General features: G+C 65.3%; 30 protein-coding genes. 11 read left to right on the top strand and 19 right to left on the bottom strand.

Translation table 11 applies throughout. The features are described from left to right. Positions 1-168 precede the first annotated feature (168 nt). Positions 169-4,854 carry a PQQ-binding-like beta-propeller repeat protein gene (locus ABFE16_13190; GenBank protein MEN6346248.1) on the bottom strand — a complete coding sequence of 1,562 codons (4,686 nt, stop codon included), beginning with the start codon at positions 4,852-4,854 and terminating at the stop codon, positions 169-171. A 137-nt stretch (positions 4,855-4,991) separates the two neighbouring features. On the opposite strand from ABFE16_13190, the gene ABFE16_13195 reads away from it, so the two are divergent. From ABFE16_13195 to ABFE16_13215, 5 genes are all read left to right on the top strand, one after another. Further along, on the top strand, positions 4,992-6,194 hold the full coding sequence (locus ABFE16_13195) for a hypothetical protein (GenBank protein MEN6346249.1): 1,203 nt from the start codon (positions 4,992-4,994) through the stop codon (positions 6,192-6,194). Positions 6,195-6,221: 27 nt separating this feature from the next. Further along, positions 6,222-7,364 carry an FtsX-like permease family protein gene (locus ABFE16_13200; protein ID MEN6346250.1) on the top strand — a complete coding sequence of 381 codons (1,143 nt, stop codon included), beginning with the start codon at positions 6,222-6,224 and terminating at the stop codon, positions 7,362-7,364. Between the two features lie 2 nt (positions 7,365-7,366). Beyond that, positions 7,367-8,053, top strand: coding sequence for an ABC transporter ATP-binding protein (locus tag ABFE16_13205; GenBank protein ID MEN6346251.1), 687 nt, complete (start codon positions 7,367-7,369; stop codon positions 8,051-8,053). Next, positions 8,046-8,705, top strand: a complete 660-nt coding sequence (locus ABFE16_13210) for a DUF1559 domain-containing protein (GenBank protein MEN6346252.1) — start codon at positions 8,046-8,048, stop codon at positions 8,703-8,705. The genes ABFE16_13205 and ABFE16_13210 overlap by 8 nt, the downstream gene beginning before the upstream one ends. A 156-nt stretch (positions 8,706-8,861) precedes the next feature. Continuing rightward, on the top strand, positions 8,862-10,532 hold the full coding sequence (locus ABFE16_13215; protein MEN6346253.1) for a DUF6259 domain-containing protein: 1,671 nt from the start codon (positions 8,862-8,864) through the stop codon (positions 10,530-10,532). 101 nt (positions 10,533-10,633) lie between these two features. Here the strand turns inward: ABFE16_13215 and ABFE16_13220 are convergent, their stop codons facing one another. The 8 genes from ABFE16_13220 to ABFE16_13255 all read right to left on the bottom strand — a co-directional run bounded on the left by ABFE16_13220 (position 10,634) and on the right by ABFE16_13255 (position 22,263). Beyond that, on the bottom strand, positions 10,634-14,326 hold the full coding sequence (locus ABFE16_13220; GenBank protein ID MEN6346254.1) for a hypothetical protein: 3,693 nt from the start codon (positions 14,324-14,326) through the stop codon (positions 10,634-10,636). Positions 14,327-14,397: 71 nt separating this feature from the next. Then, the gene (gene corA, locus ABFE16_13225) at positions 14,398-15,462 is read right to left on the bottom strand and encodes a magnesium/cobalt transporter CorA (GenBank protein ID MEN6346255.1); all 1,065 of its coding nucleotides are present in this window, start codon (positions 15,460-15,462) and stop codon (positions 14,398-14,400) included. A 17-nt stretch (positions 15,463-15,479) separates the two neighbouring features. Next, positions 15,480-15,815 (bottom strand): divalent-cation tolerance protein CutA, encoded by a 336-nt coding sequence (gene cutA, locus ABFE16_13230; GenBank protein MEN6346256.1) that lies wholly within the window; start codon positions 15,813-15,815, stop codon positions 15,480-15,482. 16 nt (positions 15,816-15,831) lie between these two features. Beyond that, on the bottom strand, positions 15,832-17,685 hold the full coding sequence (locus tag ABFE16_13235; GenBank protein MEN6346257.1) for a DUF4962 domain-containing protein: 1,854 nt from the start codon (positions 17,683-17,685) through the stop codon (positions 15,832-15,834). Between the two features lie 98 nt (positions 17,686-17,783). Beyond that, positions 17,784-18,932 (bottom strand): uroporphyrinogen decarboxylase family protein, encoded by a 1,149-nt coding sequence (locus tag ABFE16_13240; GenBank protein MEN6346258.1) that lies wholly within the window; start codon positions 18,930-18,932, stop codon positions 17,784-17,786. Positions 18,933-18,955: 23 nt separating this feature from the next. Next, positions 18,956-20,560, bottom strand: coding sequence for an amidohydrolase family protein (locus ABFE16_13245; protein MEN6346259.1), 1,605 nt, complete (start codon positions 20,558-20,560; stop codon positions 18,956-18,958). An 84-nt stretch (positions 20,561-20,644) separates the two neighbouring features. Then, positions 20,645-21,499 carry an ATP-dependent Clp protease proteolytic subunit gene (locus tag ABFE16_13250; protein MEN6346260.1) on the bottom strand — a complete coding sequence of 285 codons (855 nt, stop codon included), beginning with the start codon at positions 21,497-21,499 and terminating at the stop codon, positions 20,645-20,647. Between the two features lie 59 nt (positions 21,500-21,558). Next, complete coding sequence (locus tag ABFE16_13255) at positions 21,559-22,263, bottom strand: rhomboid family intramembrane serine protease (protein MEN6346261.1); 705 nt, start codon at positions 22,261-22,263, stop codon at positions 21,559-21,561. A gap of 177 nt (positions 22,264-22,440) precedes the next feature. On the opposite strand from ABFE16_13255, the gene ABFE16_13260 reads away from it, so the two are divergent. From ABFE16_13260 to ABFE16_13270, 3 genes are read left to right on the top strand one after another with little or no spacing between them, the layout of a single operon-like run. Continuing rightward, entirely contained in the window at positions 22,441-26,262 is a 3,822-nt protein-coding gene (locus ABFE16_13260) for an alpha-amylase family glycosyl hydrolase (GenBank protein MEN6346262.1), read from the top strand. Position 26,263: 1 nt separating this feature from the next. Continuing rightward, on the top strand, positions 26,264-27,100 hold the full coding sequence (locus ABFE16_13265) for a hypothetical protein (GenBank protein MEN6346263.1): 837 nt from the start codon (positions 26,264-26,266) through the stop codon (positions 27,098-27,100). After that, positions 27,087-29,711, top strand: a complete 2,625-nt coding sequence (locus ABFE16_13270; GenBank protein ID MEN6346264.1) for a LamG-like jellyroll fold domain-containing protein — start codon at positions 27,087-27,089, stop codon at positions 29,709-29,711. Before ABFE16_13265 ends, ABFE16_13270 begins: the two co-directional genes overlap by 14 nt. Positions 29,712-29,726: 15 nt before the next feature. Here ABFE16_13270 and ABFE16_13275 read toward each other — a convergent pair whose 3' ends face one another. The 10 genes from ABFE16_13275 to lipB form a co-directional block, all read right to left on the bottom strand. Continuing rightward, a complete protein-coding gene (locus ABFE16_13275) occupies positions 29,727-30,689 on the bottom strand; it encodes a radical SAM protein (protein ID MEN6346265.1) in 963 nt (320 codons plus the stop codon). A gap of 42 nt (positions 30,690-30,731) precedes the next feature. Beyond that, a complete protein-coding gene (locus tag ABFE16_13280) occupies positions 30,732-32,558 on the bottom strand; it encodes a VCBS repeat-containing protein (GenBank protein MEN6346266.1) in 1,827 nt (608 codons plus the stop codon). A 130-nt stretch (positions 32,559-32,688) separates the two neighbouring features. Beyond that, complete coding sequence (locus tag ABFE16_13285) at positions 32,689-33,924, bottom strand: DegT/DnrJ/EryC1/StrS family aminotransferase (protein ID MEN6346267.1); 1,236 nt, start codon at positions 33,922-33,924, stop codon at positions 32,689-32,691. A gap of 86 nt (positions 33,925-34,010) precedes the next feature. Continuing rightward, entirely contained in the window at positions 34,011-35,690 is a 1,680-nt protein-coding gene (locus ABFE16_13290) for a glycosyltransferase family 39 protein (GenBank protein MEN6346268.1), read from the bottom strand. 37 nt (positions 35,691-35,727) lie between these two features. After that, the gene (locus ABFE16_13295) at positions 35,728-40,065 is read right to left on the bottom strand and encodes a tetratricopeptide repeat protein (protein MEN6346269.1); all 4,338 of its coding nucleotides are present in this window, start codon (positions 40,063-40,065) and stop codon (positions 35,728-35,730) included. 35 nt (positions 40,066-40,100) lie between these two features. Beyond that, complete coding sequence (locus ABFE16_13300; protein ID MEN6346270.1) at positions 40,101-42,110, bottom strand: hypothetical protein; 2,010 nt, start codon at positions 42,108-42,110, stop codon at positions 40,101-40,103. Positions 42,111-42,258: 148 nt separating this feature from the next. Next, positions 42,259-42,804 (bottom strand): hypothetical protein, encoded by a 546-nt coding sequence (locus tag ABFE16_13305; protein MEN6346271.1) that lies wholly within the window; start codon positions 42,802-42,804, stop codon positions 42,259-42,261. Between the two features lie 31 nt (positions 42,805-42,835). Continuing rightward, the gene (locus ABFE16_13310) at positions 42,836-44,185 is read right to left on the bottom strand and encodes a hypothetical protein (protein ID MEN6346272.1); all 1,350 of its coding nucleotides are present in this window, start codon (positions 44,183-44,185) and stop codon (positions 42,836-42,838) included. Between the two features lie 108 nt (positions 44,186-44,293). Then, on the bottom strand, positions 44,294-44,998 hold the full coding sequence (locus ABFE16_13315; GenBank protein MEN6346273.1) for a hypothetical protein: 705 nt from the start codon (positions 44,996-44,998) through the stop codon (positions 44,294-44,296). Positions 44,999-45,040: 42 nt separating this feature from the next. Continuing rightward, positions 45,041-45,721, bottom strand: a complete 681-nt coding sequence (lipB, locus tag ABFE16_13320; protein ID MEN6346274.1) for a lipoyl(octanoyl) transferase LipB — start codon at positions 45,719-45,721, stop codon at positions 45,041-45,043. Positions 45,722-45,931: 210 nt separating this feature from the next. On the opposite strand from lipB, the gene ABFE16_13325 reads away from it, so the two are divergent. The 3 genes from ABFE16_13325 to ABFE16_13335 all read left to right on the top strand — a co-directional run bounded on the left by ABFE16_13325 (position 45,932) and on the right by ABFE16_13335 (position 49,012). Continuing rightward, complete coding sequence (locus ABFE16_13325; GenBank protein ID MEN6346275.1) at positions 45,932-47,338, top strand: ROK family protein; 1,407 nt, start codon at positions 45,932-45,934, stop codon at positions 47,336-47,338. 39 nt (positions 47,339-47,377) lie between these two features. Continuing rightward, on the top strand, positions 47,378-48,229 hold the full coding sequence (locus ABFE16_13330) for a PIG-L family deacetylase (GenBank protein ID MEN6346276.1): 852 nt from the start codon (positions 47,378-47,380) through the stop codon (positions 48,227-48,229). A gap of 99 nt (positions 48,230-48,328) precedes the next feature. Beyond that, positions 48,329-49,012 carry a ThuA domain-containing protein gene (locus ABFE16_13335; protein MEN6346277.1) on the top strand — a complete coding sequence of 228 codons (684 nt, stop codon included), beginning with the start codon at positions 48,329-48,331 and terminating at the stop codon, positions 49,010-49,012. Positions 49,013-49,086 lie beyond the last annotated feature (74 nt).

Raw genomic sequence — 49,086 nt, forward strand, 5'->3', positions numbered from 1 at the left:
ACCGGCAAGACCGCCCTCGATGTGGCCCGGGAGATGCTGGAGGCCGATCGGCAGCGCAGGCAGTAAGGCTCCGACCCGCCGGGATGCCCTGGCGGGTCGGAGAGGATCGCCTGGATTGGTGCGCTCATCAGGACCAAAGGGGTCCCGCAGACTCGAAGAGCGCGGCGGTTACTCGGCGTCGTACTCCACGACCAACTCCGGCGCCAGGATGCCCTCCTTGGACACGTAGGAGGCGCCGTCCGTCGTGGTGGGCACGATCACGATGCCGAGCTCGGTTAGGCCGGTCAGGTCAACGTTCAGCTTCCGCGACTCCCACACATCCCGACCGACGCGTCCGAGAACCGCGATCTCTTTCCCCGGCTTCGGTCGGTTGGCGAAGGTGATCTTGTTCTCATCCCACGGCTCCGTGACGAGGTAGATGCGTCCCGAGTCGTTGCTCTCAGCCGCCTCGGACGCCGCACCGCGCAAGCGGAAGGTGACCGACACCGGCTTGCCCGGGATGCTGATCGGGAACTTGATGTAGGTGATGTTGTAGCTCTCGTCCTCCATCACGTTGTTCCCGCCGTCCACGAGCAGGTTCGCGGCCTGCCCGAAGTTGGTGCTCGGGCTGCCGGCGCTCACGTAGGCATCACCGCTGGCCTTGATCGTGATGCGCCCTCGGTTGCCCAGGTACTCCACGCGACTGCTTCCTTTGGTCTCCTGGCGCCCGTCGGCCCAGACCAGTTCCGCGTTGAGTGCCTTGTCGGCCTTCGGCCCCCTACTCCCGACCTTGATCTGCACCGGGACCGTCACCGTCTGGTCGCGGGCAACCTTCACCGGCACTTGCGCCGGCGTCACCGAGATGCCCTCCGACGTCGTCAGACGCAGCACACCATCGAAGTCGCGGTCCGTGCTGTTGCCAAGGGTCACAACGCCCGAAGCAGTGGGCTCCAGGTCGCTGACTGTGGCGGTCGGAAGGACCATCCCCATCTGAACCACCCGCTCGCGCTCGATCTCCAGGCAGTTCAGCAACGGCGCCTGCGCGGGGCTGCCCTGAGTCTTCGGGACGAACTCGAGCGCCAGGTCACCGGAGACCTCGATGCCGCGGAACTCCTTCGTCACGACCCGGTTCGGCCCGCCCGCCGTGGCGTAGAGGTCGAAGTTCTGCGCCACGGTCTTCCCCTGGAGCTTGATGTCAAAGACACGCTGGCCGCGCTTCGTGCTCTCCGTGTCGACAAACCCCAGGCGCACGGTGTAGACCGCCGCACCGTCCTCGGGCTTCACCAGCGTCAGATTGCACTTCGACAGGCCCGCATAGCCCGAGGAGTACACCCACGGGGAGTCGGTGCCCGAAGCCTGGAAGGTGTCCGCCGACTTGCTGAAGTAGCCGCCACCGGCGAGGCCGCTCACCGACATTCCCAGCGCCAGTTGCATCCGACCGCTCGGGCGCGGGAAGGACAGCCACAGCTTGCCCTTGTCGTCGGTCCGGTCGCCGGGGCCACCGAGGTTCACCGACAGGTGCTTCACGGGCGTCGTCGGCGCACGGTCGCTGTACATGCCCCAGGCCTTCTCCTGCTTGCGGGGTGCCAGGACGGTCGTGCAGTGGATGGAGAAGAGACACAGGCAGCCGGAACTGGCCTCCGGAACGACCACGAGCCCGTTGGCGGGGATCATGTTGATCCAGCATCCGGGACGCTGACCAGCGAAGTGTTCGGTCCCGCGCTCGGAGGCGAGGTCGTAGTAGCCCATGCAGTAAGACCGGAACAGCAGAGCGTTCGGACACCCCGAGATCGTGCCACAGTGGTGACCCGGGCGCTCGAACTCCCAGATCGAGGATCGCCCGGTTACCGGGTTCTCACGCATCTTCTGCTCGCCGGTGTGCAGGTCGAAGGCCCAGGGCTCGGCGACCAGCATGTCACCAATCGCCAGCGGACGGATGCGGTACCCGATCGCCTTGCTCCACAGCAGTGAGCCGTCCTTCTGCGCCAGGACCGTTGCACGTCGGGAAGCGTACTCGCCCGAAAGGAACTGCGGCCAGTAGTGGCCATTGCTGTGAGCGCCGCAGAACACGAGGACGTCCTTCGTGGCGATCAGCGACAGGATGTGCATGCCGCAGTCGGTCAGGTCGACCGGCTTCTCCCAGGCCGTAGCGCCCGACTTTGCATCGAGGGCCACGACCACCCGCACATCAGTGTTGCCCAGCAGCTTGAGGGCGGCTGCAGAGTCAACCTTCTCCCGCGCCATGATCTCCTGGATGCGGGTCTTCAGGGCGACTTCGCGCTGCTCCGGCGTCGCTCTGTCGTCGGGGAAGAACACCCGCCCACCATCGACGGCGATGGCGTTGTTGCGGATCTTGGTGCCGCGGTACACCCAGCGGGTCTCACCGCTGTCCGCGTCGATGGCGAAGAGCGCCTTGCTGTCCAAGGTGGCACTGGCCGCAGATCCATAGAGGATACCATTGACGACAGCCACATAGGACCAGCGGTTGTTGCCTTCCTGGACTTCGCTGGGGATGGCGTAGGTCGCCACGGTGTTGCCCGTGAGGTTGTCCAGGCGCAGGCACTTGTCCTTGGTAACGACGAACAGGCTGCGGTCGTCGGCGGCCAGGTTACTGCACTCGCGGACCATGCCCACACGGTAGGCGCCGGGAATCTCCCGCTCCCAGTTCATGAGCCCGTTGTAGGCGTCGAAGCACATGATCCGGTCGATGCCCTGCAGGTAGACGCGCCCGTTGATGGACAGCGGCGCGGCGTTGCCCGAGTGACGGCTCGGGACCTTGTCCGGACCCGGCTCGCCATACCACAGGACGCCCAGCGGGCACTCGACAGCGGTGTCAGTCGAACTGGCGGTGTTGCCCGGAGTGCCGTACTGGTGTGTCCAGGCACCGGCGCCGGGCAGCGCTCCGCGAAGGTAGCTCATCCAGACCCCGTCGGCCGCGTCGATCCGGCAGCCCGTGAACTCCGGCGCTGCAGCCCATTGCCGGAGGGCTTGCTCATCGAGCCTCGCGACGGCCGAGGAGCTCACCTTCGGCTGGCCGAAGTACACCATGCCGCCGCAGGGCTTCAGAACCCGCAGCACCTCCGCGGCGGGCACGTCGACCTTCCCCCGGAGCAGCGCGTCTTCGGAGACAACCAGATTGGCGAAGTAGCCGGAGTAGGGGAGAGAGGCCAGGTTGCCCTGGTCCACCGTGATGCGCGACCCGTACATCCCGGTACGGTCCAGCGTCGCACGAGCCGCGGCGACCTTCTCCGGATCCGGGTCGACAGCGTAGACGTTGAGCTCACTGCGGCGTGCGAGCTCGTAGGCAAGCCTTCCGGTGCCGCATCCAAGGACGAGGCAGTAGCCTCGGGTGATCCCGGTTGTGTCGAGGATCTTCTTGGCAGCATACCGGCAGACCCGCGTCATCTCATCCTGGGGGAAGGGCTCCGCGGTGGTTGCCGGCGCCGGGGCTACCTGCGCCGGTCGAGGTCCGACGGCGAAACACTCCACGACACCCGTGTCGGTGCTCACGAACAGCTTGCCGTCCGAGACCGCCAGACCCTTCGCCGTGCCATCCACAGAGGCTTCCCACAGCTTCGCGCCCTTCGCACGGTCCAGGGCGATCACGCTGCCGGCACCGCCGGCGATGATCCCGTCCTTGGTGACGATCATGCACTCCAGGCCCTCGCGGGCGAAGTTGAACAGTGTGCAGGCGTCGATCCCCCTCTGGTTTGCCACCAGGTCATCATCGATCTGTTTGAGCTGGGCCTGGTAGTCCTTCGGACGGGGGCTGGCCGAACTCAGGTTGCTGCGCTTGGTCTCAAGTCCCTTGCGCAGTCGACTGAGGTCCGGGTACTTGACGCGATCCAGGGCACTGATGCCACTGTCCTTGAGCATGTAGGAGACAGCCGGTGTGACCACCAGGCGCTTGCCGGGGTACCAGGCGAACCCGACCTTCCCTGTTGCCTGTTCGATACCCGCGACCTGGGCCTCCGTGCCCGAGTAGAGCTTGTCGCCCTCCAGAAGCGCGTAGGTGCCGCCGACGATCCCCACGGAACGCCAGTTTCCACCGGACTGGTACAGCCACTTCCCATCAGTCCGGCTGAAGGCGGCAGGCATGTTGCGACCGGCAGCCAGGAACAGAGCGGTCTTGGAGGCGAGGGCATAGCCCTGCGGGGAGAACCCATCTCGTCCGCTGGACCTGTCGGAAAGGGTGTCATTGAGCCACACTCTTGACCCGTCAGAGGCCTTCACGGCGTGCAGGTAGATGCGCTCCCCTGGGAAGATCCCGGCGGCGAAGTAGGCGATGCCGTCGTCGACAACCACACTCGTCCGAACCGGCCATAGCGAGATCATCCGGCCATGCCCGAGGACACGCTCATCAGTCGGTCCGCCCTGACAGCGCCAGACCAATCCCCCGGTCGCCGCATCCAGGCAGTACGCGCAACCATCGTCGGAGCCGAAGTAGACACGCCCCTTATCGACCATCGGGGCCAAGCGAACCGGCCCTCCGGTGAAGTAGGTCCAGCGCACCCGACCGGTGGCTGCCTCTACGCAGTACAGCTTGTTGTCCGCAGAGGAGCCGAAGTAGAGCAGTCCGTCCGCCACTGCCACATGGAAGGCGTCGTCAAACCTGAGGCGAGGCCGTTCGAGCATGCCCTCGAGGGGCTCATGATGTGGGTCTGCCCAGGCGTTCTGTGGCGGGACCGGCGACTTGAAGGTCCAGTGCTCCTGCAGCGGCCATGTCAGGGCTTCCTCCGACACGCCGCTGCGTGCAAGGTCGCGCATGTAGGTGGGCCAGTTCTCTGCACAGCCACAGGCTGTGAGCAGGATGGCTGCGCAGACGCACAGCACAGACACCAGCGGGAGTCGTCCTTGATAGGTGGTCCTTCTCATCGTTCGAGGCCTCCGTTGCTGCTCTGCAACCTGTCTCAGTGGTTGATGCTGTCGGTTGAGTGTAGTATAGTGTCCTCACAACTTGTGAAACCTAATGACACAATTCCCGGGGTCGTCTTCCGGGTATGGAGTCGGCCATGACGCTGCGTCCCGCTCTCCGCCTGCTCGCCCTACTCGCCGCGCCCTTACTTCTCTCTTCACTTCCCTCCGCGGTGACCGCGTGTCCCTATGACATCCGCGACGCGGGCTTCATTGTCCGCGACCCGTCTCCCTACAGGCTAGTATTCTATGTTAACGATACAACGCCCTCCCGGGAAAAGCTGCCCGTGTGGGTAGATTCTGCTGCCCGCAGTGAACTGGGCGAGGCCAACGTGGTTGCTGAGGTCGCCAACCTTGCACGCCTCGACAAGACAGACCCTCTGCGGGTTCACTTCGAGAGGCTCGCACCCCAGAAGCTTCCCGCACCCGTCCTGATCTCTCCTCGCAACCAGGCCTTCCTCGTGCCTGGCTTCGACACGACCCAGATCACTGAGCAATCGGTGACGGACTTCGTGCGCAGCGTCGTCCGCTCTCCAGTGCGAGAGCAACTCGCGCAGCACTTGGTCGACGCCTGGTGTACCATCCTCATCCTGCCCGGTGCTGACGCCGTCGAGAACCAGCGGGTGACGAAGGCCGTTGCCGAGGCGCGCAAGGCAATCGTGGGCACCACGACGCCCATGGGCACACAGATCCGGGTGCAGCCGTGGGTGATCACCACCTACGCCGGAGACCCCGTGGAGTCCGTCGTGCGGTGGTCCCTGGGGATGACCGACAAGGAGCCGCCGCTGCCTGAGGTCGCGGTCGTCTGGGGAATGGCCCGGCGCATCGGACCGGTCCTCAAGGGAGATCAGGTCAGCGCTTCCTCCGTGGGGAACCTCCTGCGTCTGCTGGGCGAGAACTGCACTTGTACTTCCGACCCCGCCTATCTGATCGGGCCGTCCGTTCCCTTTGTGTGGGACGAGAAGCTTCGTCAGGCCACGCGGGACGCGCTAGGTTTCGATCCCGATAGCCCGCAGGCCCGCAGTACCCTGTCCGGTGTATGGACCACCCTTGAGCCCGGTGCCGAACCGAATGAGAACGTTTTGCCAAATCCCGGAGGAGGATACATTGAGTTCCCCGCGGAACCGGGGCAGGGCGAGGGCGCACCCGAGGGCGATGACCCGGACGCAGTTGGTGCCGCGCCCACGTCGTGGGAGAACCGAGGCCTGAAGGTAGCAGCCATCACCGCTGTCGGCCTCGGCGGGGCAGCCGGCGGCGGCGGTGCTCTCGTGTGGTGGCTGCGTCGCAAGCGGTGCGTCTGAAGCTACTGAGTACAGGGTGGGCCACCTATGTCCGCGCTCAAAGTCATGTTCAGTGAGATCCGCCATCGTCTGTTGAGTTTCCTTGTGGGCTTGCTCGCCGTCATCGGCGCAGTAACGCTCTTCGTCTCCCTGGTCACCATGGGCCGTGCCTCCAACACCGAGACGCAGCGCCTGATGCGTAACCTCGGCTTCAATCTCCTCATCGTCCCCGCCGGAACCGACCTCGCCGACTTCTGGGCCACGGACTTCGTCAAGGGTGACATGCCGGAGGAGTACGTCAAGCGCCTCGCACGTACCCACGGCATCATGGCAGACCACTACGTCGCCACCCTCGAGAAGAAGATCGAGTGGCGCGGACGTGAGGTTCTGCTCACAGGTCTCCTGCCCGAGGTCCACGCCATCGACGCGCCTGCCACCAAAGCGCCAATGGGCTTCCAGATCAAGCCTGGAAGTTGTCTGGTGGGGTCTGCCCTGGCCAGATCGCTCAAGCTAGAATCTGGACAGACCCTTGAGGTCCTCGGCAAGAAGCTGAAGGTCACCGAGCGCCTCGCAGAGGACGGCAGCAAGCAGGACATCCGCCTCTACGCCAACCTCCGCGACGTCCAGTCAATGCTCAAGATGCCCGACCGCATCAACCAGATTCAGGCCCTTGGGTGTCTGTGTGCCGGAGCGACCCTTGACGACCTGCGCAAGCAGATGGGAGCCGTGCTCCCGGACTCCTACGTCGCCGAGATCCGTTCCATCGCCACCGCAAGGTCGCAGACACGGAAGATGGTGGAGGAGCACGTCGGGTTCATCATGGCAGCCGCCCTGGTCGTCTGCGCGGTGTGGGTCGGACTGCTCTCGCTGCTCAACGTCAGGGACCGGCACCAGGAGATCGGCATCCTGCGTGCCCTCGGTTTTGGCTCTGGCCGGATCATGGCTCTCTTCCTTGGCCGGACCGTTCTGATGGGCGTGATTGGTGCCGCGATAGGATTCCTGATCGGGACGGGGCTGGCGCTGGAGTACGGGCCTGACATCTTCAAGTTCACTTTCGCCAAGGTCAAGCCAGCCTACGACTTGCTGGTTTCTTCGCTGGTGGCTGCCAGTGTTATCTCCGCCCTGGCCGGGTTCCTCCCCGCCATGGTTGCCGTGACCCAGGATCCTGCAGTCACCCTTCTGGAGGAGTAAGTGTGGTTCGTCTGGAGGGCATTACCAAGCGTTACCGTTCCCACCGAGGCGAGGTTCGAGCCCTGTCAGAGGTCTCCCTGGAGGTCACCCCGGGGGAGTTCGTCGCAGTTCGAGGTCCGAGCGGCAGCGGCAAGTCTACCTTGCTGCTGACCATCGGTGGGATGATCCGCCCCACAAGCGGCACCGTCAGTGTCAACGGGACGAACCTGTATTCCCTCAGCGCCCAACAACGCGCCGGCTTCCGCGCAGCGCATGTCGGGTTTGTGTTCCAGATGTTCCACCTGGTTCCTTACCTGACGGTGCTGGAGAACGTGCTCTTGCCCTCGTCGCTGGTTGCGCAGCCGGGGGCTCGCGACCGGGCGGCATCCTTGCTTGAGCAGTTTGGCATGGGCGCCCGGCTGGAACACCGGCCTTCGGAACTGAGCACAGGTGAGCGCCAGCGCACAGCCATTGCGCGAGCCCTCATCAACAAGCCGGAGCTGGTTCTTGCCGACGAGCCAACGGGGAACCTGGATCCGGACACCGGCCGTCAGATTCTGCAGTACCTGTCCGAGTTCCACCGGGGCGGGGGCACGGTTCTCGTGGTCACTCACGAACCGTGGGTCGAGGAGTACGCACAACGGACGCTTATCTTGCGCGAAGGCAGACTCGCCGAGGCCGTACCTGAACTGAGGTCAGCTAATGCGTAACGCACGAGCCGCCTTCACCCTGATCGAGTTGCTGGTCGTCATCGCCATCATCGCCATCCTGGCGGCGATCCTTTTCCCGGTCTTCTCGCGTGCCCGGGAGCAGGCGCGGCGCACCCAGTGTCTGTCGAACCTTCGCCAACTCGGCATGGCGGCACACATGTACTCCCAGGATTACGACGAGATACTGCCCTGCGACTACTACGCCTGCAACAGCAGCACGACTCACTCCCGTCTGGTCGCGCAGATCAGGCCCTACATCAAGAACCTGCAGGTCATGTACTGCCCGTCGGTCTACAGGGTCGCCACCTGGATGCCCGACTTCGCGCCGACGGAGGCGAACATGGCCGCGGGGAACATCAGCTACTACTGCTTCAGCTACGACCGTGTCCCCAACACCGTCAGCCCCGGCAAGTCGAACTACAGCACGTGGATCAGTTGGGGCTTCCTCCCTTCCAATGCCGGCAACACGCCCCGGGTTATGGATGAGTCCTGGGATCCCTCGTGCTGGCTCTTCTCTGACGGCTGGTGCAAGCTGACGCGGGACAACTACGGGATCACGATCCACGAGTCCCACAACGGCTCCATCAACATCTGCTACCTCGACGGCCACGTGAAGTTCCAAGGCGGCGAAGCCAAAGCCGTGTTCAAGTAGCACCGGCGGCCCACACCTGCAACTACCCAGTCTCTGTCCCATCGCCTCCTCAGGGCTCACCTCCGGCGTCGCGGTCTCTCGCGCTGGAGGTGACTGCACGTCTGGGGCGAAGTGGACCCGGTGACAGCCAACCTCCACGTTAGGGGGACGTGAATCATGGTCACCGTAGACGGCCGCAAGGTTGTTGTCGACACGAAGACCCTCACGGCCTGCATCGAGAACGGTTTTCTCACCTCGCTCCGCAGCAAGCTCGACGGTGAGGAGTACCTGTCCCACTCCGACGTCAGTCGCTCGGCGCTCCAGCTCCTCTATCCCGGCCAGCCGCCGGTCGATGTGGTCGGCAACCTCGCCGCACAGATCACCGGCCACCAGCTCTCCAGCCATGCCGCTGAGCTCCGGTTCAGTGGCTGGGAAGCGGACGGGGTGCTGCACCTCAGCGAGGACCTCGAGACCGGCGACCTGATTGTCGAACCTTCTGCCTACTCCTCCCGCTCAGGCGTCCTGAGCTGCCGCTGGCTCATGCCCGGGCCACGCCGGGACCTCGAGCTCGTAGCCCCCTTCTTCCAGGGCATCAAGCTCCCCCTGAACGATCCCTTGCTGCAGCGCCGGTGGTTCTGGCCACAGTTCTGGGAGGCCGGTCTGGCGATCCTCCAGGGCCCCAAGGGCGGCTTCTGGGTCCACTGCGAGGATGACCACTACCGCTACAAGGCGCTGAACATCGAGGCTGGTGTGCTGGGCTTCGAGACCGAAGCCTACGGGCCGCTGGATGGCAGCCTCGGCGCCGGCGGCCTTCAGTGGCGCCTCGGCGTCTACCAGGGCGACTGGCAGGTCCCTGCCGCCGCCTACCGTGACTGGCTGTGGCAGGCCTACGGTCTCGCCGAGGAGCAGCGCCGACGCCTGGGCTGGGTGAAGGACATCCGCTTCGCGCTCTCCTGGTACGGTGGCGACCCGGCGATCCTCGACGCCCTGGCCCGCAAGCTCGATCCCCACAAGGTCCTGCTCCACTTCTCACAGTGGCGCACCGACGCCTACGACGAGAACTACCCGACCTACGTGCCCTCCGAGAAGGCGCGTGCAGTCTTCGCCAAGGCCAAAGAGATGGGCTTCCACCTCATGCCCCACTGCAACTCGGTGGACATGGACCCCACGAACCCGGCCTATCACTACCTCCGCGATTTCCAGTACCGCGATGTTCAGACCCGCCGCCTGATCGGCTGGGGCTGGGACAAGGACGCCGGTGGCGTGCTCGGAGTGCCCAACTCCTACCACTCGCTCTCCGAGAACCGCCGCCGCAAGGTCATGGTGAAGATCCATCCGGGTCTCGCCATGTGGCGCTCGATTCTCGCCGAGAGCATCCAGCAGGCCGTCCGCGACGTGCAGACCGATACCGTCTTCATCGACGTCACGCTCTGCAGTCACAACCTGCACAACTGCCTGGTCGAGAACACCACCTCCAGCGAGGGAATGAAGCGGATCATCGCGCAGATCGCCGGGCTTGACGGTGGGCTGGCCGTGGGTGGCGAAGGCCTCAACGAGATCACCATGCAGGGGCTGTCCTTCGCGCAGGCCCACCTGTTCCAGAGCTGGCATGCCAGCGCCGAGGGTCTCGCACGCACTGGAGGCTGTGCGCTCAACGACTTCCTGTGGGGACGTCTCTGCCGCACCTTTGGCTACAGTGGCCTGTCGGGGAAGGACGAGAACGAGCGGCTGCGGATGCGCATCCACGAGGAGCACGGCGCGATTCCGACCGTGGTCGTCCACAGCGCCGAGGAGATCGACAACCCCAACGAGGGCGTGCGACGTGCCCTTGACCTGGCCCGATCCTGAGGCCCCAGGGCTTCCGCCCTAACACAAGGGGGCAGCGCCTTCCACAGGCGCTGCCCCCTTCCCGCTACATGAGCTCTTGCGATTGCCTTTGAGGTGACCGCCTACAGGGCGATCTCGTAGGCGAAGGAGCTACCGTCGCATTCCATGGCCACTTCGTCGCCCTGCTGGTTGAAGCGGACCTCATGACGGCTTCCGGCGGCATCCACAGCCTGGGCCCCCTTGACCTGCATCCCACGGCAACCCAGAGCAGACAGGCGCAGCGTGAGACCGAAGGCCGGGCTGTTCGGAAGCGGAGTGACCGTCAGTCCCGTGGCAACCTTCTGCACGCGGAAGGCCCCGTTCGTCACCGCGAAGCCGAAGTCCAGCACCTTGCCCTCGGGATTCATGCGCTCCGGTCCTATCTCCTTGACACCCGCTGGCGGCGCGAGGGTGATCGCCGTGATTCCATCGGCATCGCGTTGAACCTTGAGCGTGCCCACCCATACTGCCTGGTCCGCGATCGGCACCGAGGGTCCGCGCAGCGACAGACGTCCCATGGAGTCGTACATCCCCAGGGCTGCCATGTACTCCCCGGCAGCCTGATCCGCCGGCACAGTGACAGTCCGGCTGTAGCGGATCTCGCCCTTCCACTGACTCGTGGGCGTGGCCGGTTCATGGTCATCCTGGAAGGAGATCTTGTCCTTACGCGCCGCCGACTCGTTGTAGAAGTGGTTGAAGATCCGCAGGTTTCTGGGAGCCGGGGCGTCGGCCTTCCACACAACGTCCCAGCGGAACTGGTTCCCGCCCAGGTAGGTGAAGTTCTCAACCTGCGGCTCGATTCTCGCCGCGCTGCCCACCGAGAAGCTCCGGGCGTTGCAGTACCAGCCACTCGGGCCGGTAGTGCTCTCCGAGTACACGCCGTCACGCCGCTCCACCGCCGACATCAGCCCGCCCGTCGCAGCCGGACCCTTTACCAGGTACCCGTAGCCGGGCAGAACCCTACCCTCGACGCTCCAGTCCGTTGTCCCCCGGTTGACGTAGACCTTGGTGCCGTCACTCCAGGTCACGATCTGCCTATGCATGTCGCCGGCGGCATACTCGAACCCGACGATGTCCTTGAGTGCCAGGCCGCGAGCCACGTCCTGCGCCAGCCAGTACTTGCGCACAGCGTCGGTTCCCCAGCATCCCGCGTCCGCCATCAGCGCATGGCCGACCAGTATCTCATCGGATATGTAGTCGTCGGACATGATCCCGTGGTCGCTTCGCCCCAGACCGCCCTCGTAGCGGTTGGAGTACCCGACCCCATGCAGGATGAACCGGCTGTGGTTCACCGCGTCGTACCAGGGCACTCGTTCCCAATCCTCGCACTCCAGCCGGATCGTGCTCTGGACACCCCGCTCGCTGGTCAGTCGCAGGTGCTGGGCGTCCGCGCCATCCAGGTACCCAATGAGCTGATCGTGCCCGGCCTCCGAGGTCGTCGGTGCGTTGTCCCCGAGCGTATCCCGGATGTAGGCGAAGGCCTCCCCGAACTTCTGCCGGGTCTCCGTGTTCGGATGGAACTTGCCCTCGTGGTCGTAGTAGTCCCAGCAGCCCGTCGAGGTGAACACGTCCAGGAAGTAGTGCGTCGGCGCAACGTTGTCGCGCACAAGCTTCAGGTTGCGCTCGATGAAGGGCATGATCCGGTCCGGCCGCCAGCGATAGGACTGCGCGTCGCGTCCTTCGTTCAGCCAGGCCTTGATCGGCTTGCCGTCCTGCGTGAAGCAGAGGTCGTCGTAGGTGTAGTCGGCGGCATCGGGGTAGAAGTCAATGTAGTTGTCATGCAGGCCCCAGAGAACGCCGGCATCGCGGCAGACCTGCCCCATGCGCCTCATGTCTTCCAGCGTCCCCAGGCTTGGATCGGGAGGCCAGATGTCGGGTAGTCGGTAGTCGTAACCCCAGCGCTGCCACACGTGCTTGGTCAGGAAGCTGTCCGTGAGCCCGTAGCGGATCATCTTCTCCATCTGGTCGGCAACGTCCGCATAGCGGCCACCCCAGATGTCGAAGCAGAACCGACCCGCGAGCTTCTCTACTCCCGCTGCCGGCTTCTTGTCGTAGAGGGGGCGGTACCGCAGTGCGCAATCCATCGCACCCGTCTCCGCTGCCACCAGGGTGAGCATGCCGCTTCCCCGGGTATGGAGGGCGTAGCGCCGGGCATCCGGATCAACCTCGAGGTAGTCCGGAGGAACATCATAGGCCTGCAGGACCGAGAGTCCGGAGGAGAAGTCGAAGCCCACGTGACTCGTCGCCAGGGAGTGGCCGCCAAAGCCAGCCCGGAAGGCGCTGGGCTTGAGGACCCGGTACCCGTGCCCGAAGTAGACGGCCGGGGCTTCCTGGTCCGCCGCTCCGAGAGCGAAGTCCGTGATGCGGTCCGGGCAGTCGAACTTGACGCGCAGGCCATCGCCATCGGTCCAGAAGCTCAGGGTCAGGTCCACCGGCACGCCCGAGCGCTCCAGATGATGCACGTGTACCGCACGCCCGTTCTCGCGTCGAATCTCGTACCCGCGCGAGCTGTAGACGGTCGGCCACTTGAGGGCGTTCTGGTTGGCGATCTGTACCCCGAAGCCGTCGAAGCTGACCCGGGAGTTCCGCCCCACCAGGGTGACGACCCCATCAACCATCCCGCGCCGCGACGGACTCAGGACCACAGCGTAGCGCGAGTTGCCGGTCCCGACGACAAAGGTCAGGCGGCCGTCAGGCTGAAGGGTACCCGCCAGCAGCCGCTGGCCGACCTGTCCGTTCTCCGCCGCAATGTCTCCAAAGGGCCGCGTCTCCTCAGCCGGTATCGCACCCACGACCACGGTCGGCTCTGCCCAGTAGCACTGATCGCAGGAGGTGTTCTTCGCAGGACCGGGATGGCTCTCCAGGCGCAGCAGGACCTGCTGCCCGGCAAAGCGGCTCAGGTCCACTTCCGCAGGCACCCAGGTCTTCGAGGCATGGAAGTTCTCATACAGCGGCTGAAGGCTCGTGCCGGGTGGAGGTCCGGCCAGTACCCGGAACAGCACGCCGTCGCTCTGGGGCTCGCTCGCGGTGCTGTCGCGGAGCGCCGTGGCGAAGGTCAGCTTCACCGGCTTCGTAGCCGGAAGCTGCAGCAGGTAGTCGCAGTAGACGCTGCCTCCGCCGGGGTTCCAGGTCGGGTGCATGGTGATGGCGGGCCTGCTCGTGCCTCGGTTGACGGTTGTGAAGTCGACGCTGGCCCGGGACACCGCGTCGCTACCGCGCCAGCCGCTCGGTTTGTACTGGACCGGCCCGTCGAAGTAGCGCCAGGCCACCCGTTGCTTGCCGAGGGTCCACAGCGGAAGTGCCCCGCGCTCCGGAGCCGCTACTGCGGTCATCTCGGTCGGTTGCGGGTAGGTCTCGTTCGCAGCCGCGAAGGCCGTTGTGACGATCCGCACCGCATGGGCCGTCATCGCCTGGCCGCCCTGCGTGAAGTCCAGGTAGACGTGCACCGGGTACAGCGCCGAGTAGCTGCCTGTCCCAAAGCGGACCGCGAACTCCAGTCGGGTCTTGCCCGCAGGGCCCAGCCGCCAGGACTTGTTGGCTGCACCATAGGTTCGCGTGTTGTCCACGAGGTCGCCGATCCGCGCAGTGCCGACCAACTCCGAGTTGCCCGTGTTCTCCAGCGCCACAAACACCGGCACAGGCTTCTCGAACTCGGTGACGGTCGGGACCTCCTCGACGAGAACCTTCAGGTCGCCTGCGGTGGCCTGATGGCCATTCCACGCGAAAGCCAGGCAGGGCAGCAGGATCAGCGCGGCAAGTAAGGCAAGACGTTGCATGACATACCTCCTAGATGCTGTGGGGGGCGGCAGAGGGACTGCTTTCCAGTTGTGAGGGCCGCAGTGGCTCCCTAGATCCATTGCTTACGCCGGAAGAACCGCAGCATGAGCACGGTGGCGAGAACGACCACGCCCCAGAACATCGCATACCCGTATCGCCAGCCGAGTTCGGGCAGGGTCTTGAAGTTCATCCCATAGACGCCGGCCAGGAAGGACAGGGGCATGAACACCGTCGCGATGATCGTCAGGACCTTCATGACCTCGTTCAGGCGGTTGCTGACGCTGGACAGGTAGATGTCGATCAAGCCCGACTGGATGTCCCTGAAGGTCTCGATGGTGTCGATGATCTGTATCGTGTGATCGTAGACATCGCGCAGGTAGACCTGCGTTTTCTCCTGCACCAGCGGCGTCTCACCACGTTCCAGGAACCCGAGGACATCGCGCACGGGCCACACAGACTTCCGCAGGGCGATCATGGCGTTCTTGAGCTTGTGGATGTCCTGGAGGACCTCCGGGCTTGGGTCTTCGACGACGAGGTCCTCATACCGCTCCGTGTCGTCCTCAATCTGCTCCAGCACCACGAAGTACTGGTCGACGAGCATATCGATGAGCGCGTAGGCCAGATAGTCAGCGCCCATCTGGCGGAAGCGGCCGGTGCCGGCCTGGATGCGCTCCCGGATACTCTCGATGGCCGTTTCCTCATGCTCCTGGAAGGACACGACCCAGGTCGGTCCGAGCACCAGACAGACCTGGTCGCTGGTGATCTCGTCTTGCTCGTCGTCGTAGCCCGGAAGCTTGAGCAGGACGAAGATGTAGTCTCCGAAGTCCTCCACCTTCGGGCGCTCGGCGATGTTCATGATGTCCTCGAGCACAAGGGGGTGGAGGCCGAAGACGGTTCCCACTCGGTCGAGAACAGCGGGGTCCTGAACGCCGACAACGCTCAGCCAGGCCACCGGCTCGCCGCGGTTGATCTTGTCCAGATCGGGCAGGTGCCGGATCGTCCGCTTGGTGCAGTGCTCGTCATCGTAGGTCACCAGGCGCAGGCAAGTCGCTTCACCGCTGGGCTCACCAGTGTGTACCAGCGAACCCGGCGGCAAACCAGCCTTCCGTGCACTGCGTCGCATGTTGCGTCTCATATCTGCTCAACTCGTCTTCATGCGTCGGAGAGTGGCAGCGCCGTCTCGCTGCGGATCCACCCCAGGTAGTCAGGGCTTCCGTCTATGATCGGCGTCGCAACGATCTCCGGCGTCTCATAGGAGTGAAGCTCGCGGATTGCCTTCGCGAGCGGCTCGAAGCACTCGGCCCTTGTCTTGAGCACCAGGAGCCACTCCTCGGCCGTCTCCAGCTCGCCCTTCCACCAGTAAGTGCTGACAATCGGACCGATCCTCTGGCAGCAGGCGGCCAGGCGCCTCTCGACCAACTGCCGTGAGAGGCGCTCCGCGGCTTCACGGTTGTCCACCGTCGTTGTGACCACGACGAACTCGGCCATCAGCACGTCCTTCCTGCTACTTGGCCTCAGCGAGCCACTCCTCCAGCGGACGCACCTTCGGCGCCTCGACCGAGGCCTCTCCAGGCGTCAGCAGAACCGCAATCCGTGCCTCGGTGACAGGCCCGGCCAGACGCACTACCAGCTTGCGCGTGCCTTCGTTCTGCTTCTGCGGCTCAGCGGGCTGAGTGCCGACCGTGTCGAAGGTGGCGCCTTCGGGCGACAAGAGGCGAGCCTGGAGGGTCTTGCCCTTGAGTGTGAGGGTAGCCCTTGCACCCTCGCACTTGACCTCGGCCGCCGTCACCATGCCCCACAGCGCTTCCACCGGATCGTCGGCCTGAACCTCGTCCTGGACCAGTACCGCCTTGCGGTTCACCAGCGCCGTACCGCGCCAGAGCCGGGTGACTGCTGTCTTGTACGCTGACGTCAGGTCTGCCACCGCGTAGGACATCTCGGGGCCGGCATGAAAGCCCAGGATCGGCGCAGCCGCCTTCGGGTCCTGGTTCTCGTTGTTGATCAGAAGGGTGTTGTGGCTCTCGGTGCGCAGGCGGTAGTAGGTCCAGCGCTGCTTCCCGAAGTAGCCCGGCATGTTGTAGTTGTCCGAGCCCAGGTCGCTGGCCCAGCGCTGTCCCAGGGCATCAAGGACGAAGCTGCCGAGGTCCAGGTGACTGTGGTTGGCCTTGTTGTCGCCGCCCTTGAAGCCGACGAAGATGGCGTCGGGGTCACTCCAGGAGCTGCGGAAGAAGGCTACCTGCACGCCCTTGAAGTAGGCGTCCAGCGGCTCGCCCGTCTCCTCCGGCGACTTCTCCTGCGGGTCATACCACACCAGATCGAGCGCCTCAGGCTTCGTAGCCCGCTGGCGCTGCTGCCAGGCGTAGAGGGGTTGATCGAAGCGCTTCGCCAGCCAGAACATCTCGCTCGCGCTGCCGATGCCGTCACCTGCGTCGGCGTAGTTGAAGGTCTTCCCGACCGGTCCGCTAAAGTGCACCCGGAACAGCCCGGCGCGGTCAAACCCCGGCGAGTTGCTGAAGCCCTGATCACTGCCCAGCGCCGTCTCCAGCGAGGCCAGGAAGTAGACCGTGTAGCGCGTCGCGTAGCCCCAGTAGCCGGGACCCTCAGCCCACCCACCATCAGGACCATAGGAGGCCATCGCCAGCGGCAGTGACTTGAAGGCGCCCGTCAGTATCTCGTTGGAGATCGCGGGTTCCTCGTCGCCGATTGCCAGGGCGCCGATGCCCAGGCCGCCGTTGCAGACCTGGTTCCAGTTGTGATTGCACTTCGCCCACCAGCCGCCGCCGTCGTAGACCTTCTTGCCCGGCATCAGGCCCAGGTTCACGATCGCCTTGCGGATCGTGTCGCGTTGCTCGGGGGTCATGACATCGTAGAGCCAGTCATAGCCGATCCCCAGCGCGTGGGTCATCTCGGCGGTATCCAGGAAGTGCGAGGGGTTCCAGTCCGGGAACCCGGCGGCCGCCAGCATCTCCTTCAGCGCACGGTCGGCGTACTGCTTGTCACCGGTCAGGCGGTAGGTCAGTGCCAGTGTGTAGACCCGGCTCACGCAGCGACGGCTCTGGTCCAGTAGACGCGGGCCAATCAGCTTGTGCTGGATGGTGTCCGGGGTCTTCAGCAGCTTGTCGGCCTCTGCCCGGATGCTCTCGAAGTAGGACTTCGCCGTCTCGTCCCGGGCGATGCTGTCCTTGATCTTGGCGAGGTCCTCGTTTGTGCAGATCAGCCGTGGGTGCCCCTGGCGCAGTGTCTTGAGCACGTTGCTCACTTCCTTGGCAGGTGGTGTCGGAGCTGCAGCCGGCGGCTGCGCAACCGAGCAGCCGCACAGACCGAGAAGGATGAGGGCGACCAGCGTTAGCCGTACCATGGATATCGCTCCCTGGAGTGATGATGCTTTGGCCTATTCGGTAGCCTCTACCGGGCGACCTCCTGAGGCCAACCCGGGTCGCTCGGCGACCAAGGGCTTCAGTAGAGGCCCTCGGTGGAGGCGACGTCGTACAGCACCTGCAGATTCTCCGGCGGCACTCTCGGGGCCACGGAGCAGGCCGAGCTGAGGATGTAGCCGCCACCCGCCGCGGCCGCCTGGATGCGGCTCAGGGCACTGCGGCGAACCTCCTCCGGCGTCCCACGCAGGAGCACGTTCACCGAGTCGATGTTGCCCTTCAGGAAGAGCTTGCCACCAACACGGGCCTTAGCATCCGCCAGGTCCGTATCACCCAGAGGCGGGGGATCCATGGTGTCGATCCCGTCGATCCCGGTGGCGGCCATGAACTCCAGACGGTCTCCGATGGCCCCGCAGGTGTGGGTGTAGGCCACGGTGCCTGCGCGGTGGATCGCAGCAGCGACCTCGTCCTCGTAGGGCAGCACGAACTCCTCGTACATGGCCCGAGAGATGAACCCGCCTCCGGCGAAGGCCGAGGAGATCAGCACCGCATCGACGCCGCGGGAAGCCTGACGTGTGGCAAGATCGGCGGCTCCCCGGGCAAACTGCGCGAGGATCGCCTTGCACTTCGCCGGCTGTTCCAGCAGCGCCATCAGGCCCTGCTCATACCCCAGCCGCTCCATGAGTTGCGTGAAGGGGGAGAAGACCTCGCCATGGACCGAGAGCTCACCGGCCACGGTCTCAACCACGCGGTCAATCAGCGCGAACAGGTACTCCGGGAAGTAGTCGTCGCCTCGCTCGAAGTCATAGTGGAAGGGGTACTTGAGCCCGCCGAGGGTGTGCGGATCCTCGTAGTACAGCAGTCCGGGGTCGATCTCCTCCAGGCTCGGCTGCTCGCCCGACACCTGCGTTGGCAGGTCGGCTACCGGACACTTGCACTCACTGCCATCCCGGTAGTGGATCACCTGGCCCGTCGGAATCCGCTCGATGCTCTCCACATAGGCCGCAGCGTCGGGCGTGCGTCCCGGCAGGTTCACCAGGATGCCGTCGAAGTGATAGCGCCAGGCCAGTTCCACATAGGCCTTGGCGATGAGCTCGTTGCTCAGCCAGTACTCGGCCGGGTCGAGGTCGAGGTTCACCAGGTAGTGGCCAATGCTAAGCTGGCACATCACCGGCACCCGGTCGGGCTGCTGCCGACGCAGGGCAGTCACAACTCGTTCTCGGGACGTCATCGTAGTGCCTTCCCTCGCAGAGCTCAGTCCAGCAGACCTTCCGGGTCGTACACGGACTTGCCGCCCATCACGGTTGCCAGCACCTGTGCTTCCGCAAGCTCCTCCGCAGGGGTGCTCAACAGGTCCTGGGACAGCACCACGAAATCGGCCACCTTGCCGGGCTCGAGGCTTCCCTTGAGGTGCTCTTCCCCGGAGGCATAGGCCGTCTGCAGTGTATAGCCCGCCAGCGCCTGCTGCGCCGTTAGCTTCTCCTCCGGGTACCAGCCTTCACGAGGGTTACCGTCATGCCCTTGCCGCAGCAGTGCCGAACGGATCCCCGCCAGCGGGTCGATGGTCTCCACCGGCGCATCGGACCCCATCGCCAGGTGCGTACCCAGACGCTGCAAGGACTGCAGGGGGAAGGCCCATCGGCCCCGCTCGCCGATCTGCCTCTCGCAGGTAGCGATGTCCGCCAGCATGTGAGCCGGCTGCACCGAGGCGATGACACCGAGTTGCGCGAGGCGCGGCTGGTCGTCCGGAAGGATGTGCTGGGCATGTTCAATCCGGTGTCGGGGCCACCGGCCCACGTGCCCTTCCTTTGCAGACGCAAAGGCGTCGAGGGCAATCCGAACGGCACGGTCGCCGATCGCGTGCAACGCAACCGCAAGGCCTCCCTCTGTGGCCCGGGCCACAAGCTCCGTCAGCTCCTCCGGCTGCATCACCAGCACGCCGGTATCCGAGCTGTTCTCGTAGGGCTCGAGCATCGCCGCCGTCCGACTACCGAGGGCGCCGTCCAGGAAGGCCTTGATGCCGCCGAGACGCACTTCCTCGTCGCCGAATCCCGAGGTGAAGCCCTGCTCGATCAGCGCCGTCAGTGACGAGGCTGGTGGATAGCGGACGATCCGCAGTGTCAGAGCGCCACTGTCCCGCAGCGCCTGAACGGCTCGCATCGAGTCGCCGCTCTCCACGTTGTGCAGGCCCGTTAGCCCCAGTGAGGCGGCAACAGGCATTGCCTCCCGCAGCGCAGTGACAAGCTCCTCCAGCGTGGGCGACGGAACCTGAGGCCAGATCAGCCCCATGGCTCCCTCCTGGAACACGCCACTGGGCCTTCCGTCAGCAAGCCGCAGCACCCGTCCGGCGGGTGGGTCAGTCACGTCATCGCTGATTCGTGCACGGCGCAGCGCCTCGGAGTTCACCCACACCGAGTGCCCGTCATGATTGGGGAAGGCCGCCGGTACATCCCCGGTCACGCGGTCAAGATCAGCAGCCGTGGGGAACATCTGGCCGGGCCAGCGGTTGCGATCCCAGCCTCGTCCACGCAGCCAGCCTCCGCGAGGCACCCTGTCGACCGCTTCCGCCACTCGTCCCAGCGCTTCCTCCAGCGACTGGGCACCTTCCAGGTTCACCGTCCGACCACTGGCAAGCAGCGCCCACTGCGTCAGGTGCGTGTGGCAGTCCGTGAATCCCGGGCACACGAAGCGACCGCCCAGGTCGACCATCTTCGTCTGGGGCCCGGCAAGCTCCCGAATCTCGTCGTCACTACCGACCGCGAAGACACGCCCCTTCCAGGTGGCCAGGGCCGTTACCCTTGTCCCGGCCGCGTTACAGGTTGCAAGGCGTGCGTTGTAGACAACCAGCTCCGGCCTCATCAGAAGGGTGCCCCCAGACTTGCTTGCGCAATCATGCTTCGTGTTCTTTGCCGCGGCGTGGCGAGCCCGTCGGTCCGCCGCCTACTACTTACCTTCCTTGCCGCTCGGGGAGGGTGCCGGCGCTGCGGGTGCCTGGTAGGGCATCGGAACGTACTCCACTGAGGGCCGCCCACCCGTTGGCTGCGGGTACAGGTCCATCAGTTCGTGGACTGCCGGCGGCAGGTCGGTGCTTACTTTGATCCCCAACGCCTGCGCCTTCTCAGCGGTGATCGGGTAGTCGTGGGTCCAGCGCCCGTCAGTAAGGGCCGTCGCGACCTGTGCAGCCTTCTCGCCGTCCACACCGGCGGTCAGGTGGTCCATCAGGCACTCCCGCACCTGGTTGATCGCCTTCCGCGACATGTCGGCCAGCATCAGGGTCTGATCGTCGATGGCGCTGGCGGGCTTCTGGTCCAGGACCTTCAGGATGGACACCGCCGGTGTATTCCCAAGCTGTGGATCGACAGGCCCCAGCACGGCGTCGGGGTCCATCACGATCTCATCGGCCGCCAGGGCAATAAGCGTCCCTCCGGACATCGCATAGTGGGGGACAAGAGCCGTGACCTTGGCCGGGTGCCTCTTCAGGGCATGCGCGATCTGTCCCGCTGCCAGTACCATCCCACCGGGAGTGTGCAAGATGAGGTCGATGGGCATCTCGTCGGGCGTCATCCGAATCGCCCGCAGCACGCTCTCCGAATCCTCGATGTCGATGTAGCGCATCAGCGGCAGGCCCAGGAAGCTGACCTTCTCCTGCCGGTGGATGATCGCGATCACCCGCGACTTGCGCTTGGTCTCCAGGCGTGAGAACAGGCGCAGGCGTCCCGCTTCCAGCATCCGCTGCTGCACCATTGGGTAGAACAGGCTGGCGAGGATGATGATCCAGATCAGGGCGCCGATGTCCATGGCATGCACTCCTCCGCCCACAAAGGGCCGGGTATCCGCCGGCAAGTGCTCTGCGTCGCTCAGCGGTAGTAGGGGCGTGGCTCCACCGGATGTCGGTCAAGGGCACACTCCCGGCACAGAAACCGCGCGAAGACGAAGCCCGCAGCAAATCCACCCACATGGGCCCACCAGGCAACTCCGCCGCCCACCTCGCCCATGGGAATCGAGAACAGGCCGGGGATCAACTGCAGCAGGAACCAGTATCCCAGGAAGGCGACCGCGGGCAGGTCGATCACGTCGATGAAGAACCCGAGCCATATCAGAGTCGCCACACGAGCCCGGGGATACAGGACCAGGTAGGCTCCCAGAACCCCGGCGATCGCTCCACTGGCGCCGACCGTCGGCACGGTGCTGGCCGGGCTGAAGAGTATCTGCGTGATCGCCGCGACCACCCCGGCAAACAGGTAGAACCACAGGAAGCGCAGGCGCCCCATGCGGTCCTCGACGTTGTCCCCAAACAGGTAGAGAAACCACACGTTGCCCAGCACATGCATCCAGCTACCGTGCAGGAACATCGACAGGAAGATGGGCACGATCGGCCCCAGCGGCCCGGCAGGCACCTGGCCGGTCACCTGCGCCGGGATCATCGCGTAGGTTTGCAGGAATCCGTCCATGCCCTTGCCCAGGGACGCCTCCCACACGAAGACCAGAATGTTGATCCACACCAGGGCCATCGTGACCAGGGGATAGCTGCGTGACGGTATGTTGTCGCGGAAGGGAAACATGGGGACTCGCTTCGTTCATCTCGCAGCAGCGCCGAGGGTCTGCTGCAAGGAATGCGGGTCGGCATCACCTGTGGTTTTCCACACATACCCCGGGATGTCCTTCGATGCAAGAGAGGAGGAACCTCCGGCCTGGTGCGCGAAGAGGCCTCCGACAACGTGTTTTGGAGGTTCCAGACCATGCGATTCACAGCTCCACTCCTTCTGTTCCTGCTGCTTCCCTGCATCCATGCGGCGCCCCTTACCCGCGATCTCACCTGCGACGCCCGCGATGGTCGCCTGGTGTTCGCGAACAGTGCGCTTGCTCTTGAGATCGACCTCACCACGGGCTCCTGGTGCGGACTGCGCGACCTTGCCACCGGGCGCAGCCTCATGGCCGGCACACCTGGGCTTGCCCAGAAGGCCGGCAATGAGTGGCTCCCCGAGGCTACCAAAGCTGCCAGTCGCTACCTGAGCCACCGCGTCCAGGCCCAGGGCGACGGCGCAGTGCTGGAGGTCGACCAGGAAGCCGGTGACTGGCGAGCGACCACGACCTACCAGCTCTGGAGCGGACGCCCGGTCCTCAAGCGCGATCTGCAGCTACGTCCTCGCACCGACCTTCCCGGCTACATACACACAGTCTACCTGCCCCTGGACGGCCTGCGGCTGAGCGGCGTCACCGACGCCCGCTACAGCCTCCTCGCAAACTGGCCGCCGCAGGAGACGCTCTTCAGCGCACTCCAACCCGACCGCCAGGTGGGGGAGAGCTTCGGCGGACAGGCCGGGCACTTCCTCAGCCTCTACAGCCCCCAGGCACAGATGGGACTCGTGGCGACCCTGGTATGCGAGACCGATCAGGCCTCCCTCAAGGTCACCGAAGGTACCGGCTCTGTCCGGGCCGACCACATCGTCAGTACCACCTTCCGTCCTCGTCCCGACCGCACCGAGCGCTTCGGCAGTCAGCTCATCGCCGTCACCCACGGCTCCTGGCGCGAGAGCCTGCGGCAGGGACGCGACCTGTACAACCTGGTCGGCCTCAGGCCCCCGGAAGACATGCGGCAGGCGACCGAAGACGCCGTGATCTACTCAGCTCATCCTGGTGGCACCATCGATTCCAGCTTCCGCGATGTCGGCGGCTACCGCCAGTTCACCGAGTACCTACCCCAGTTGAAGCGGCTCGGCGTGAACGTCCTCTGGCTCCTGCCCATCTGGAAGGGCCCCGTCTACGCTCCCGTTGACTACTACTCGCTCGATCCGCGCCTTGGCACCGAGGCCGAGCTGAAGACGCTGGTGGACACAGCCCACTCTCTCGGCATCCGCGTTCTGGGCGACCTGATCCCCCACGGTCCACGCGAGGAGTCAGGCCTTGCGGCCCAGCACCGAGACTGGATCTGCAGCAACGAAGACGGCAGCATGGCCTACTGGTGGGGATGTCTGTACAGCGACTACGCCCATCCGGGATGGCAGAAGTACATGGGCGACCACGCCGCCGACTGGGTCAAGCGCGTCGGCCTCGACGGCTACCGGGTCGATTGCGCCGCAGGAGGACGCCCCAACTGGCGGCCCTACGGTGCGAACCGGGAGAGCATGTCGGGGATCTGCGGCGGCCTGGGCGTCCTGCGTGCCGCTCGGGAGTCCATGAACGCGGTGCCGAGCAAGTCCACCGCGCCGGGCGACTCCGGGCATATGCTCCTCGCTGAGGCCGGCGGCCCGGTGCTCCTGCGCTATGCAGACATGTACTACGACTGGCCGCTGTGCTCCTACATCCTGCGCGAGTACCCGACGACCCGTACCGAGGACTTCGTCCCACGCCTGGCCAAGTGGCTGGACAACGAGCAGTTCTGGATGCCCGAGGATGGCCATGCGGTGCATTTCCTCGAGAACCACGACACCGTCCGGGCACGCATGGCCTTTGGCGCCGGTCCCGAGAGGGCGCTGATGGCTCTGTGTGCCCTGATCCCCGGCACTCCCTTCGTCTACCACCTGCAGGAGACCGGCCTCGCGCCTTACCTGCAGCGTCTCTACGAGCTGCGCCGCGAGCGACCTGAGCTGACCCGTGGCGAGGCGGACTACAGTGCAGTGCGCTGCAGTGACCCCTGCGTCCTGACCTTCGTGCGTCGCACTGGTGACAGTGCAAGTCTGGTTGCCCTCAACCTGAGCGAGAAGCCGATCGAGGCCACCTTGAGCCTTCCGCCCGAGTTGGCCGCCTTCAGTCAGGGCGTCTCGGACGCCCTCGCTCCAGCAGCAGGCGCTGAGACGACCGTCACCGTCACCGGCCCTTCGGAGCTCAAGCTGACCGTCGGGCCCTTCGCCACGGCAGTGTTGGTCCCGCAGAAGGCTCCCGCTCCTTCGGTCACCCAGCCTTCCAAACCGGCTGCAACGACATCCGCAGCCACCAGGATCGACCGGGGTCCCGAGGCAGTGACAATCGAATCCCAGGGTCTCAAGCTCACCGTGAACCGCGCCACCGGCGGGCTTCTCAACTCCCTGCAAACCTCCGACGGCCGAGTGATCCTGCGGGGCGTCGGCTTCGGTGAGGGTTCGCGCCGTCTGTGGCTTGGGGGCCGGAAGCTGGCGCTCGAGCGCACACCGGCCACGCAGCTTACCGCCCAGGAGAACCCCGACGGGACGGTTCGCGTCGAGGCCCTGGCGACCATGACGCGCAGCGGCGAAGCCGCACAGACACCTCTTGCCGACCTGCGCACCACCTATGATCTAGGACGCGACGCGGCAACGGGTCGCCCGGTGCTGTCCGTATCCCGTGAGCTGACGGCCCGCGAGCCAATCAACAGAGTTCTCGGGTCACTGGTGGAGACGCTTGGGCTTGACCCGCAGGCCGGTGAGTGGCAGGTCGTCACTCCTGAGGGCACACTCCGCGATTGGACGGTGGCCCGCCTCCCCGGTGACTCGCGCTATGATGGCCGGTACTGGCGCGGCACCGGCGACCGGGTCTGGCAACTGACCGACCAGCTAGCCGGTGTCGAACCCGCGCTCGTAGCGGTGCAAAGCACGCCCGGGCAGTGGACCGCCGTCGAGATCGCCAACGACGATGCCTCCCAGGTACCCGCCAACGCGCTGCTCAAGATCCGTGCGGGCGAGCAGGCCGGGCCGTACCTGCGCATCGACTGGCTCGATGGGGACCGCGCCGTCAACCTGAAGGCAGGCGAGAAGCTCGCCGTGCGCTACCGAGTCCTGTTCCTTGGCGACGCTGAGCTTGCCCGGGCCGCACAACGCACCACCTTCAGCCTGGGCGAGGCAGGGACCCTCCAGGTACGCGGGACACAGTACCGCTTCCTGGGGAAGGGCCTCGATGCCACCTTCTCACGCTTCAGCGGCGGCAAGATCGGCGACCTGAGACTGCGGGGCGCTGACCGCCCGGCGGTCACTAGCAGTCGCCTCTACACCGACCAGGGGCTTTACGCCGACATCATCGCACCCGACACGCGCAAGGTTCGCAACACGGTCACGACCGAGGGCGATCCCGAGGCCGAGGCTCGGCTGACTCGCGACGCCAACGGGGCGACTCTATCCTTCTACAGCGCCATGCGGACGCAGGATGGTCGGAACTGCGCCTGGCCGCGGACGATGTACCGCCTGCAGTACCGCCTCACAGATACCACCTCGCTCGACGTGAAATGGGCCACCAAGACCGCCTTCTCAACACCCCAGGCGAAGGCCTTCATGGCCCAGACTCTGGGCATACCTCGCCTGACCACCTTCCGTGCCAACGCACGAGCGGGACTCGCGACCGGCGCTGTTCCTCCCAACTCGAACCGTGCCTGGCAGAGCTGGCAGGAGGGATTCGGTGCCGACCCCTGGCTGGAGCTTCTCAGCGACGATGGCACTGGTATCCGTCTCTCGGGTCCTGGTCTCGCCACGGACTTCCAGAACGTCTTCGCCCTGGCGGGCAGCAACAGTGCGGGCACCGCCTTTCTGGCGCTCTATGACACGCAGCCGGCAGACATCGACCCCGTGTGGCACGAGGGCCAGTACACACTCACTCCACTGCGGGAGGCACACTAACATGGCTCCGCGATGGCTCCTGACACTCCTAGCCTTCTTGCTGCTCGCGGTCTGCGCCACAGCCGGCGCAGCCCCGAAGGTGACTCAGACCCCGGATGGCCTGGTGGTCACCACGCAGCACTTCACGGCGACTTTCTCCCGGCCGTCCGGGGGATTGCTTGCCTCGCTCACGACGCGTGACGGCCACAGCCTCCTCGGCGGGAGCACGGTGTACACGGACAACGGCCCCTATGGCGCCGGTGTCTACCTGGGCACCATGAAGGCCACCGCTCAGCTCACAACCGAGACGCGCGGCGAGCAGGTCATCGTCCGCGCCGAAGGCACTCTCGCCAGTCGTGAAGGCGTCCTGCCGACGAAGCCCGGCACAATCCGCTACCAGGTGGAGTACACCTTTGGCGATGGCCCGCAGATCGGTCTGGCCTGGAGCGCCGTGCCCAGCTTCAACGCTCCCGACACCGCCGGGTTCATGGCCCATCTCCTGTCGGTGGTCGACATCGCCGGCGTAGCCGCCAACACCGCGGAGGGCGTTCTCTTGCAGGACCCCCAGGATCACAGCACGCGCAGTTACCAGGCGTACTCGATGCCCCTGGACGAGAAGCGACCCTGGGTAGGAGTGCTTCGCACCGATGGCCGGTGGCTGCTCTTCACCGACCCACAGTCGACCCCGCCCTTCGTCAATGTCTTCCTGCACGAGCAGGGCAACGGCACAGCCGCGATGTTCTTCGCCTGGCTGGACGGAACCCAGACGCGGAGTCTCGAGGCCGGCAAGCCCTGGAAGGCAAGCTGCACAGTGCGTCTCCTGCACTCCCTGGAGGAACTCGGTGATGCCGGCGACTGACCGCCGCAGGTCCGTCCTTTCGCCTCTGATCGCGACGCAGGTTCTCGCCCTGCTTCTGGCCGGTTGCGTCGCCTCAGCCGCTCCCGTGGCCTCGTGGAGCTTCAATAAGGACTCAGGGACCACGGTGCAAGACCAGGGGCCGGGCGGTCATGACGGCAAGTCGCGTGACGTGGAGTATGTCGTGGGTGCCGGCAACGAGGGTCAGGCTGCGCGATTCGCCGGCCCCTCAGCCAGGATTGATGTTCCCGTGGCCGCCGGTCTGGCCTTCAGCGACCAGAAGAGCTTCACGCTCAGCCTCTGGATCCGCGCGAGAGCGAACAAAGGCTTCGCCACGATCCTCATGACGAAGGACAAGCCGGGCGGCACCGTCAGCTACAGCCTCACGCTGGGCCGAGAACCGGGGAAGCTCTCCTTCGAGTTGTGGTCCTGGCAGACGGTCCGGCTGCTCAGCCGCGATCCCATCACGGACGGCGAGTGGCACTTCATCACCGCCGCCTACGACGCCCAGACCAACACCGGCTACCTCTTCGTCGACGACCTCTTGCAGTGCAGAGCCAGGATCGGCAAGGGCGGCCCCGAACAGGCCCTACTCAGCCTTGGCAACAACCTGGATGCCGACCAACCTTTCACCGGAGAGATTGATGACGTGGTGATCGAGGCCGGTCTTTCGGAGGATGCGCAGAAGATGATTCGTGGGGCAGAACGCTGGACGTTGCTCACGCAGGACGAGATCCGCAAGGCCCAGCAAGCGTACCTGGACCGGATGGCGGCTCCCCGCTTCCACAACTCCGACACCGCTGACGACTGGCGCGAGCATGCGGCTCAGGTCCGCCGCCACCTTCTGGAGTGCCTGGGCCTGTGGCCGCTGCCCGAGCGTGTGCCTCTCGACCTGCGAGAGGGCGGAAGCCTCGAGCACGAGAGCTACACCCTCAAGCGAATCTACTGGCAGACCTGGCCCGGCTACTGGGCCAGCGGCTACCTGTACCTGCCCAGGAAGGCCAAGTTCCCGGTGCCCGGCATCCTCTGTCCCCACGGGCACTGGCAGAACGGTGCGCGGCATCCCGTGGTTCAGGCCCGCTGCATCAGCCTGGCCATGAAGGGTTATGTCGTGCTGGCCGTGGACAGCGTCCATGCCTACGACTGGGCCGTCGGAATGGTCCCGATGACCCTCATGGCCTGGAACAACCTCCGCGGGATCGACCTGCTCTGCTCCCTGCCCCAGGTTGATCCCGAGCGACTGGGCGTGACGGGCTGCTCCGGCGGCGGTCAGCAGACCTTCTACCTGATGGCCCTGGACGACCGCCTCGACGTGGCAATCCCGGTCTGCATGGTCTCGGAGTGGCGCCGCATCCTCGCCATCGACAGCCACCACTGCCGCTGCAACCACGTGCCCGGCGTCCTCACCGAGACCGACACCCCGGAGCTGGCAGCCTGCTTCGCTCCCCGCCCGAGTCTGGACATCTGCGTCACCCAGGACTGGACGCGCTGGCTGCCCAAGGAGGGCTTCCCGCAGATCAAGCGTGTCTATGAGCTCTTCGGCGCGGGCGACAAGGTCAAGTGCACGCAGTACGACTGGGGGCACGACTACAGCCTGCCGATGCGAGAGGAGGCCTACGGGTACTTCAACCGCTACCTGCTGGGGACCGACGACCCGAAGGCCGCCCTTGAGCCTGCGCACGAGGCGGAGAGCCTCGAGACTCTGGCCACCCTCGACCGCCCCGTGCAAGAAGCCAAAGGCCCTGAGGTCGTTCGTGAGGAGCTGCTGCGCAGAACGGCGGCAAAACTGCCCACCACAGGTGACACACGACCGTCACTGGAGAGCCTGCGCCAGGGCTTCCTGGCCCTGCTGCACGAGGACTCGGCGACCGACTCTCCCGCCACTCGCGAGGTGGGGGAGACTCTGGACGTATCCGGGTATGCTGTCGACCGCGTCATCGTAACCAGCGAGCAGGAGATACCGGTCCCTGCGGTAGTGGTCCGCAATCTCGACGCCGTCCAGGAGGGCACCAGGCACCCCGCAGTCCTCCTCGTCGATCCAGCCGGGAAGACGGAGCTCCTGATCGCCCGCTGGCAGCTCATCACTGCCCTGGCCGATCGTGGGCTGGTCGTGTGTCTCGCTGACCCTCGACCTTACGGTGAGCTGGGGCTGAACCGTGAGGCACAGGAGATGAACGGCACGGTCTTCGGCAGGCCGGAGCTGGCTGTGGCGGCTCACGATCTGAAGCGCGTTGCCCAGTACCTGCGCGGCCGTCCGGACGTCAGAGAGGATGGGGTGATGTGCGTGGGGTGGGGTGAGACAGCAGTGGCGGCCCTGGCCATCGGGCTCTTCGATTCCGCGCTGGCTCGAATCGTGGCACTCGATCTTGGACCCAACTACCTGCGGGAGGATCGTCTGCCAAGGGCGCCGCGTATCCTGACGGTCGGCGACCTGCCTCAGCTTGCTGCTCTGGTCGCTCCCCGGCCGCTGTGGGTGCAAGGCGTGCCAGACACTGCGAGCTTTGCCTGGACCGCCCGTGCTTACGCCGATCAGGAGGCGTCAGGGTCCTTCCTGCTGTCGACCCCTCACGTCTCCGATCCTGAACTGGTCGCCTGGCTCGCGTCCGGCTGGTAGTCTGCGGACCCGGAGCTACTCCGCTGCGAGCTCCGCCTCTGTCTCTCGGGCCTTGCGCTTCAGCAGGCTCACGTTCGTGAACTCGCAGCCCCGGCAGAGCGGGTACCCGGTGTAGTTGTAGCCTAGGTGATGGGCACGCAGCTCCTGCAGAACGGGGTTGCGGGTCCACAGCGTCTCGATATCAGTGAGGGCGATGTCGTCCAGCGTCATATCGCCATTGATGTCAACGCAGCAGGGCACCACGCGGCGATCGGCAAGGATCACCAGGTAGTCCCACAGCGCCGGGCAGGGCCGCAGCTCATCGCCGGGCCGGATCTGCGTCGTACGCCCCGCCTCAACTCCCTGGTACTCCCGCAGGCACTGCACCTCCACACGGTCCGCCACTCCCTGCCAGCGTTCGCGAAAGGCCGGCACATGCTCCCGTGTGCTGCCCATGACGATGGTCTGGATGGTGGTGTGCGGTCCCTTCCCCTTGGCCTGCACGCGACGGCAGAAGTCCTCGACGTGCGCAGTGACCTCCTCGTACCTCCCGCCAACCCGGATACCCTCATAGGTAGCGGCATCGACGCCGTCCAGCGAGAAGACGATCTGGTCAAGCCCGGCCTCGATCACCGCCTCAGCCTTCCCGGGTGTCAGGAGCGCGGCGTTCGTATTGAACTCCACGCTCGGTATCCCGACGCTCTTCGCATAGGCGATCATCTCGGCGAGTTCGGGGTGAAGCAGTGGCTCGCCCAGGAGGAAGAGGCGCAACCGCGGCACCGACGCCGCCCGGCACTTGTCGGCGATGTCGCGGAACTCCTCTATCGTCATGTACCGCGGCCTGCGCGTCATGGCCTCCCGCGGGCACATTACACATTTCAAGTTGCAGGTGTTGTTGATCTCCACCTGCACCCACGACGGGGTCGCAGGCACGCCCTGACGACGCCGCAGGTAGGCACGACGCAGTTGCTTGAGATACCTCACTGGTGCGCCGACCATGTCCTCAGCCCTCGTCAGTAGGTCCGTCCGCGCGCGACTGCCTCATTGCGGTCCCGGGATTCTGCTTCGGTCATACCAGACGACCCAGCCCGTTTCCTCCATCCCGCACAGGATCCCCGGAGGGCCGCTGGTGAGACGGGCGGCCACCGCCGCCCAGGACAAGGGCAGGAGTGGCAGCGGGGTCCCGCTGGAGGAGGTTCTGAGCTCGAAGCGCGGATAGGACCGCCGGGAGGTCTCAGACCGGAACAGGTACGCGCCGTAGCGCGTGGTCATCAGAAAGTCCAGGACGGCGTCCCTGTCCCAGTGGGTCGGCTGCAGGTAGCTGATACCCAGCACATCCGCATCTCTGCCGTCTCCTGCGCCCTTCTCCGGAGCCAGGACGGCATCCATGCGTACCGCCTTCACGAACACCGGCAGGGGTCTGCGTCCGCCGGTGCCTCGCTTGGCCTCGTTCTCCAGGTAGATGATCGCCTCGGCCGAGAGTCCGCTGTTCACCGCCGCTCCCGGGAAGAGCCGGTTACCCACGAAGACGTCCACGTCGCCGTCCTGGTCGTAGTCGATCGTGCTCACCGAGGTGGTCCCTGACAGTGACAGCGGAGCGCCGGCAACCTGCACCTCCGCGACGGCAGAGAAACCCCGGTCGTTGACCCAGATCCGGACACGCCCGTCGGCGCCGCCCAGCAGCAAGTCAAGGTCGCCGTCGCCGTCCACATCCGACACACAGGGCCAGGCGTACCGCAGGTGCTCGGAAAGCCCCTCCCGGGGTTGAGCCCGCAGGGCGCCGATCACCGCCATCACGCGACGCCCGGGAGCGAAGAGAGGTGGGTCCGCCTGGATGCGCTCATAGAGTTGCACGTACCCATCTTCGCCACCGACCACGAGGTCCAGGTCGCCGTCAGCGTCCCAGTCCACCGCTGCCGGAACGGCACAACGTCCGACATCAATCGGCGGCATGGAGGCCTGCAGGTACCCTTGCAGCGCAGGCTTCTTCCCGGCAGCCGGTGACAGGACAGCCACAAAGCCCCGGCGGTCGCCCACCAGTAGGCGCGGCCCCTGGGCCTTGCCGAACCAGTAGCTGAAGGCCGGGCTGAGGTCGAGGGGAGAGGCCGTGTCAGGCGGGAGCACCTCAGAGCCGACACCGTAGACCGCTTGCGGTGCCGCAGGCCCTTCTCGCGTTCCCTGACACAGAAAGACCGTCCCGCCGGCGCAGCCGACGAACAGGTCCGGCAAGCCGTCGCCGTCCCAGTCGCCCACTGCCACTCGGGCTCGTGAGCCCACCCGGAGGTTCTTGCCACCGGCGGCGAGTCGTCGCGGCTCCGCGAGTACAGGCGCCTTCGAGGTTCCCGTGTTCTGGACCCACCAGACCTGCCCCTCGTCGTCGCCGATCAGAAGGTCCAGGTCGCCGTCGAGGTCGTAGTCGGCCGCACAGGGCGCCAGGTTGCCGCAGTTCGGCGCTGCAGCCCGGACCAACTCGCTGAGCGTTTTGTCCCCGGACCGCAGTTCGACGGGCGGCTCAATGGCGCCCTCGGAGTGTCGGCACAGGTAGAGCCGGTCGCCGATTCCCACGAGCAGATCGAGCTTCCCATCGGCATCCCAATCCACGACAGTGGGGGAGACGGGCCTGGCAGGCAGCGGCTCCACCATCAGGGAGACCGCCTCCGGCAGCATCTGCGCCGGGTCGGTCAGGAGCCCGTCAGGCCTGCGCTCGAAGTACAGCAGGTCCCCGTAGCCCGAACCGGCTACAAGCTCCTCGTCACCATCCCCGTCCCAGTCCACACCAACCGGTGCTGCCCAGGCTCCTGCAGTGGCATTCCCCGTCTGCTGCCGCAGCACAGTCCCCTGCAGATACGGGTAAGGCCCGCGTGCCATGACCTCCTGCAGCCGTCCAGCTTCGCTCCGGGATGCTCCCAGAGCCAGCAACGCAAGGACCGCCAACCGGCCCAGAGTCCTGAGCTGCCGAATCGCTGCATACCACGGCCCGCGGGCCCTTCGCTCACCACTATTCCCCGATCTCGTCCAGGTTCTCCTTGACCTTGAGGATTGCGTCGGCAATGTCGTCCATGTCCTTCTGAGTGCCCAGGAGAATATGCTGCGGCATCCAGAACGCGCCATCGTCGCAGACAAACTCGCAGTTCGGGCAGTTCGCATTGTTGTAGTCCACTTCGCCGCTGTACACGTTCGGCGAGAAGGGCGGCTTCGACGGATCCCAGCCGGCCCGGAACATGCCCTCGCGGTACAGCGGATTGTAGCCTGAGCTAGTAGGGAGCCCCTCTGCCGCAAGAGCCTTGAGGAAGCGGTTCCGAGAGACGTCCTTCATCTGCTTGCGGTCGTACTTGAAGATGAACAGGTGCCAGGCCGAGCGTGTCGCACCCTCGGGGAAGGCCTGGTAACCGATGCCGTCGATCTCATCCAGCCGCTTGCGCAGACACATCGCGTTCTCTTCCCGCCGCTTCATGTGGTCCGGGAGCAGCTCCAGACCGCGCAGGATGAGGGCTGCCTGGAACTCGCTGAGGCGCAGGTTGGTGCCGAAGACTCGGTGGTCGTACCAGCCGCCTTCGGGTACGCGACCAATGTTGTGGTAGCTCCACGCCCGCAGCCAGAGGTCGCTGTCGTTTGTCACCATGATGCCGCCTTCGCCCGCCGCGACGTTCTTGCTCGACTGGAAGGAGAACGCCCCGGTATCCCCGATGGCACCCACGCGCTTGCCCTGGTACTCCGCACCGTGCGCCTGTGCGCAGTCCTCGATGATCCCCAGGCCGTGCTTCTCGGCCATGATCTTCAGCGTCTGCATGTCGCAGGGCATCCCACCGATGTGCACCGGGATGATCGCCTTCGTCCTGGGTGTGATCTTGGCCTCCGCATCCGCCACATCGAGGCAGAACGTGTTCGGGTCGATGTCGGCGAAGATCGGCACAGCTCCCATCGAGATCACAGAGCCCGCCGTGGCAATGAAGGTGTAGGCAGGAACGATGACCTCGTCGCCGTAGCCTACTCCGAGCGCCTCAAGGCACAGCATCAGCGCTGTCGTCCCGCTCGTGCAGGCCACCGCATATTCCGCGTCCTGGAAGACCGCGAAGGTCTCGCACAGGCGCTTGCCCTGCGGTCCGCCGACACCCCAGCGGCCGTCCTCAAGCACACTGCTGAGTGCACGCAAAAACCCGGGATCCTTCGGCGGCCAGGCCGCAAAGGGTTCCGTCCGTAGCTTCGGTCCGCCGTTCAACGCAAGTTTCGCCATTCTCGATCACTCCAACTTGTTCTGGAGGGCCCAAGGCCCTTGGCACTGCGTCTTTCCCGGAAGGTCGGTCGCGCACCTTCCTCCGGCTACTCCCTCGACGGTACACGCTGCAACAAAGTCAGACGCGGGAAGGGGTACCGGCTATCCGGCGCAGTCCATCCCAGGAGGGGATGGTCGCCGATAGCAACCGGCCGAGCCCCGGCCGCGACCCGGTAGGTACGTTCCTCACCCCAGAGCTTGTCCGCAAAGACCTTATGGTCACGGCTAACGCTCTGGAAGCCATCGTCCATCTCAAAGTCGCTGATCAGCACACCACGGACGTCCTCTGCGAGCTTCGCCGCATCGACCCCGGTCACGGTGTAGTCTACCGCAGGCCGGTTGAAGCGCGAGTAGATCGGGTTGCTGCGCAGGACGTTGCCACCGTTGTTGTAGTCGACCGCGGGCAGGTTGAACCACGGTTCCCAGACGATCCCCACAGGCTCGGTCTCGCTCCGCATGGCCTCCAACTTCGCCAGCATCTCCGCGCGCGGATCTACCCTCGCCATAGTGTAGTCGCGCTGCACACTGGTCAGCAGGGCCGCCACGCACCACAGGCTCAGCGCTCCAGCACCGAGCCACGCCAGGCCCTTCGCCGGCTTCCGCCACAACCCCACGATCGCCGTGGCTACGAGGACCGCTGTGAGTGGCTCAAGCGCCATCTCGTACCGAGCGTAGCGTACCCCGGCAGCACCGATCATGGCGAACCAGACAAGCCCGAAGGCCGCCAGGGGGGCCAGGTTCCTCCGGTCATGTCTGGCACTCACCCAGAGCGCAATCGCCCCCAGCACAAGGGACGGGTGCCAGTGGAACAGCCAGCCGTTCGGATAGAGCTCCTTGATCGGCGACTCCCCGGCCCGCATGTGCTGAAGCTCAAAGCTGATGTCACGCCAGGCCTCCGGCCACGACAAAAACACGTAGGGCGAGGTCAGGGCGAAGGCCGCCAGCGCACCGGCTCCCAACACCAAGAATGCCTTCGCCGGGCGCAAGCCGCTGCTTCCACTCCTCCAGCTCAGCACGAGGACGGTCAGCGGCGCCACCAGCACCACGATCCCATTGTACTTGACGCTGGCCGACAAGCCGGCCGCGATTCCGGCCCACAGATACCGACTCGGACGCGGATCGTCGAAAGCCACGAGCGACAGGTACAGACACAGCGCCATGAACAGCGCCTGCGGCACATCCACGGTCGCATAGTGGGAATGAAGCACGTGCAGCGGCAAGGCGGCCATGGCCAGTCCGGCCAGAAGGCCTCCCGCAGTGCCGGCCAGCCGACGGCCGATCAGCCATGCCACATACACCGTGACCAGGGCACAGACGACCACCACCAGGCGGGCGTCGAGCGTCCAGGCGGCCATCTCCATGTCCGCCCGGTTCCCGCGCACCAGGGCACTGATCAGGTCTGGGCCGCCCAGCACGGTCTGGTGCCACAGGCAGGCCACCGCCACCAGGTACAGGTACAGACTCCCGTAGTTGAAGAAGTGAGGGTTCAGGTCACCGGTTGCGAGGGCGATCGCAGCACGCAGCGAGTGGTACTCGTCGGGATGGTACGAGAACAGGTGCGTCTCGTCGGGCAGTCCCCAGCGCAATCCCCATAGGCGAAGGAAGGCGCCCAGGGCCAGGGGTATGGCAAGGGTCCACAGATCACTTCGCAGTCGCCTGGGCGTAGCACCCTCCATCCGCCCCATGATAGCAGCAAGGACGTGCACACGGCAAACGACGCCGTCCACAGACGGCGTCGTGTTCGACTCTGGGTTTCGCCGGGGCCTAGTCCGGCTGCAGGTGCATCAGGGCGTAGTGGGCCGCAGGACCCCAGTTGCCCGCACCATCGACCGCGCGGACGTGGAAGTAGTAGCGTCCCCGGACCATTGCCTCTGTGTAGCGGAAGGTGGTCGCCGTTCCCATGGAGGTGGTCGGCGGTTCGGTGGACGGGCTGCGGTCGACGCAGTAGCTGTACCCCGAGACGCCCGTCGTGTCGGTTGCTCGCCAGCGGAACTGCGCCGGCTGCGTGCCGACCTTGCCGATGACCAGGTTGTCGAACCAGGCTCGGGCTCCCACGGGGTTATCCATCTGGTTGCGGTCCGTCAGGTACAACGCAGCGACCTCGAGTGTCCCCTGGGTCTGCCGCTGGCGCAGGAACTGGGTCACCTCTACCGTCGCATGCCGCCAGGTGCCGTCGGCGACGGCATTCCGGATCGCGCCCACGGAGCCACTGGGGTTGTCGGTGAAGCAGATCGGATACTCGTTCCCGTTGGTCATGCGCGCGACCAGGTCAAGTTTGACTGACGGGTCGAGACGGTAGTCGAAGCTGATGACCGGGTAGCTCTCCAGCGTGAAGGAAGTCGTCGTCATGTAGGCTGCCATCGGGCTGCCCTGCTTCTGCTGCGTCAGGCAGACTGAGTGGGTTCCTGCCCCGGACGTGGTGGCGTCGATCTCGACCTTCGCGCCGTTCTGGCCGAAGGTGCGCCATTCGCCGAGGCCGGTCTCGAAGGTGTCCGTCACGAAGGTCGGATGCGTGGTGCTCTGGAGCTTGGTCACCACTGGTCCCTGGCGATCCTGCGACCAGTCCATCGTCCAGGTCAGGCTCGGCGGCTTGACGACCGGGTTGCCCGCGAAGTCCTTGGCCGCCACCAGTTGCACCGTTACAGGCTGCTTGTCGGGCAGCACCACCGGGTCGGGTGAGACGTCCTCGCAGTTCCACACCAGGGAGCTCCGGGAAGAGGAGTAGCTGAGCCCGCGGTTCTCCATCGTGTAGTCCTTGCCGGCAACACGAAGGATGATACTCATCGGGTCCACGCCGGCCGGGCCCTGATCCGCCAGGTTCAGACGCACCATCGAGGTGGCGGCCTTCGTTCCCTCTTTGGGGTACGCGGCCGACGCTGTCGGGGCCTCGCCGTCCGCTAGCAGCCGCCAGTGACTTGCCTCGCTCCAGTTGCCGGCACCGTCACGGGCTTTGGCGTGCAGCCAGCCGTCGACGTCGGCAACTCCCTCGGCAACGCCGCTGACCCCCGTGAGCTTGACCTCCTGCCCGGGGTCGCCGGTCGGGTTCTTGTCCACGGCCCAGCTCAGGCCGAAGGTCCCGCTTACGTCCAGAGCCTTCCACGCCAGCGGGAGGCCCTGCTGCGCGCTCACCACCGGGATGATCTGAAAGTTGTCCAGATGGTAGCTCTGACCCTTGACGTTGGCAGTCCAATTCCAGTCCGCCATGACGAACTGCCGGACGATGTAGGAGGACGCCGACGGGTCATCTTTGCGGAGCATGTCGTAGAGATTGAACTCCGCGTGGTGCCACTGGTTGTCGTCTACCACCTGCGGCACCGTTCCGATGTACCCCAGGTTGTTGTCGGTGTCCTTGAACTTGATGGCCTTCCAGTCGCCGTTCACATAGACCGCGAAGTCGGACCGGAGCCGAGGCGGAACCTTGTAGTCGAAGCTGACGATGCGGTACTTGCCGGCATCGAAGGGACGCTTCTGCAGGTACACGCCGAAGCGTCCGCCCGTCAGGCGGTTGTAGACCTTGAGACTCGACTGCCCGGAGGCTGCCGTGGTGGAGTCTAGAGAGAGGTCGGCGCCCCCGGAGCCGCCGTAGCTCGATATCTCGCCCAGCGAGTGCTCGAAATCCTCATTGCACAGGTAGCCCTTGGCTCCGACGCTCACGATTGGGGCAGCCGGCGGCGTCTTGTCCTCAGCGAAGGCGACCCGGTAGTTCAGCACCTCCGGGGCCGCCGCCACATTCCCTGCCCAGTCCTTCAGGGGTCCCACAGACACCGTGACGGCTTCACCATCGCTGACGGGCACAAGGGCCGAGCGAGGATCAACCGTGAGGGTACCGGAGGCCGGGTCGTAGGCCGCTCCGTCGCCGTCTAGCGGCACCGCCTTGCCCTTGACGGCAACCTTGATCGACGCCGGATTCACACCGCCGGAGTCCCGCAACTCAAGGGTAAGCGGCGCGTCGCCAAGGACTGCTCCCGGCTTCGGAGTGACCGGCGTCACTTGCGGCGCCGTGTCGTCGACCATCGTCAGGTAGTTCGCCGTAGGGCTCCAGGTGCCGTCCGCCAGATTCGCCTTGACGTGGGCGTAGTAGATGCCGGGACCCTTGGCGCTCACCGAGAGTGCCCCGTCCGTCGCAGTGACGGTGTCCGGCGCAGCTCCGAGGGGATCGTCGTCCAGGGCGACGCTGTAGCCCTTGATGCTGGCGCCCTGTCGAGGCGTCGCAGCCAGCTTGATCTCTCGTCCTGCAGGGCGCAGGAGTGCGAAGTTGTCCAGCATCAGGGTCGTGCCGAGGGTGTTCCCGCCGAAGCCCGCCAGCAGGTAGTCGTCCTCGCACAGGTTCCCGATCCACAGGTCACTGGCCCGGACCGTGCTCCCTGCCGGGAGGCGCAAGCGCAGCGCACCTAACAGGTCAAAGGTCGCGTGGTGCCACTGCCCATCGGCCTTCACGTCCGAGATCGCGCCCAACTGCACCGCCTGAGGTGTGCCGGCGCGCGGACCGGAGAAAACGATCTCGTAGAGCGCGCCCACACAGGTGAGGTAGAAGTTGACCTTGCAGCTACCCTCAGCCGGCAGGCAGTAGTCGAAGCACAGCATGGGGAGTTGATCGACGTCGAAGGACCCGGGGATCGCTGTCGTCGCGAAGGTCCCGCCGGAGACCGGGTTCGTGATCGTGAGGCAGTGCCCCGTGCCGGAAGCGCCCCTCGCAAGGCCGAGGGCGACCGGTCCCTGTGTGGAAGGCCCCGCAGTCGGACCGGGAAGGGCGATCACGCGGACCGCGGCGTTCACCACGACCGGGTCTTGATCGTTGCGCGGCGTCCAGGTGCCGAGGTCGGACTCGAAATCGTTCTGTACCGACAGGTGGGAGGGTGAGGATACGGTGAAGGGCAGGTCGGCCACCTTGCGCACCGGTGCCCTCAACTGGTCCATCCCCGGAATCGCCTTACGCTGCGCCTGTTCCTGGTCGTAGTAGACCTTCACCCGCGAGATGATGGTCCCGTTGTCGTAGGTCCACAAGCCGACATGGCCACCAGGCAGCGGGTCAGGATCGGTGGCTTCGCAAGCCAGCTTCTCATCGACGTAGAGCTGGAGCTTATTGCCCGTCTTGCGCGCGCGGATCGACCACCACCGGCGATGGAACTCATACGTGGAGGGGAACCCATCCTCGAACACCGGAAGCAGGTGGGCCAGGTCCGTGCTGGTCGCCAGGACCTTCGTGCCCTTCATGATCCGTGTCTCATTGTTCCGGTTCGCGCCCACCATGAAGGAGTAGCCGCTGGAGGGGTTCGCGCCGTCTCCATCGATGGTGATGTTCAGGTCGTTGGGGTTCTTGTAGGAGTTCGTGCTCCCGAGCCCCATCTTGAAGGCCATGTAGGCCTCGACCGTCACGTCGCCCTTGAACTCCCGCTTGTTCCACAGAGCCGCGATCCCATCGTCGGCATAGCCGCCCTGCCACGACCACTGGGGACTGCAGGTCCAGCGGTTCGTGATGGCCCAGAGGCCGCTGAGAGCGGTCCAGTCGCTGGGGGAGTCGCTGAAGGTGTAGTCGTACAGGTTGGAGGACAGCAGATCGACCTGGCCCGGGTCGAGGCCAAAGGGGCCCGGGTCAAGCGATACACGACCACCGCCGGACATGGGACGTGCCAGAGCCAGGTCCACAGGTGCCGGGGTCAAGGCAAGGTCCGCCTTCTGCGCCTGCGCCAGTCCGTCACGGGCTGCCTGATTGCGCCCGTCAGCCTTCAACACCTGGGCAAACTGCGATCCCGCCTCCTGGCTGCGCCCCAGGGAAAGGTAGGTCATGCCCAGCCAGTAACGGCTATCGAGCGAGGCCGGCTTGTCGGCTAGAATGCCCTCAAAGGTCGAGGCTGCCTCGGCGGCATGTCCGGCCTGAAGCTGCGAACGCCCCAGCCAGAACCGCGCGGACAGGTTACCGGCGTCCTTCGCAACCAGGTCTGAGAAGCTGGCCACCGACGCTTCCCAGTCCCCGGCGCGGTACTTGGCCAGGCCCTCTTCCAGGGTCGCTGCCTGAAGGGCACCCGCGGCGCCAACCAGCAGCAGGACCCCGAGAGTCACCAGCGTAAGGGTCTGCTTCATGATGCGATCGCGTCTCCCCATGCTACCCTCACCGGTTACCGGGAGGATCCTTAGGCTTACGGCCACACGACGTTGATCGCGACCTTGTCCTGCGCCATCACCAGCACGCGACTGCCTCGCCGCCCGAAAGAGAAGCGGCAGGTGTCGCCCGCAGCTTCCACCTCGGCCTTCCCCAGTTCCTTGCCGTCGGCGGTCAGCGAGAGCAGGAGCTTATGCGACCCCTTCGTGCCACTGATCGCGAGCTGTGCGCCGGTCTTGGGGTCACCCTTCTCCGCCTCGAGGGACACCTTCATGGTCCCCTCGACCTGGCCGATCCTGGGAAGCTCTAAGCTGACCTCCAGCGGGCCGTACCAGTCCCCCTTGGTCCACCACACCTTCGGCGTGTCGCTGTCAGCAGGCTTCACCCAGGCATGGCGCGTGCTCGACCACTCCGCCATTTCGTAGTGCTCTTCCGTGTCGGTGTACTCCTTGGTTACGCGAGCCATCGAGCGCGGGGGAAGTGCGTCCACTCGTGCAAGGCCGAAGGAAGTCGACTTGTCGCCCTCGGCGTACAGGCCAACAGCGCCCTTCAGCGGCCCCTGCACCACCGCATCCACCAGTCTGCGTCCGTTGAGGGCGCAGGCCAGGTAGTCGCGCTCCACTGCCACGGTCGCGGTCACTGAGGCGGGGACGTCCGCCGGCAGCACGCTCTCACTGATGACCTGCTCCGTGGCTCCGAGCGCGACGATCTGGGCCTTCCCGGCGTAGGGAACCTTCGCACCCTTCGGCGCCCAGCGGAAGACGTAGCCGCTGTCTGGGCCGCCACAGCAGACAGCCAGACCTCGACCGCCCTGGCGGCCGTCAACGGTTGCGGTGAACCCGTAGGAAGACCATTCGGGACTCCCCGCGACTAGTAGCGAGGGTGCAGTGCTTGTGGGCTTGGCGGTGCCGTCTGCCACCTGCCAGGTCCCTCGTTCCGGACGCCACTTGCCCGGCGCGGGCTGCTCGAAGTCCTCCACCATGTCCTGCCAGCCCACGACGCGCATGTCGTCAAACCAGGCCCCGCTCTTGCCTTCCACATACATGCCGATCTTGCCCTGCCCGAAGGCGGCGCTTGTGGCCTGGAGCCAGACTTCTCCGTCGACCAGGCACACAAAGCGGTCGTCGCAGGCACGCACCTGGAGCTTGTACCACTGGTAGGGGAGATACCCGCCGAGCTTCTCAGCGAGGAGCTTGCGCTGCCCCTTCACGACAGAGAAGAGCTGCAGTCGAGGGGCCTGTGCGCTGCTGGAGTACCGGCTCTCCCAGCGCAGGAGCATGTAGTTGTCCTTGTCCTGCACGTAGAAGGCCAGACCCACAGCCGGAGTGTCTTCGCGAGCCCGAAGGGAGACCGCGTAATCGGCGTTCCGCCAGAACCACGAGCCCATCGCGCACAGGGCACTGGTTTCGCTGCTGCCGAAGTAGCTGAAGGCATTGGCGGAGAGTTCCGCCCGCATCTGTCCTGCCTGGCGGTCCTCGCGCAGGGAGATCAACTGCCACCTGCCGGAGAGCTGCTCCCACTCGTCCTTGGCGCCCTCTTCACGCTCAAAGGTGTCGACGGCGTCGATCTCACCGACGTCCTGGAGCCAGGCATCGTCGATCTTGGCGCCGCCCAAAGCCTCATGGCCGACTACGCCGCCATGTAGCTCGGTGTCGTAGGCCTCCAGGACCACAGTCCCGTCCCACACGAAGGCGATGCCCCAGGAGTCACGGTGCAGGGCGAAGTCGACCTTCTGGTCCTTGGCCATCGCCGGCAGCTCGACAGGCCGGCCCAGTGCCACCGACTTCTGACCGTCGACCTTGCTGAGTGAGAGAGAGCGACCTCTGAGCTCGAGCAGGTAGTACCGCGAAGGGTTGTCCTGCTTCTCGGCCCCAAAGAGGATCCTGACCTGGGCCGAGGCCGGATCGGAGATCGCGACAACGCCACCCAGGGCAAAAGCAGGACCGACTTCTTCCTCCATCATCTGCCATGCCCCGGCCTGGAGAGCAGCGCCCACCACGAGCGCCAGGACGAGGGTGATCCGCGCCAGGCAAGGCCGCTTCGACACGCTCTCACGTCCTATCCCTTATGAAATGCCCCTCACGCCGAGGGCCAGGTGGGTGAGGGGAATTGGCCGGAACCCGGGGCCTCGCGACGACACCTTCCTATCGCCAGACCCCAGGGCTCCCTCGTGACCTTATCCACAGGTGCTGTGTCTAGCGTACCAGGTACTGCGGCGTCTCAGTTTCGATGCGCGACGGCTGCCACCGACTCTTCGGTGTGGTTGTCAGGATGAACTGGTCCAGCTCAGACCCGTCCTCACGGTACTGGACGCGAATCTGGTGGGTCCCCTTGCTCAGCGTAAGGGTGGGCCCTGCGACCCAGTGCCACTTCCGGAACAACTGGTCGGTGATGTACGGGGTTGAGCTCGTTACGCTGGTCTTGTCGGCCATCGCGAAGAACGAGTTGCCGCAGGCGTCCCACCACCAGCAGCGTCCCCAGAACTGGTAGGTCCCAGGTGCGGGAACGCTGATCTTGAAGGTCGCGTGGCCGTCGTCTGCCGGGCCGGTCTCGGTGGTAGCATGCGGACGGCGAACTGCGACGCCGATGCACTTGCCACCCGAAGCCGCGGGGTCGGACATGACCTTCATGGACTTGGTGGTCCCCAGGCAGTGCTCGCCTTCAACCACGATCTTGGCGGCCATGGCGGCCGTGCAGCTGAAGACGAACACAAAGGCAATTGCTGCGACAAGGTACCTCACGATGGGTCACCTCACTGCGAGTTTGTTTCGGCTATGCCGAAGAATCGGATGCCGTGCCACGCCTGCGCTCTACGGAGAGCCTCTCCCGCAGGAGCACGGTCACCATTGCGAAGAGGAAGGCCCAGACTAGGCTCACTCCTCTGACGAGCAAACTGGTGAAAAGGTTTGCCAGGGTCAGCCCCAGAACTGCTCCGGGTAGACCGGCCGCCAATCCTCGTTCGACTGTTGACCCTGCCTTCAGCCACAGCACCCGTGACTGCCGCCAGAACCGCGTCAGGAACCCGACCAGGCATATCAGGGCCGCGAATCCCGTCGAAGCCCCCACCACCAGGTACAGATTGTTGGTATCCGGTTCGCTCTTCTTGACGTTCGGCAGCGGGCCGTAGTACTGGGCTTCCCCGATGCGTCGCTGATAGCTGCCCGCACCCACGCCCAGCGGGAAGTTCTCTGTGAGCATCTGCAGCGCGGGTTGCCACTCCAGCCACCGCTTCTTGACGATCAGCGAGTCCTGCACGGGAGCCTGGGCGCCAGCTTCTAGCTTGTACAGCTCCCCGCGCTCGAAGGGGTCGAGGAACTCGGCAACGTTCGTCGCGCGGTTCATGGGTAGCCCGAGGTTCACCGCCACGGCGAACACTACCAGCGCCGGGGCCAAGTACGTCCGCACTCGCCCACCACGCACGTAGGCAATCCAGGCCAGAACCGCCGTCAGTATCCACACCTGCGGCGGGCCGACCATCGTCACCAGGGCCACTGCCACCAGGCCCAGTACCCACCACCGCTGCACCTTGTTCCGCTCGTGCAGGGCGACCCCAAACAGGAGCGGCAGCGTCATTACCAGAAACGCGCTGTAAACGTTGCGGTTCCCGAAACTTGACTTCACATCGAAGGGCTTCTCCGCCAGCAGCGCGTAGTCGGCTAGACCCCACAGGACCACCACCGTAACCGCTCCCAGGAGCACCGCCGCAGCGCGTCGCATCTTGGCCGTGCTGTTGAGCACGTCCACGAAGAGCATGTACCCCGCGAAAAAGTACAGGCCCAACTGCGCGACCTCGACCACACCTGCCTTGATGCCGCCCAGCGACAGGTTCCCGTCCGCGTCGACCATCGACTTCGACATGGACAGCAGGCCCAGGACGAGCCATGCCCAGACCACGAAGGGCGGCCAGGTGAGGCTGCGCCAGCGACCCTCGCGAGTCACCTTCCACACCCAGGCCACCGTCAGCAGCGCACACAGAACGTCGGCAGCAGCGATGAAGGGACCATAGCGCGGGTGCCCTACGTACCCCAACTGCGAGCACGACAGGACCAGCAGTGCGAACAGTGCCACCTCAAAGCGCCGAGGCGGGGGAAGCTCGGACTGGTTGCCGGGCTGTTGGCTCATGGATTGGTCACTTCCGGTAGTCGCCATTCTCACCTGTCCCTGGAACTCCTGATGCCCGCCGGAACCCTCGCGACCTGCCACCACCCAGACTCGATGCAAGCCTCCCGCTCACTGCATCGGAAAGGCCATGTTCCGCGCGCACGCCAGGATCAGCGTGAGCGCCAGGTACACATGTGGTGCGCGGCCAATCCCCGGCCGGCCACCGATCCCCAGCAGGATGACCGCCAGCGCGCCGCCCTGCACTGTGACCAGAATCGGCCGCAGGGCCTCGCTCAACGCCAGGTCGTGGGTTCCGTGCAGCAGGAAGTACAGGCCAACCGCCAGCAGACAGATCAGCCCTGTCGTCAGGCCGACCGCGGGACGCAGGGGAACGCCTTCTCTGGGCTCCTCGCCGCCAAAGCCACGATAGGCCAGCCAGGAGACCAAAGCGATCACGATGCCGACGAGACCGATGCTGGGATAGGTCGAGGCGAAGTCGGCCGGCAACTCCTCCCCAAGCCGCGGGATGGAGGCCAACTGAGGGTCGTAGCACAGACTCAGGCACAGCAGCCCCGTCAGCATGAGAGTGAACCGAAGCCAGGTGCGCTTCACATTCCGCACACCGCAGCAGAACGCTCCCACTAGAAGCGTGGCAGCCACGAGCAGCATGACTCCCCACTGCGGCAGGCTCACCACAGCACGCTGCCAGCCCGTGTACACCGCCGAGACGCACATGATCAGCAGCCCCAGGTGGATGCCCCCTGCGGCTACTCGTGCCTGTGATCGTCCCGGCGGCGAGACATGCAGCTCCGCCGTCCGGGTGTCCTGGGCCATTGCTCACCCTCCCTGAAGGGAAAGACTCTCGACAACCTGATCTCACGTCTGCCGAAGAGCAGTCATCCCGAAGTGCTTCGCGAAGCGACCAACCACAGCCTCCGCAGCCTCAGCCACAGTCACCTCGCGCCCCAGTTCCACCGACATACTAGTCATCTCAACGTCCGGCAGGCCACAAGGTTCGATCAGCCTGAAGGGTGACAGGTCATTGCATACGTTCAGGGCGAACCCGTGGTAGCTCACCCAGCCTCTCACTGCCACACCGATCGAGGCGATTTTGCGCGACTGTACCCACACACCGCGCAGCCCCTCTCGGGACTGCGCCGGGATACCCAGGTCCTGAAGAGCTTGCACCAGAACCGTCTCGATGCCCTGGATATAGGCGTGCAGGTCGGGCCTTCCGTCGAAGAGCCCGCGCAAGTCCAGAATCGGGTAGCCCACCAACTGCCCCGGGCCGTGGTAGGTGACCTTGCCGCCGCGGGTGATCTCGTGCAGTTCGATCCCGGCACGGTCAAGCGTCTCGGTGTCAGGCATGCCTGGCTCCTCGGTGCTGCGTCCGACGGTGACGACCGGCTCATGCTCAGTCAGCAGGAGCGTGTCCCCGACGCAGCCTCGACGGCGCAGACCCAGCAGGTCGGTCTGCCGGGCCAGCGCCTGAGCATAGCGTGTCCGTCCGAGGTCGATGACGGTGAGCGGTTTTCCCCCAGCCCGTGAAACGGTCATCTGATATCGCGGCGCGCCTGACCTGGATCGGCGGCACTCGCGCCCAGTCCTGTTATTCGCGCATCCCGACCGGCCAACCTCCCGGAGGCGGCGCCCGGTCGACACATATGCTCTGCTGCACGCATCTGAACCTTGACGGAAGGCGCCGCGAACATGTAGCCTGCCTGATGAACAACGTCGTGCGCTCTACCCATCCGAGTAGGAGGCATGATGCCCGTGCGACACCCGTTGCTCCTCGTCCAGCCCCCGACCCTTCCACCGCTTCACCCTGAGTTCCGTCCTGCGGTTCTGGGCAACCGCGCCTTCCGCAAAGCCGTTGACGAATCCGGTGTAGGCGTCCCGCTGAGAATCGCGCTCGAGCGTGGCGATGGGTCGGTATCGACCTACGAGACCCGCGTGTTCCCCTCGGGGCATGAGCTCGCCGAGGCGAACCTGACCTACGCTGAGCGATTGCTCAAGTTCCTCCTCTGGCAGCGTGGCGGCTGGAAGGTCACCGTCGGCGGGCCGCCCGAGATCGCCCGCTACCTGCGCCGGGTCTACTCGCCCTCCGGTGACCGCGCCTTCGACTACGACTTCATGGGCATGACGGTGTACGAGAACCCCTTCACCGTAGTCGACACAGACGCGGAGAGCGTTCCCGAGACCAGCGAAGCCTCAGCACCTCTCGGACGCCATCTTGACGGCTGCCGCATCGGCTTCGATCTGGGAGCCAGCGACCGCAAGACCAGTGCGGTGATCGACGGCAACGACGTCTTTACCGAGGAGGAGCCCTGGGACCCCAAGTCTGCCACCGACTGGCATTACCAGTATGAGGGCATCCGGTCCTCAATCCAGCGTGCCGCAGACCACCTTCCACGGATCGACGCCATCGGCGGCAGCTCCGCCGGGGTGTACATCAACAACCGCGTCATGGTCGCCTCGCTGTTCCGCGGCATCCCCAAAGACGACTTCGAGCAGCACGTGAAGCCCCTCTTCGAGAACCTGGGCAGGGAGTTCGGCGTGCCCTTCGTGGTCGTCAACGACGGCGAGGTCACTGCCCTCGCGGGCTCGATGTCGCTGGAGGCCAATGCCGTTCTGGGTGTCGCCATGGGCTCAAGCCAGGCGGTCGGCTATGTCACGCCCGACGGTAACATCACCGGCTGGCTCAACGAGCTCGCCTTTGCGCCCATCGACTATCACCCCCAGGCACCGGAGGATGAGTGGTCAGGCGATCTGGGCTGCGGCGTTCAGTACTTCTCCCAGCAGGGCGTGATGCGTCTCGCCGCGGCTGCCGGACTCGAGTTCGACGCTGCCCGGTCCGTGCCCGAGCGCCTCGAGGACGTGCAGGCCTGGATGAAGGAGGGCAACCCGAAGATCCCCGCGATCTACGAATCCATCGGCATCTCGCTGGGCTACGCCGTCGCCCACTATGCCGACTTCTACGACACCGAGAAGCTCCTCATCCTGGGGCGTGTGACCACCGGCGCCGGAGGAGACATCCTCCTCGAGAAGGCCCAGGACGTCCTCAGCCGTGAGTTCCCGGAGGTTGCCGAGCGTTTGGAGATGATGCTGCCGAACGAGAAGCTGCGGCGTGTAGGGCAGGCCATTGCCGCCGCAAGCTTGCCTGCTATCGTATAGAGAATCGAGCCCGAGACAATCCCAGGAGGACCGACCCGCATGGAACTGAAGAACCCTGGCGCTGAGCTCTTCATACCCGACGAGATTCCTGAGGACGAGGCTTTTGACCGAACTGTATGCCTGGGCATCGCCGCCCACCAGGATGACCAGGAGATCATGTCCTACCACGGCATCATTGAGTGCTTCCAACGCGACGACAAGTGGTTCGGCGGGGTCATCGTGACCGATGGCGCCGGCGCACCACGGGCGGATATCTACGCCCGCTACAGTGACCGGATGATGGTCAACGTCCGCCACAAGGAGCAGAAGAAGGCTGCCTACCTCGGAGAGTATGCCTTCCAGGCTCTCCTGCGCTATCCCAGCTCCTCCGTGAAGGACCCGGACGACGAAGCGGTCACCGAAGAGCTCTGGACCATCATCGACCGCGCTCGACCGCGACGCATCTACACCCACTGCCTGACCGACAAGCACGACACCCACGTCGCAGTGGCTGTGCGAGTGATCCAGGCCTGCCGTCAGCTTCCCGAGGAGGCGAAGCCCAGGGAGGTCTGGGGCTGTGAGGTCTGGCGCGACCTCGACTGGATGCCGGATGCCGAGAAGGTCATCCTGGACTGCTCCAGTCACGAGAACCTGCAGGCCGCGCTCCTGTCTCTCTTCGACTCCCAGGTCTGCGGGGGGAAGCGGTACGACCTCGCCACCATGGGCCGACGTCGCGCCCATGCCACCTACCACGAGTCCCACGGCGTCGACGTCGGTGAGCTGCTCAACTTCGCCATGGACCTCACGCCACTGATCTACGACCCCTCTCTGGACATCAAGCACTTCGTCGATGGCCAGATCAACCGGTTCCGAGAGGATGTCATGGCCCGCTTGTCGAAGGCACTCAAGTAAGGCTGCGCTTCGCGCGGTGCAAGTCTGCTCGATCAACAGCACCCCGGCTCGGTCGCTTCGGCGTCTGGCCGGGGTGTGTCTAGTGAGGTGACCCTCTCCGTGTCGGACACTTTCGATTCCACCCACGATGCCAGGGTAGCGGTGGTTACCGGCCATCACCCCTTCGATATCCCACACTTCCAGGACGCCTTCCGAAGCATGCCCGGGATTGTGGCCTACCCGCAGGACCTGTGCGAGTTCTCTTCCGATGTGGCCAAGCTGCGCGACGAGTACGCGGCGGTCGTCTTCTATATGATGCCGCTGCAGACTCCCGGCTCAGAGACCGAGTGGTGGGACAGGGGCATCCCCGGCGCCCTCGATCGACTCGGTGAGACCGAGCAGGGCATCGTGGTGCTCCACCACGCTCTCCTGGCCTACCGCGAGTGGGACCGGTGGCACGACCTTATCGGTCTGGATAACCGCACCTACAAGTCCTACCACCCGGGAGAGCAGGTCACCAGCCGGATTGCCGACCCGTCGCATCCCATCACCTGCGGCCTCGCGTCCTGGACAATGACCGACGAGACCTATGTGATGGGTGACGCCGATCCCGACAGCCACGTCTTGGTCACCTACGACCATCCTCGCAGCTTGCATACGATTGCCTGGACGCGGACCTTCGGCAAGGCACGGGTCTTCTGCTACGCGGCGGGGCACGACCGCCTCACCTACGCAGACCCGAGCTTCCGCGAGCTTCTACGCCGTGGGATTCTGTGGGCTGCGCGGCGCGAGGACGCGATCTGACGCCGCCGACCGTCGGTCCGGTGAGTCCCAGGCTGCCAACGGGATGCGCTGACCACCCATCAGCGCTCTGGGCG

It is taken from the genome of Armatimonadia bacterium (assembly GCA_039679385.1).
In the GTDB taxonomy this organism is placed as follows: domain Bacteria; phylum Armatimonadota; class Zipacnadia; order Zipacnadales; family JABUFB01; genus JAJFTQ01.

Coding starts and splice junctions, on each gene's coding strand:
- ABFE16_13270 (MEN6346264.1), top strand. CDS start 27,087: ATGCCGGCGACTGACCGCCGCAGGTCCGTCCTTTCGCCTCTGATCGCG.
- ABFE16_13250 (MEN6346260.1), bottom strand. CDS start 21,499: ATGGACATCGGCGCCCTGATCTGGATCATCATCCTCGCCAGCCTGTTC.
- ABFE16_13240 (MEN6346258.1), bottom strand. CDS start 18,932: ATGACGTCCCGAGAACGAGTTGTGACTGCCCTGCGTCGGCAGCAGCCC.
- lipB (MEN6346274.1), bottom strand. CDS start 45,721: ATGACCGTTTCACGGGCTGGGGGAAAACCGCTCACCGTCATCGACCTC.
- ABFE16_13315 (MEN6346273.1), bottom strand. CDS start 44,998: ATGGCCCAGGACACCCGGACGGCGGAGCTGCATGTCTCGCCGCCGGGA.
- ABFE16_13285 (MEN6346267.1), bottom strand. CDS start 33,924: ATGGCGAAACTTGCGTTGAACGGCGGACCGAAGCTACGGACGGAACCC.
- ABFE16_13310 (MEN6346272.1), bottom strand. CDS start 44,185: ATGAGCCAACAGCCCGGCAACCAGTCCGAGCTTCCCCCGCCTCGGCGC.
- ABFE16_13280 (MEN6346266.1), bottom strand. CDS start 32,558: ATGGCACGCGGGCCTTACCCGTATCTGCAGGGGACTGTGCTGCGGCAG.
- ABFE16_13260 (MEN6346262.1), top strand. CDS start 22,441: ATGCGATTCACAGCTCCACTCCTTCTGTTCCTGCTGCTTCCCTGCATC.
- corA (MEN6346255.1), bottom strand. CDS start 15,462: ATGAGACGCAACATGCGACGCAGTGCACGGAAGGCTGGTTTGCCGCCG.
- cutA (MEN6346256.1), bottom strand. CDS start 15,815: ATGGCCGAGTTCGTCGTGGTCACAACGACGGTGGACAACCGTGAAGCC.
- ABFE16_13220 (MEN6346254.1), bottom strand. CDS start 14,326: ATGCAACGTCTTGCCTTACTTGCCGCGCTGATCCTGCTGCCCTGCCTG.
- ABFE16_13210 (MEN6346252.1), top strand. CDS start 8,046: ATGCGTAACGCACGAGCCGCCTTCACCCTGATCGAGTTGCTGGTCGTC.
- ABFE16_13275 (MEN6346265.1), bottom strand. CDS start 30,689: ATGGTCGGCGCACCAGTGAGGTATCTCAAGCAACTGCGTCGTGCCTAC.
- ABFE16_13195 (MEN6346249.1), top strand. CDS start 4,992: ATGACGCTGCGTCCCGCTCTCCGCCTGCTCGCCCTACTCGCCGCGCCC.
- ABFE16_13235 (MEN6346257.1), bottom strand. CDS start 17,685: ATGGTACGGCTAACGCTGGTCGCCCTCATCCTTCTCGGTCTGTGCGGC.
- ABFE16_13265 (MEN6346263.1), top strand. CDS start 26,264: ATGGCTCCGCGATGGCTCCTGACACTCCTAGCCTTCTTGCTGCTCGCG.
- ABFE16_13295 (MEN6346269.1), bottom strand. CDS start 40,065: ATGGGGAGACGCGATCGCATCATGAAGCAGACCCTTACGCTGGTGACT.
- ABFE16_13255 (MEN6346261.1), bottom strand. CDS start 22,263: ATGTTTCCCTTCCGCGACAACATACCGTCACGCAGCTATCCCCTGGTC.
- ABFE16_13200 (MEN6346250.1), top strand. CDS start 6,222: ATGTCCGCGCTCAAAGTCATGTTCAGTGAGATCCGCCATCGTCTGTTG.
- ABFE16_13330 (MEN6346276.1), top strand. CDS start 47,378: ATGGAACTGAAGAACCCTGGCGCTGAGCTCTTCATACCCGACGAGATT.
- ABFE16_13245 (MEN6346259.1), bottom strand. CDS start 20,560: ATGAGGCCGGAGCTGGTTGTCTACAACGCACGCCTTGCAACCTGTAAC.
- ABFE16_13190 (MEN6346248.1), bottom strand. CDS start 4,854: ATGAGAAGGACCACCTATCAAGGACGACTCCCGCTGGTGTCTGTGCTG.
- ABFE16_13325 (MEN6346275.1), top strand. CDS start 45,932: ATGCCCGTGCGACACCCGTTGCTCCTCGTCCAGCCCCCGACCCTTCCA.
- ABFE16_13215 (MEN6346253.1), top strand. CDS start 8,862: ATGGTCACCGTAGACGGCCGCAAGGTTGTTGTCGACACGAAGACCCTC.